The organism is Chitinophaga flava (assembly GCF_003308995.1).
Taxonomy (GTDB): domain Bacteria; phylum Bacteroidota; class Bacteroidia; order Chitinophagales; family Chitinophagaceae; genus Chitinophaga; species Chitinophaga flava.
On record NZ_QFFJ01000002.1, the window covers coordinates 3,343,795 to 3,401,465 of the forward strand.

44 protein-coding genes (1 of these 44 running past the window's edge) are annotated in these 57,671 nt (G+C 45.8%); 25 read left to right on the forward strand and 19 right to left on the reverse strand.

The features are described 5' to 3' along the window. Positions 1 to 159 carry the start of a hypothetical protein gene (locus DF182_RS28810; RefSeq protein WP_113619212.1) on the reverse strand. Its footprint begins 624 nt before the window's first position, so 159 of the gene's 783 nt are visible here — the first part of the coding sequence; it begins with the start codon at positions 157 to 159; its stop codon lies off the left edge, out of view. A gap of 140 nt (positions 160 to 299) precedes the next feature. Here DF182_RS28810 and DF182_RS28815 point away from each other — a divergent pair, with 140 nt between their 5' ends. Further along, a complete protein-coding gene (locus DF182_RS28815; RefSeq protein WP_211327235.1) occupies positions 300 to 512 on the forward strand; it encodes a hypothetical protein in 213 nt (70 codons plus the stop codon). A 337-nt stretch (positions 513 to 849) separates the two neighbouring features. Here DF182_RS28815 and DF182_RS28820 read toward each other — a convergent pair whose 3' ends face one another. The 3 genes from DF182_RS28820 to DF182_RS28830 all read right to left on the reverse strand — a co-directional run bounded on the left by DF182_RS28820 (position 850) and on the right by DF182_RS28830 (position 4,549). After that, positions 850 to 1,668, reverse strand: a complete 819-nt coding sequence (locus DF182_RS28820) for an alpha/beta hydrolase (RefSeq protein WP_161964307.1) — start codon at positions 1,666 to 1,668, stop codon at positions 850 to 852. 203 nt (positions 1,669 to 1,871) lie between these two features. Next, entirely contained in the window at positions 1,872 to 3,410 is a 1,539-nt protein-coding gene (locus tag DF182_RS28825; protein ID WP_113619214.1) for a SulP family inorganic anion transporter, read from the reverse strand. 245 nt (positions 3,411 to 3,655) lie between these two features. Then, positions 3,656 to 4,549 carry an AraC family transcriptional regulator gene (locus tag DF182_RS28830; RefSeq protein ID WP_113619215.1) on the reverse strand — a complete coding sequence of 298 codons (894 nt, stop codon included), beginning with the start codon at positions 4,547 to 4,549 and terminating at the stop codon, positions 3,656 to 3,658. A gap of 274 nt (positions 4,550 to 4,823) precedes the next feature. Between DF182_RS28830 and DF182_RS28835 the strand changes: the two genes are divergently transcribed. Together DF182_RS28835 and xylA are read left to right on the forward strand one after the other, a co-directional pair. Further along, positions 4,824 to 6,299 carry a xylulokinase gene (locus DF182_RS28835; protein WP_113619216.1) on the forward strand — a complete coding sequence of 492 codons (1,476 nt, stop codon included), beginning with the start codon at positions 4,824 to 4,826 and terminating at the stop codon, positions 6,297 to 6,299. Positions 6,300 to 6,342: 43 nt separating this feature from the next. Continuing rightward, a complete protein-coding gene (gene xylA, locus DF182_RS28840; RefSeq protein WP_113619217.1) occupies positions 6,343 to 7,674 on the forward strand; it encodes a xylose isomerase in 1,332 nt (443 codons plus the stop codon). 114 nt (positions 7,675 to 7,788) lie between these two features. On the opposite strand, the gene DF182_RS28845 is transcribed toward xylA, so the two are convergent. Then, entirely contained in the window at positions 7,789 to 8,673 is an 885-nt protein-coding gene (locus DF182_RS28845) for an AraC family transcriptional regulator (RefSeq protein WP_113619218.1), read from the reverse strand. A 214-nt stretch (positions 8,674 to 8,887) separates the two neighbouring features. Between DF182_RS28845 and DF182_RS28850 the strand changes: the two genes are divergently transcribed. The 11 genes from DF182_RS28850 to DF182_RS28895 all read left to right on the forward strand — a co-directional run bounded on the left by DF182_RS28850 (position 8,888) and on the right by DF182_RS28895 (position 22,176). Next, the gene (locus tag DF182_RS28850; RefSeq protein ID WP_113619219.1) at positions 8,888 to 9,898 is read left to right on the forward strand and encodes a zinc-binding alcohol dehydrogenase family protein; all 1,011 of its coding nucleotides are present in this window, start codon (positions 8,888 to 8,890) and stop codon (positions 9,896 to 9,898) included. 10 nt (positions 9,899 to 9,908) lie between these two features. Beyond that, positions 9,909 to 10,922 carry an aldo/keto reductase gene (locus tag DF182_RS28855; RefSeq protein ID WP_113619220.1) on the forward strand — a complete coding sequence of 338 codons (1,014 nt, stop codon included), beginning with the start codon at positions 9,909 to 9,911 and terminating at the stop codon, positions 10,920 to 10,922. Between the two features lie 135 nt (positions 10,923 to 11,057). After that, positions 11,058 to 11,261 carry a hypothetical protein gene (locus DF182_RS32190; protein WP_147243578.1) on the forward strand — a complete coding sequence of 68 codons (204 nt, stop codon included), beginning with the start codon at positions 11,058 to 11,060 and terminating at the stop codon, positions 11,259 to 11,261. A 133-nt stretch (positions 11,262 to 11,394) separates the two neighbouring features. Then, a complete protein-coding gene (locus DF182_RS28860; protein ID WP_113619221.1) occupies positions 11,395 to 13,482 on the forward strand; it encodes a beta-galactosidase in 2,088 nt (695 codons plus the stop codon). Positions 13,483 to 13,619: 137 nt separating this feature from the next. After that, positions 13,620 to 15,152 carry an alpha-N-arabinofuranosidase gene (locus DF182_RS28865; protein ID WP_113619222.1) on the forward strand — a complete coding sequence of 511 codons (1,533 nt, stop codon included), beginning with the start codon at positions 13,620 to 13,622 and terminating at the stop codon, positions 15,150 to 15,152. A gap of 74 nt (positions 15,153 to 15,226) precedes the next feature. Further along, entirely contained in the window at positions 15,227 to 16,876 is a 1,650-nt protein-coding gene (locus DF182_RS28870; RefSeq protein WP_113619223.1) for a ribulokinase, read from the forward strand. Between the two features lies 1 nt (position 16,877). Continuing rightward, a complete protein-coding gene (locus DF182_RS28875) occupies positions 16,878 to 17,582 on the forward strand; it encodes an L-ribulose-5-phosphate 4-epimerase (protein ID WP_113619224.1) in 705 nt (234 codons plus the stop codon). An 11-nt stretch (positions 17,583 to 17,593) separates the two neighbouring features. Then, complete coding sequence (gene araA, locus DF182_RS28880; RefSeq protein WP_113619225.1) at positions 17,594 to 19,069, forward strand: L-arabinose isomerase; 1,476 nt, start codon at positions 17,594 to 17,596, stop codon at positions 19,067 to 19,069. 18 nt (positions 19,070 to 19,087) lie between these two features. Further along, entirely contained in the window at positions 19,088 to 20,770 is a 1,683-nt protein-coding gene (locus DF182_RS28885) for a sodium:solute symporter family transporter (protein ID WP_113619226.1), read from the forward strand. Between the two features lie 52 nt (positions 20,771 to 20,822). Beyond that, on the forward strand, positions 20,823 to 21,539 hold the full coding sequence (locus tag DF182_RS28890; protein WP_113619227.1) for an NrtR DNA-binding winged helix domain-containing protein: 717 nt from the start codon (positions 20,823 to 20,825) through the stop codon (positions 21,537 to 21,539). Between the two features lie 37 nt (positions 21,540 to 21,576). Next, the gene (locus DF182_RS28895; RefSeq protein WP_147243579.1) at positions 21,577 to 22,176 is read left to right on the forward strand and encodes a hypothetical protein; all 600 of its coding nucleotides are present in this window, start codon (positions 21,577 to 21,579) and stop codon (positions 22,174 to 22,176) included. A 42-nt stretch (positions 22,177 to 22,218) separates the two neighbouring features. On the opposite strand, the gene DF182_RS28900 is transcribed toward DF182_RS28895, so the two are convergent. Next, positions 22,219 to 23,130 carry a sugar phosphate isomerase/epimerase family protein gene (locus tag DF182_RS28900; protein WP_113619229.1) on the reverse strand — a complete coding sequence of 304 codons (912 nt, stop codon included), beginning with the start codon at positions 23,128 to 23,130 and terminating at the stop codon, positions 22,219 to 22,221. A gap of 446 nt (positions 23,131 to 23,576) precedes the next feature. Between DF182_RS28900 and DF182_RS28905 the strand changes: the two genes are divergently transcribed. The 6 genes from DF182_RS28905 (at position 23,577) to DF182_RS28930 (ending at position 36,500) form a co-directional block, all read left to right on the forward strand. After that, complete coding sequence (locus DF182_RS28905; protein WP_113619230.1) at positions 23,577 to 25,223, forward strand: alpha-L-fucosidase; 1,647 nt, start codon at positions 23,577 to 23,579, stop codon at positions 25,221 to 25,223. 246 nt (positions 25,224 to 25,469) lie between these two features. Next, a complete protein-coding gene (locus DF182_RS28910; protein WP_113619231.1) occupies positions 25,470 to 28,325 on the forward strand; it encodes a TIM-barrel domain-containing protein in 2,856 nt (951 codons plus the stop codon). Between the two features lie 43 nt (positions 28,326 to 28,368). Next, a complete protein-coding gene (locus DF182_RS28915) occupies positions 28,369 to 31,494 on the forward strand; it encodes a SusC/RagA family TonB-linked outer membrane protein (protein ID WP_113619232.1) in 3,126 nt (1,041 codons plus the stop codon). Positions 31,495 to 31,511: 17 nt separating this feature from the next. Further along, positions 31,512 to 33,104: a RagB/SusD family nutrient uptake outer membrane protein gene (locus DF182_RS28920; RefSeq protein ID WP_113619233.1), complete on the forward strand. Its 1,593-nt coding sequence runs from the start codon at positions 31,512 to 31,514 to the stop codon at positions 33,102 to 33,104. Positions 33,105 to 33,289: 185 nt separating this feature from the next. Continuing rightward, the gene (locus tag DF182_RS28925; RefSeq protein WP_211327236.1) at positions 33,290 to 34,546 is read left to right on the forward strand and encodes a glycoside hydrolase family 5 protein; all 1,257 of its coding nucleotides are present in this window, start codon (positions 33,290 to 33,292) and stop codon (positions 34,544 to 34,546) included. Positions 34,547 to 34,568: 22 nt separating this feature from the next. Further along, a complete protein-coding gene (locus DF182_RS28930; RefSeq protein ID WP_245957586.1) occupies positions 34,569 to 36,500 on the forward strand; it encodes a sialate O-acetylesterase in 1,932 nt (643 codons plus the stop codon). 3 nt (positions 36,501 to 36,503) lie between these two features. On the opposite strand, the gene DF182_RS28935 is transcribed toward DF182_RS28930, so the two are convergent. Next, positions 36,504 to 40,592 (reverse strand): hybrid sensor histidine kinase/response regulator transcription factor, encoded by a 4,089-nt coding sequence (locus DF182_RS28935; RefSeq protein ID WP_113619234.1) that lies wholly within the window; start codon positions 40,590 to 40,592, stop codon positions 36,504 to 36,506. Positions 40,593 to 40,987: 395 nt separating this feature from the next. Here DF182_RS28935 and DF182_RS28940 point away from each other — a divergent pair, with 395 nt between their 5' ends. From DF182_RS28940 to DF182_RS28955, 4 genes are all read left to right on the forward strand, one after another. After that, the gene (locus tag DF182_RS28940; protein WP_147243580.1) at positions 40,988 to 41,953 is read left to right on the forward strand and encodes a hypothetical protein; all 966 of its coding nucleotides are present in this window, start codon (positions 40,988 to 40,990) and stop codon (positions 41,951 to 41,953) included. 229 nt (positions 41,954 to 42,182) lie between these two features. Then, positions 42,183 to 42,293, forward strand: coding sequence for a helix-turn-helix domain-containing protein (locus tag DF182_RS28945; protein ID WP_262511112.1), 111 nt, complete (start codon positions 42,183 to 42,185; stop codon positions 42,291 to 42,293). 382 nt (positions 42,294 to 42,675) lie between these two features. After that, positions 42,676 to 42,921, forward strand: coding sequence for a class I lanthipeptide (locus tag DF182_RS28950; RefSeq protein WP_113619236.1), 246 nt, complete (start codon positions 42,676 to 42,678; stop codon positions 42,919 to 42,921). Between the two features lie 191 nt (positions 42,922 to 43,112). After that, positions 43,113 to 44,021, forward strand: a complete 909-nt coding sequence (locus DF182_RS28955) for a prolyl hydroxylase family protein (RefSeq protein WP_161964308.1) — start codon at positions 43,113 to 43,115, stop codon at positions 44,019 to 44,021. Between the two features lie 121 nt (positions 44,022 to 44,142). Here the strand turns inward: DF182_RS28955 and DF182_RS28960 are convergent, their stop codons facing one another. The 11 genes from DF182_RS28960 to DF182_RS29005 all read right to left on the reverse strand — a co-directional run bounded on the left by DF182_RS28960 (position 44,143) and on the right by DF182_RS29005 (position 56,463). Further along, positions 44,143 to 44,391 carry a hypothetical protein gene (locus DF182_RS28960; protein ID WP_113619238.1) on the reverse strand — a complete coding sequence of 83 codons (249 nt, stop codon included), beginning with the start codon at positions 44,389 to 44,391 and terminating at the stop codon, positions 44,143 to 44,145. A gap of 246 nt (positions 44,392 to 44,637) precedes the next feature. Continuing rightward, positions 44,638 to 45,171, reverse strand: coding sequence for a hypothetical protein (locus DF182_RS28965; RefSeq protein ID WP_113619239.1), 534 nt, complete (start codon positions 45,169 to 45,171; stop codon positions 44,638 to 44,640). Beyond that, positions 45,168 to 45,833: a PDDEXK-like family protein gene (locus DF182_RS28970; protein WP_113619240.1), complete on the reverse strand. Its 666-nt coding sequence runs from the start codon at positions 45,831 to 45,833 to the stop codon at positions 45,168 to 45,170. Before DF182_RS28970 ends, DF182_RS28965 begins: the two co-directional genes overlap by 4 nt. Before the next feature lie 135 nt (positions 45,834 to 45,968). Next, positions 45,969 to 48,347: an ABC transporter permease gene (locus DF182_RS28975; protein ID WP_113619241.1), complete on the reverse strand. Its 2,379-nt coding sequence runs from the start codon at positions 48,345 to 48,347 to the stop codon at positions 45,969 to 45,971. Between the two features lie 238 nt (positions 48,348 to 48,585). Beyond that, the gene (locus tag DF182_RS28980; protein WP_113619242.1) at positions 48,586 to 49,515 is read right to left on the reverse strand and encodes a helix-turn-helix domain-containing protein; all 930 of its coding nucleotides are present in this window, start codon (positions 49,513 to 49,515) and stop codon (positions 48,586 to 48,588) included. 4 nt (positions 49,516 to 49,519) lie between these two features. Then, positions 49,520 to 50,383, reverse strand: coding sequence for an NmrA family NAD(P)-binding protein (locus DF182_RS28985; RefSeq protein ID WP_113619243.1), 864 nt, complete (start codon positions 50,381 to 50,383; stop codon positions 49,520 to 49,522). Between the two features lie 118 nt (positions 50,384 to 50,501). Next, positions 50,502 to 51,002: a hypothetical protein gene (locus DF182_RS28990; protein ID WP_113619244.1), complete on the reverse strand. Its 501-nt coding sequence runs from the start codon at positions 51,000 to 51,002 to the stop codon at positions 50,502 to 50,504. Between the two features lie 217 nt (positions 51,003 to 51,219). Continuing rightward, positions 51,220 to 52,389 (reverse strand): helix-turn-helix domain-containing protein, encoded by a 1,170-nt coding sequence (locus DF182_RS28995; RefSeq protein ID WP_113619245.1) that lies wholly within the window; start codon positions 52,387 to 52,389, stop codon positions 51,220 to 51,222. Positions 52,390 to 52,584: 195 nt separating this feature from the next. Then, positions 52,585 to 55,056 (reverse strand): hypothetical protein, encoded by a 2,472-nt coding sequence (locus DF182_RS29000; protein ID WP_113619246.1) that lies wholly within the window; start codon positions 55,054 to 55,056, stop codon positions 52,585 to 52,587. A gap of 116 nt (positions 55,057 to 55,172) precedes the next feature. After that, positions 55,173 to 55,295, reverse strand: coding sequence for a hypothetical protein (locus DF182_RS32790; RefSeq protein WP_262511113.1), 123 nt, complete (start codon positions 55,293 to 55,295; stop codon positions 55,173 to 55,175). Positions 55,296 to 55,566: 271 nt separating this feature from the next. Then, the gene (locus DF182_RS29005; RefSeq protein ID WP_113619247.1) at positions 55,567 to 56,463 is read right to left on the reverse strand and encodes a hypothetical protein; all 897 of its coding nucleotides are present in this window, start codon (positions 56,461 to 56,463) and stop codon (positions 55,567 to 55,569) included. A 433-nt stretch (positions 56,464 to 56,896) separates the two neighbouring features. Between DF182_RS29005 and DF182_RS29010 the strand changes: the two genes are divergently transcribed. Then, positions 56,897 to 57,253 carry a hypothetical protein gene (locus tag DF182_RS29010; protein WP_147243581.1) on the forward strand — a complete coding sequence of 119 codons (357 nt, stop codon included), beginning with the start codon at positions 56,897 to 56,899 and terminating at the stop codon, positions 57,251 to 57,253. 13 nt (positions 57,254 to 57,266) lie between these two features. Here DF182_RS29010 and DF182_RS29015 read toward each other — a convergent pair whose 3' ends face one another. Further along, the gene (locus DF182_RS29015; protein WP_113619249.1) at positions 57,267 to 57,593 is read right to left on the reverse strand and encodes a winged helix-turn-helix transcriptional regulator; all 327 of its coding nucleotides are present in this window, start codon (positions 57,591 to 57,593) and stop codon (positions 57,267 to 57,269) included. Positions 57,594 to 57,671: the final 78 nt, after the last annotated feature.

The following is a 57,671-nucleotide window of genomic DNA, read 5'->3' on the forward strand; positions in this document are numbered from 1 at the left end:
CGCGCCGTTTTCACGGGTACGTACAAACGCTGGATCAGTTGCGATACGGCTGGCATCCACACCACCTTTCTCACGTGCCAGATGCCCGGCTTTCGTTTTATAAAAGGTGATGTTGCCGATTGTTCCTTTCAGGGGAATGATTCCGCTTTGTCTTGCCATATAGAAACAATTTTGAACAATAAATAAGGCTTTTGCATAGCCAAGCCTGTTAGGCTTACATCTGCGCAGGATGTAGTAAATTTGGTTAACCACACCAAACTAAGCCGGCATTTTTATTCAACAAAATTTCCATTCCGATTATGCCGTTTACGCAGAAAATAGTACCCAACCGCATATTGATCTATGCAAAAGACGTTATGAATATCACTGGTAGGAGTGAGCGGACGGCCAGGAAGATCCTGCAACAGATCAGGCAAGCGAAGGGAAAGAAGAAGGGTGATATGATAACGGTGGTGGAGTTCTGTCAGTTCACCGGTATAGATCAGCAGCAGGTGGCTGACTTCCTACTGTAGCTCAACACCCGGTCCGATCCGTATCAAAACCGTGTATACGTTACCGTTTCAGTATGAAAATATATTTTGTTCCCGTTTGTACTGATTTAGCAAGGCTTTTCGTATCTTTGTATGACTTGTAAAGTTCTTTCAAACCCTTACAAAATAAGCTATTTCAGAAGGATACAAATTCGGATACAGTAGCTTCAAAATCCTTGAAAAGTGGCGCTAATAGGCCTTTGATATAGTCCCAGCGGGATCACAGACAAGTTTCAAACCTCGCGCTAGTCGCGGGGTTTTGTTTTTTAGTCGAGTTCCTGTTGCTTTACAACAGCAGCATTCAATGATTTCATATCTGTCAGTGGCTGATTCGTTGCCTGAAAATAAATCGCAAAGCGTCATAATAGGCTTTTATGGGTTCTGTCATATGTGTGTCTTCGGGATAGCAAACATACTTATGGTCTAAACCTGCTATCTTTCTTTGGGTTATTATAGAGTCGAATTTTAAAAGATCGGTATGGAAGGTAGATTTGTCATCTGACATTCCTTCGTTCGCATCACTGTAAAAGATCATTTTGTTTATACCCCGATCATTTTTTAGCTTTTTATCAGCGAGGCTAAGTAAATATCCCTTATCCCACCAAAAGGATGGGCTTATCGCTATATAAGCCCCGAACATATCCGGCTGCGTTAACAGGCAATTGATCGTGGTGATACCGCCGAATGAATGTCCTGCAAAAATTTTAAAAGATTGTGTTTTGTAGTGCGCGTCAACATAAGGGATCAGTTCAGTACCAATGAACTGCAAAAAAATATTGCCGCCTCCGCTTGACTTAAACCGGGAGTGTGAGCTGGTATCAGGCTTTCCGTCATAATCAATAATACTATTGGTTGGGGTAAGGTCCCTTGTGCGGTTTGTGTTGGGAATGCCGACTATAATCATTTCGGGTACGACATTTACATCCCGGCGGCTAAGATACCGGCAATATTCTGCAACCAGGCTAAAATGATTGTCCCCGTCAAGTACGTATAATACCGGGTAATGCTTATCGGGCAGCAAGGTATCTGCAGGCGGTACATAAATATAAACTTTCCGGTCTTCACCCAGCACCTTAGACGAAAGTTTGATGATATCTGCCGATATGGGTTTAAATGCCGGGTCGGTTTGGGCAACCAAGCAATTGGGAATTAACAGGATAAAAAAAACATATACTATGTTATCCCCCCCAATGACGTTTTAAATAGCTGCTGTACTTCATGCGAATAAAGGGTTAAAGTATATTGATAAGTTTGTGCTTATGCAAATCAGTTATGAAAACGACAATAGCCTGGAATATAATTGACGCTTGCGTGAACCGGATCCAGCTACAAAAAAATATATCACATTTTATCCGAGGCAACCCTATAAAAAGGGTCTTCTATTATATTTACCTCAATGACAGATTCGGCATTCTTCAGTAATGCCCTGCAATCGGCGCTTAGATGGCGTAGGTGTAATTTTTTCCCCGCCTTTGCATAGCGTTCGGTTAGTTTATTTAATGCTTCAATACCACTCATGTCTGCAACTCTGCTTTCTTTAAAATCAATAACTACATCTGCGGGATCTCCGATAACATCAAATTTCTCGTTGAATGTAGTAACCGATCCAAAAAATAGAGGTCCGTATATCTCGTAATGTTTTACTCCTTGTTCATCCAGATATTTTTTTGCCCGGATTCGTTTGGCGCTTTCCCAGGCGAAAACTAATGCAGATATGATTACTCCAATCAATACTGCTAATGCCAGGTTATGCAGCAAAATAGTTATGAGAGCGACAAGCATTCCTACAAACACGTCCTGCTTGGGCATTTTATTGATAATACGGAAACTTCCCCATTCAAAGGTGCCTATTGCTACCATAATCATCACACCTGTAAGGGCTGCCATGGGAACGCGTTCGATTATTGGCGCACCAAATAGTATAATTATTAGTATTGTAAGGGAGGCAATTATACCGGATAATCTGGCTCTGGCTCCGGCTGATAAATTGACCAGTGTTTGGGCGATCATCGGGCAACCGCCCATTCCAAAGAAAAACCCATTTGCAATATTAGCCGTGCCTTGTGCAATGCACTCCCTATTACCATTCCCTTTAGTTCCTGTCATTTCATCCACGAGATTTACTGTCAGCAAACCTTCGGTTAACCCAACACAAGCCATAACTAAGGCATAAGGGAAAATAACTCCTAAGGTTTCCAGCTTAATTGGAATCATTGGTATGTGGAAGGGAGGGAAGCCACCACTTACTGATGCAATATCCTTAACTGTTTTGGTGTCAATATTCAATCCCCATACAAGTAAGAAAACAACAAGGATAGCAACGAGGGATGGAGGTATCGCCTTGGTCACTTTCGGTAACAGTATCACTATTGCTATAGTCAACAATACCAAACCTCCCATAATAAATAGCGGTGTACCGTTAAGCCATACGCTTTGACCATTAACAACTGTTTTAAACTGCTCCAACTGTGCCATAAATATAATTACTGCAAGTCCGTTTACGAACCCATACATCACCGGCTGAGGAACAAGTCTTACAAATTTTCCCAACTTGAATAAACCTATTAGAATCTGTATCACTCCCGCCAAAGCGACTGCTGCAAACACGTATTCGATGCCATGTGATTTCATTAAGGCAATCAACACAACAACAGTAGCCCCCGCACCACCTGATATTAAACCAGGTCTGCCACCAAAAACAGAAGTAACTAACCCCATTATAAAAGCCGCATATAAGCCAACTAATGGTGGAAAACCAGCAAAAATGGCAAAAGATAATGATTCAGGCATCATGGTCATCGCCACTGTTAAGCCTGCCAGGACCTCGTTCTTGTAATTGACTTTCTGTTTAAAATCAAATAAATTAAGGTAAGCCTTCATTTACTGATGGTTTATTTATAAAAGAGAATGATGCGGATAGATAAAATGAACAGTCATACTACACCCAAAAAACGAGGTGTAGCCTACAGGAAGCGCCTGTTAGTCATGGTGGAGTAACTGTTGATGATGTATTTTTTCTATTCATTTTGGTCGCGAAGGTAGGATATAATTTTTCTTTTGGCAAAATGACCTGCTGGTTCAAATCTCTTTTCTCCTAGTCACCAGACCCAGAAAGATTGCAGTCTCTATTTTTCGGATAATATTCTATAATCGTGATCCACCACAAACTGGACCGACTGATGTTTTACCATCTTCCTGAATGTTGAGGGGTTAATAGATTTATATTTCAGGAATTGTTTATTAAAATTTGCGAGCGTATTGAAGCCACTTTCGAAACATATCTCGATCACGCTTTTGTTGGTATCTTTCAGAAGGTTGCAGGCATATCCTATCCTGATTTCGTTCAGATAATCAATATAGGTCTTTTTGGTACTCCTGCGGAAATATTTACTAAATGCAGCTATGCTCATGTTTACGACCTTCGACACCTCGCGGAGACTGATTTTATTCCGGAAATTATTGTTGGTATATTGAAGTATCAGATCGATTTCTTCCTGTTTTATACGGTAATCAGTGTTTGGCGTCTGTGAGGATAAGGTTATATAATCTCCTGATTCAGCCATTAGGTTCAGGCATTGAAAGAGGTTGATGATGCGTGCAAAGCGCTGCTGATGTTCCAGCTCCCGGATAATACCGGCCATTTTCTCTCTATAGCTATTGGGTATCTTCAGCCCCAGTGCTGCATCCATAAAAAGATTCCTTATATACGCCCCCTCTGGTAAATTAATCAGATCGTTTCCCCAAAAGCCTTCGAGAAATTGAATCACTACTGCGCTGGTAATCACATTCCCTGATTTCTGAAAGGTATGGGGCAGGTTTGACCCAAGGAAGAAGATGTCTCCCTGTTCAAAATCCCCGATATAATCCCCGATAAAAGCCGTTCCTCTGCCTTCCAGGATCAAAATAAGTTCATATTCATTATGCTGATGCCATGGAACTTCAAAGTTGGGCGTGCGATAAGTTCTGGCAACAAAGGACGTACTCTCTGACAATGTAAGTTTCTCAATTAGCGGCTTCACGATATTAAATATTATAATGTATTACCTGAAATCTGTGGTTGCTAAGATATGAATTCTCAGCAGCCCGGTTGACCGGATTTTTATTGTCAGAGTATATAATAGTTTATGTTTCTCAGATAATAGGAGTAGTGGCGGGGGATGCTGTCACGTACCTTTATTGAATCATAATGTTTATCGGATAACGCCTGTCTTTAGCAGATGTTGGATAATGACGTCTGCACTGGTATCAGGCTGTCCGGTATTTTTTACCTAATGAAATTCAAAATTGACAGTTATGTATTTTATTGGTTACGATATTGGTTCCTCCTCCATAAAAGCTGCATTACTTGATGCGGATAGTGGCAGATGTATAGCATCTGCCATCAGTCCTTCCAGGGAGATGGCCATACAGGTACCCTATAAAGGATGGGCAGAGCAGGAGCCGGAAAGCTGGTGGCGGGAAATAATCGCCGCCACAGATTTACTAAGGCAACAGGTCCGGATTGATTCCTCCGCCATTGGCGGTATCGGCATTGCCTATCAGATGCATGGGCTGGTATGTGTAGATAAACAGCAGCAGGTACTGCGCCCGGCCATTATCTGGTGCGACAGTCGTGCCGTGCATATAGGCAATAGGGCGTTCAACGCATTGGGAAAACAATATTGCCTCGACCATCTGCTCAATTCCCCTGGAAATTTTACGGCTTCCAAATTGCGATGGATATATGAAAATGAACCACATATCTATGAACGCATTGATAAAGTCATGCTGCCTGGAGATTTCATTGCCATGAAGCTTACGGGCGATATACGTACAACTGTTTCGGGTCTTTCAGAAGGGGTCTTATGGGATTTCAAAGCCAATGCCATCAGCAGGAAACTACTGGACTATTATAATATAGATGAAAGCCTGGTACCTGCGATAGTGCCTGCCTTCGGGGTACAAGGGGTGCTTACTGCTGCCGCTGCAGAGGCGCTACAACTGACAACAGGCATCCCCGTTACTTACCGTGCAGGTGATCAGCCCAACAATGCTTTGTCGCTCAACGTGCTGAAACCAGGGGAAGCCGCAGCTACAGCGGGCACTTCAGGCGTAGTGTATGCTGTGCACGATAAACATGCATCTGACTTGCAAAGCCGTGTTAACACCTTCGTACACGTCAGCAATGATGAACAGCATCTCCGTGACGGCGTGTTGATGTGCCTCAACGGGACAGGGATCGCCAACAGCTGGTTGAAAAACATACTGGGTGATATTGATTACGCTGCTATGAACAGTGAAGCTGCTGCATGCACACCTGGTGCAGATGGTCTGCTGGTATATCCGTTTGGTAACGGTGCAGAGAGGATACTGGGCAGCAGGCATATAGGCGCTTCCGTCAGATACCTGGATTTCAACAGGCATGGCCGGAGACAACTGTTGCGGGCTGTGCAGGAAGGGATCGTTTTTGGCGTTAACTATGGATTAGAGATCATGTCAGCTATGGATCTTAAAATTCATCGGGTGAGAGCAGGCAATGCCAATATGTTTCTCAGTCCGCTATTCCGTGAAATATTTGCCAATACGGCCAACACTGTGATCGAACTGTATAATACCGACGGCGCGCAGGGAGCGGCGCGAGGAGCAGCTATAGGAGCGGGGTATGTGAACATGGAAGAAGCATTCCGGGGAATGGAGCGCCTGATGGTCGTTGAACCGGAAGCAGCCCTTCAGGTACAGTACCGTGATGTCTATGATAAATGGCTCACAGAGTTACGTTCAAAATTATAATACCGTTCATATGTACAATATATCATTTTAAAATCCACCTTTTATGAGCATTACACTTGGAAATCACGAATATTTTAAAGGCATCGGAAAGATCAGCTATGAAGGACCGCAGTCAGACAATCCACTCGCCTATAAGTGGTATGATGAGAACCGGACCATTGCAGGAAAATCGATGAAGGAACTTTTCCGCTTTGCTGTCAGCTACTGGCACACCTTCTGTGGTACCGGCGCTGATCCCTTCGGACCGGGTACCAAAAATTTCCCCTGGCTTGTATCTACGGATGCTGAACAAAGCGCAAAAGACAAGATGGACGCAGCGTTTGAGTTTATCACCAAACTGGGATTGCCCTACTACTGCTTCCATGATGTAGATCTGATTGATGAAGGCGCAGATCTTGCTACCTACGAAAAACGTATGCAGCTGATAGTAGACTATGCCCGCCAGAAGCAGGCAGCCAGTGGCGTTAAGCTGCTCTGGGGTACGGCCAATGTATTCAGCCATCCAAGGTATATGAACGGCGCTGCCACCAATCCTGATTTCACCGTATTGACCTATGCTGGCACACAGGTGAAAAATGCATTGGACGCCACCATAACATTGGGTGGAGAGAATTATGTTTTCTGGGGAGGCCGTGAAGGATACATGACATTACTGAATACAGACATGAAACGGGAGCAGGAGCATCTGGCGCGCTTCCTGTCTATGGCCCGTGACTACGCACGGAAGCAGGGTTTTAAAGGAACATTCTTTATTGAACCTAAGCCCTGCGAACCTACCAAGCACCAGTACGATTTTGACAGCGCCACTGTAATTGGTTTCCTGCACCGGTATGGACTGGAAAAGGACTTTAAATTGAATATTGAAGTAAACCACGCTACGCTGGCGGGTCACACTTTCCAGCATGAGCTGCAGGTAGCTGCAGATGCCGGTATGCTGGGCAGCATCGACGCCAACCGCGGAGATGCACAGAATGGCTGGGATACGGACCAGTTTCCGACCAACCTGAATGAACTCATCGAAAGTATGCTCATTATCCTGGAAGCCGGAGGATTCTCCGGCGGAGGCGTGAACTTTGACGCCAAAACCCGGCGTAATTCGACAGACCTGGAAGACATATTCCATGCGCATATCGGAGGCATAGATACTTTTGCGCGGGCCGCCGTAATTGCGGAAAAAATATTGACGCAAACATCCTATAAAAAATTTCGCCAGGACCGCTACGCCTCATTTGATACAGGCAAAGGCCGGGAATTTGAAGAAGGGAAGCTTTCACTCGAAGACCTCCGCCACCTCGCCTTTGCGGGAGGAGCACCAGTACAGATCAGTGGAAAGCAGGAGTGGCTGGAGAACCTTATCAACAGCTGTATCTTTTAGTGGATGCCGGTACAAAAAGCATACAAAGCGCAGCAGTTCCCTGCTGTGCTTTGCCATTATATAACATATGGCAGTCGCAGCATTTGAAAAATGATGTAGAGGATATTGCTGCTATTATTTCGGTATATCGCCACTAGCAAGAAGTCGTATTCTCTTTTTATAGTTTCCGGGATTCTCCCCGGTTTGTTTTTTGAAGAAACGGTTAAAATAAGCATTGTTCCCAAATCCAAGGCCGTAAGCAAGGTCCTTGATGCTGATGTCTTTAGTCATCATCATCCGTTGGGCCTTTTCTATTTTCTTTTCATTGATATACTTTCCGGGCGTACTACCTATTTCTTTTTTGAAAAGGCGAATGAAGTGGTCTTTGGTGAGAAAACCGGCTGCTGCCAATGCGTCCACGCTGATGGGCTTATGCAGGTGGGTACGTATGTAATGCAGCGATTGCAGGATACGTTTGTCTATATGGAGGTTCTTATCGGTGGCCAGTAGCAGGAACCTGGACAAGACCTGTTTGATGATGCCTTGTGCCTCCATTTCGTAGCCGAGCGGCACGGCTTTCTGGCGCGCTATATTTCTGACAAGCGTAGGAAGGTTGTCATATGACCATGGGTCGAAGTGGGGCAGTTTCCTCTCCGGATTAATGCCGGCAAGGCGTTTGATCAGCCGGATAATCAGCGGATCGGCTTTTATTTCCACAGGAGCGTCTATCAGGTCAAAGATGCTGGTCTGGCTGCCCACTTCTTCATAAATATGAATATAGTGCAAAGACAAATGCCCTTCGCATTTGTATCCGTGATTGGTATATGCCGGTGTAAGATACAGATGGTTTTTTTTCAGTTCATAGGTTTTGTCTTCCCGGATAAGGCTGGCTGTCCCGCTTTCTACAAGGTGTACCCTGATAAAAGGGCTACAAACGTTGCGCCAGTTCCAGTCAGCATTATGTACAGCATGGCCGATATTCAGCAGGATAAAATTGAGGTAGGTCAGTTCTTTGCTCATAGCTGATAATGTCTGGATAATAATATATCGATAAAGTACAACTTTTTATCGATATCGGTAAAGTCTGGAAGTTATACGATAGGTACTTTTGAAAAAAAATGTCAACGGTATTTTTCAAGAAGGAACGGGATCTGATGGTCTTGTTTTGTTGTCTTTAGTCATCTATGCCGACAACTACCGTTCCGGAACAATGTCGCTTTTTAAACAGACGTCCATGAGGATAATTTCTTGTATTAAGCCGGGGGAGTTGGAATACCGTGATGTTCCGGAGCCGGTATGTTTACCTGGTCACTCCATCATAAAAATCCGACGTATCGGGATATGTGGTACCGATATCCATGCTTTCGGAGGTACACAACCTTATTTTAGCTATCCTCGTGTGCTGGGGCATGAGCTGGCGGCTGAATTTGTGGAAGGCGATGCGCCGCGCCTGCGTAAAGGAGATATGGTCACCGTCATTCCCTATCAGCATTGCGGTACCTGTATTGCCTGCCGTAGCGGGCATACCAATTGCTGCCAGCATATGCAGGTGATTGGCGTGCATACTGACGGTGGAATGGCAGATTTGCTGATGGTGCCATCACACCTGCTACTGTCTGCCGAAGGACTGGACCCCGACCGGCTGGCGTTGGTGGAGCCTTTTGCTATTGCAGCGCACAGTGTTAGACGGGCTGCAGTATTGCCACAGGAAAATGTGCTGGTGGTAGGAGCAGGGCCCATCGGGCTGGCAACAATGGAAATGGCGGCTATTGCAGGGGCTAATGTACTGGCCATCGACGTGAATGATAACCGGCTGGCCCGTGCGGAAAAGATAGAAGGTGTAAAAGCGGCCTTCAACGCGCTGGACGGGCATCTGGAAGAGCAACTAAGAGATGTCACCGATGGTGATATGCCCACCATCGTGATGGATGCTACCGGCAATCTGAATGCGATCAATAATGCCTTCCGTTTCATGTCGCATGCAGGCAGGTATGTGTTGGTGGGACTGCAAAAGGGAGACATCTCTTTTAGCCACCCGGAATTCCATAAACGCGAAGGTACGCTGCTCAGCAGTCGCAATGCTACCCGGAAAGACTTTGATTGGGTACTGGAAAATATCCGTGTTGGCAGAATCACCCCCGAAAAATACATCACGCACCATATACACTTTAACGATATGGTGGAGGAATTCCCTTTCCTGATTGCCGATGCGAATATTGTAAAGGCAATGATCAGCCTCGATTAAAACAGTTTTCATGCGTTCACCACTGTTAATAAACGGGCAGCCGTTGCCGGAATTGATTTTCGGTACCAGCGGCCTGGGTAATCTATTTGTCAGCATCAGCCGGCAGGAGAAATTTGATATTGTAAAGGAATGTATACGCCATTCTCCGGATATGGTGGTATTTGACTCAGCAGGCAAATACGGGGCGGGGCTGGCATTGGAAATGCTGGGGACTGCGTTAAAGGATGTGCAGGCGGCCCCGTCGAAAGTAATTATCAGCAACAAATTAGGATGGTACCGCACCGAACTGAAAACACCGGAACCTACCTTTGAACCCGGCGTATGGAAAGACCTGCGGCATGATGCGGTGCAACGGATCAGTTACAACGGCATCATAGAATGTTTTGAACAGGGCAACGAGTTATTGGGAGGCTTTACGCCGCAAATGGTTTCTTTACATGATCCGGATGAATACCTTGCTAAAGCAAAAGATGCTCGGCACCGGATACGGCTATACGACGATATCCTCCATGCTTATCAGGCACTTTTTGATCTGAAAGAAAAAGGACAGGTGGCTGCAGTGGGCGTTGGCGCCAAGGACTGGAGGATACTGCAACAGATAGCGCAGGACATCCCGCTGGATTGGATGATGGTGGCAAACAGCCTGACGGTGTTTTCCCATCCACCTGAATTATTATCCTTTGTAGAGGCGCAGGATAAGAAAGGGATTCACATTATCAACTCGGCTGTTTATCATTCAGGATTCCTGCTCGGTAGCGATTATTTTGATTACAGAAAGCTGGATAGCGGTCGCCGGGAGGATGCACCTTATTTTGAATGGCGGAGTCGTTTTAACCGGATATGTACGGAACATCAGATCAAACCGGCGGAGGCATGTTTAAATTTCGGCTTGCATGTTCCCGGTGTAAGGAGTGTGGCGGTTAATACAACGAAGGCCGCCAGGGTCAGCGAAAATTTTATGATGATTGATAAAATCATTCCGCCTGCTTTCTGGGAACAAATGCAGGCAGCCGGATTGATTTAATAACAATGAGACCGAGATTGACGAAAACAGGCAGTAGAAAAGGTGTTTTGCAACAAATCAGCCCTCTGATTGAAACAATAGAGGACCATCAATACGGATACAGCGTTCTATTTTTACAATACCTAATCCACGTATATGAAATTTCGACTGTACCGGGGCCACCAAGGCCCAAGGCAATTTGTTGCATTATTGAAAGCATTTGTTGCCCATCTGTCTGTACCAGGTATATTATTTATCCCGTCCTCATTTTCCGGAGATATCGCCGGATGGTGTTTGGGCTCCGGTAAAGATGCGGCTTACCGGGAGCATCCGGCGCACCACCGGCGATACTCATTTTGATGACACGCTCACACTGCACAACAGCGATACCCTTGATTTCTCGAACATTTATGCAATCGGATTTCTATCCGGTTGTGTCGTTAATATCAAGGTCGTCAAAATCAAATGATAGTTTAATTATAAAATCTGGTAAATGAAGAAGCGTATTTTGCTGTTATGGTTTTTGTTGATACTGACGGTATCGCAGGTGTTTTCCCAGCAGGACAATCCCTTTTTTCCTGCCAGGCGTCTGATCACAACGGGTATTTATTATTATCCCGAACATTGGGACCCGGTTCTCTGGGAGCGCGATATCAAAAAGATTTCGGAAATGGGGTTTGAGTTTGTGCACCTCGCGGAATTTGCGTGGTTTAAAATGGAACCAGAGGAGGGAAGGTTTGACTTCGTGTGGTTAGATAAAGTGGTGGACCTCTGTGCAAAATATCACCTGAAAGTAGTGATGTGCACGCCTTCGGCTACTACGCCTGCATGGATGCGCCATCAGTATCCGGAAACTTTCCTGATGTACAGCCAGTATATCCGTGGCGAACATGGTACCCGCGGTTTGGGATCGGTGGTGAACCCGCTATATCGCCGATTCGTGGAAACCATCGTTACTAAAATGGCACAACGTTATGGAAAAAACGAAAATATCATCGGCTGGCAGCTGGATAATGAACCGGATGCCAAGCCCGATTTCAGTCCCTCTTCGCAGGAAGCATTCCGGCAATGGCTGAAAAATAAATACCATTTCATCGATACGTTGAACGCGGTATGGGGCACAGCTTTCTGGAGTCAATGGTACAACAACTTTGATCAGATTATTGCTCCGAATGTGAACCTCGTTGGCTGGTGGGGCAGCAACCCGCACGCCGTACTCGATTTCAAGCGCTATCTGGCGGATGCACAGGCGGATTTTCTCGATTTTCAGGCCAATACCTTACGGAAGAATGTTTCACGGCATCAGTTTATTACCACCAATTACACGGCCGTATCTCCGGGCGCTGACCCAGGTCGCACGAAGATGCTGGACTTCGCTACCTACACGGCTTATCCGAATGGGGGAACCAATAACATCGGCAAACAAGGGTTCCGATTGGGCAATAGCAACGTGATCCTCTTTGCTGCCGAATATTATAAATCAGTGGGCGGCGTTAGCGGCGCCATGGAAATACAGCCAGGAACTGTGAACTGGGGCAACTTTACACCGTTACCGTTGCCGGGAGCAGTTCGTATGTGGCTCTACCACGTTTTTGCCACCGGTGGAAAGCTGGCCTGCTCTTATCGTTTCCGCCAGATCAACTACAGCGCGGAACAGTATCATTCTGGTATTATGGAGACAGACGGCGTAACGCCGTCACCGGGCGGCCATGATTATATGCAGTTCATGAAGGAAATGAACATGCTGCGGAAGGAAGCCGATACCCAAGCCGCATTACCGGAAAAACTGGCGAAGCGTTCCTCTGCAATCCTTTGGAATCTGGAGAACTATTGGTCTTTCGATCAGCAACGGCAAACCAGACAGTGGGATTCCTGGAATTATCCGATCAAATTCCTGCAGATAGCCAAATCCTTCGGAGCTCAGGCAGACGTGGTTGGAGAGACGGCTGATTTATCCAAATACAAATTTGTAATCATACCTGCCTACGAACTGGTGGACAGTAGCCTGATAAAAAAATGGCAGGAATATGCAGCCAATGGAGGGCATTTGATCATTACCTGCCGCACGGCAGCGAAAAACCGCGCAGGATACCTGTGGGAGGCCGGTTGGGCTGCACCTTTATCAACGCTGATAGGCGCCCGCATTAATTCCTTTGATATGCTGCCGGATCAATACTACGGAGACGTACAAACGAAGTCTGGCCACTATAGTTGGAACAATTGGGGCGACCAGCTGCAGCCTGATAAAAACACGGAGGCGGTGGCAGTTTACAACGATCAGTTTTATAAAGGCGCTGCCGCCGTGGTAAAACGCCGGCTCGGCAAAGGCTCCGTCACCTATATCGGTGTAGACACCGATGACGCAAAACTGGAAAAGGACGTATTGCGGGATATCTATACAGCTGCAGGGGCCACTACGGAAAATTATCCGCCAGGCGTGTTTGTCTACTGGCGTGATGGTTTTTATGTGGCAGTGAACTACGCTTCTGATGATTACACCATGAGTATCAGCGGAACAGCCAAAATATTGATTGGAGAAAAGACTGTAAAACCGGGCGGCGTGCTCGTCTGGAAAGAATAATTCTGTTGAACAAAAATAAAATGAAAAAATGTTGGTATGTAGTGGTAGACTAATCAGTGAAAAATTATAATTGTAAATTTGACAAATATTATGTTACTTTGAAACAATCAATCAAGAATCGCTAATAATTCCGCGTCATGAAAAATAGGTTCCATTCTTTTTGTGTGGGGATCTGTTGTCTGTTGGTAGCTTCACCGGCATTGCAGGCCCAGAATAAAATCACTTTCCATACAGATACGCCAACACAGACAATCAACCGAAATATCTATGGTCATTTTGCCGAACATTTGGGTAATTGTATCTATGGCGGCTTTTATGTGGGAGATACTTCCCGTATTCCCAATATTAATGGGGTAAGGAAAGATATTATCGCCGCGTTGAAAGCGCTGAAGATACCGAACCTGCGCTGGCCGGGCGGTTGTTTTGCAGACACTTATCACTGGAAAGATGGTATCGGGCCTAAGGAAAAAAGACCTGCGATCGTCAATACCTGGTGGGGAGGCGTTACGGAGAATAACAGTTTTGGTACACACGATTTCCTGAACATGTGCGAAGAGCTGGGCACAGAACCTTATCTGGCCGGCAATGTGGGCAGCGGCACCGTGCAGGAGCTGGCTGACTGGGTGCAGTATGTCAACTTCTCCGGTAAAAGCCCGATGTCTGACCTGCGGCTGCAAAACGGCAGGCAACAACCCTGGAAGGTACAGTACTGGGGCGTAGGCAACGAAGCATGGGGCTGCGGCGGAAATATGAGACCTGAATATTATGCGGATATCTATAGAAAGTACGCCACGTTTATGAGCGGTAATCTTTTCAAAATTGCTTCAGGCGCCAATTCCTCCGATTATAACTGGACAGAAGTACTCATGAAGAACATTCCGCTGCATATGCTGGATGGGATGGCCTTGCACCATTATTCCGTGATCGAATGGAATAAAAAAGGTGATGCGGTTGATTTTTCTGAAGAGCAGTACTTTCAGACTATGCGTAGCGCCTGTTTTATGGACACGCTGGTCCGCCGGCATTCAGCCATCATGGACAAATATGATCCGAAGAAAAAAGTAGCGCTGGTAGTGGATGAATGGGGTGGCTGGTATAACGTGGAGGCAGGTACGAACCCCGGTTTTCTCTTTCAGCAAAACACTATGCGGGACGCGATGATCGCAGGCGTGACCTTAAATATCTTCAATAATCATTCCGACAGGGTACGCATGGCCAACCTGGCACAAACGGTAAATGTGCTGCAGGCGGTGGTCCTCACCAAAGGTGAACAACTGATACTGACGCCGACTTATCACGTCATGGAAATGTATAACGTTCATCAGGATGCCACGCTGATCCCCATTGATATTCAGAGTAACAAGTATACTTACAAAAATGAACAGCTGCCCGCAGTGACGGCTTCTGCGTCCAAAGACAAATCGGGCATTACACATATTTCTTTGGTAAATATAGATGCTTCCAAAGTGCAGGAAATTACAGTACAAACCGGAGCGGCCTATAAAGCTGTCGCCGGCCGTATCCTTTCCTCCGCCAAACTACAGGACCATAACAGCTTTGCACGGCCGGACAAGATCAAACCGGTGGCGTTTAATGGTGCTACGCTGAAAAATAATATGTTGACGGTGAAGCTGCCGCCATTCTCTGTGGTGGTGCTGGAACTGAAATAATAACAGACCTCGTGGCTTATCATGACTGCACAATGGTGTGGTCCTGCTATTACTATGCCTTTTAAAAATGAAACATGAGCGCTTCCTTTGTAATAGGTGTTGACTTTGGAACAGATTCTGTAAGATCTATTATTGTAGATACCCGCAATGGCGATGAGGTGACGGCTGCGGTGTTTCACTATCCGCGTTGGAAGGATGGTTTATACTGCAACGCTGCCCATAGCCAGTTTCGCCAGCACCCGCTGGATTATATAGAAGGACTGGAAGCTACTATCGGGCAATGCCTGCAGCAGGCAGGCGCCCATGTGGCCCGACATATAAAGGCGATATCCGTGGATACTACTGGCAGTACGCCGGTCGCAGTAGATGAAACCGGTATGCCGCTGGCGATGCAGCCGGCGTTTAAGGATAACCCCAACGCCATGTTTGTGCTGTGGAAAGACCATACGGCACTTCGTGAAGCGGCGGAGATCAACGCCGCGGCAGCAACTTTCCCAGGCAATTATCTGCGTTTTGTCGGCGGCGTTTATTCCTCTGAATGGTTCTGGGCCAAATGGCTGCACATCTGGCGTGTAGACGAAGACGTTAGAAATGCCACCTACTCCTGGGTAGAGCATTGCGACTGGATTCCCTTCCTGCTGACAGGCGGTACGCATGCCAGTCAGCTTAAACGCGGCATCTGCTCCGCCGGTCATAAGGCGCTGTACGCAGAAGCGTTTGGCGGCTTGCCGCCCGACAGCTTCTTCTCGGCCATCGATCCATTATTGCAGAACGTAGGCAGACGGCTATTCAGCAAAACCTACACCTCCGGCGAAGCTGCCGGGCATTTGTCCGGAGAATGGGCAGAACGCCTCGGGCTGAGTACAGAGGTAATCATCGGTATCGGTGCTTTTGATGCACATATGGGCGCCGTAGGCGGACAAATAGAACCTTATCATCTCAGCAAGGTAATGGGCACTTCTACCTGTGACATGCTGGTGGCGCCGTTGGAAGAGGTGAAAGATACACTGGTAAAAGGCATCTGCGGACAGGTACCGGGGTCCGTGATTCCCGGTATGATGGGCATGGAAGCAGGGCAGTCCGCCTTCGGAGATGCATACGCATGGTTCAGCAATTTATTGTCATGGCCCCTGCGGCATCTTTTCCCACATGATACCATCCTGCTACAGGAGGCTAGTAGCAGGATGATCATTGAACTATCGAAAGAAGCGGCTACCATCATACCTGACGCACACAGTGAATCGGGGATAGACTGGCTCAACGGCCGCCGCACACCCGATGCAGATCAGTCACTCAAAGGAACGCTCACTGGACTGAACCTGGCATCCGACGCGCCCAGGGTCTTCAGGGCAGTGGCAGAAGCCACCTGCTTTGGCGCCAAGGCCATCGTGGAGCGTTTTGAGTGGGAAGGGGTACCGGTAAAAGGACTGATAGGCATTGGCGGGGTGGCAAAAAAATCTCCCTTTATAATGCAGATGATGGCTGATGTAATGGGCATGCCTATACGCATTCACCGCTCAGAACAGACCTGCGCTTTGGGCGCGGCCATGTTTGCCGCTACAGCTGCTGGTATTTTCCCTAAAGTGGAGGAGGCCATGCAGGTAATGGGGCAGGGCTTTGAGACCACTTATTCTCCTGATAGGCAACGTAGAGGGATATACGAAGACAGATACAGAAAATACAAAGCGTTAGGTGCTTTTACTGCTAACATGAATATTGATTAAGATGAGCACGCAAAAATACCAGGTCATCCGCGAGGCTGCCTATGAAGCCAACATGCAACTGCCTGCATTGGGGCTCGTCATTTTTACCTTTGGCAATGTGAGTGCGGCCGATAGGGGCGCGGGTGTATTTGCTATCAAACCCAGCGGAGTCCCTTATACGGAGTTGTCTCCGGAAATGATGGTCGTCGTGGATTTTAATGGGAAAGTGATAGAAGGGGATTTACGGCCTTCGTCCGACACGCTTACCCATGCGGTATTATATAAACACTGGGAACATATCGGCGGTATTGTGCACACCCATTCCACCTACGCTACTGCGTGGGCCCAGAGCCAGCGCGATATCCCTATCTATGGCACCACCCATGCGGACCATAACACGCTTGATATCCCGTGTGCGCCTCCGATGCCTGATGAGTTAATAGCCGGTGATTATGAGTACCAGACTGGTTTTCAGATCATGAACACACTGGCGGAGCGGCATTTAACATATGAAGATATTGAGATGGTCCTCGTAGGAAACCATGCGCCTTTCACCTGGGGCAGCACCCCTGCAAAGGCCGTCTACAATAGCGCGGTACTGGAATCCATCGCTCAGATGGCTTATCTCACGGAATCTATCAATCTCTGCGCGCCAAGGTTAAAGGATTCCCTGATAAAAAAACATTACGAACGCAAACACGGTCCCAATTCCTATTACGGGCAATAAAACCATATGGTATGATTGATCTGAAAAAATTAGAGATCTGGTTGGTCACCGGAAGCCAGCATCTATACGGAGAAGCCGCCTTAAATCAGGTGGCAGGGCATAGCCGGGAAATAGCTTCAGCACTGAATAGTACTAGTCATATACCCGTTTCCGTTATCTGCAAACCGATTGTCACCACCCCGGAAGAGATCTATGCCGTATGCATGGAAGCCAATGCGGCAGTGAACTGTATCGGCGTGGTGATGTGGATGCATACCTTTTCTCCCGCTAAAATGTGGATACGGGGTCTGAAAGCGCTGAAGAAGCCGGTTTGCCACCTGCATACGCAATACAACAGGGATATTCCCTGGAGCGAAATAGATATGGACTTCATGAACCTCAACCAGAGCGCACATGGCGACAGGGAGCTGGGATTTATGATGAGCCGCATGCGCATGAACCGGAAAGTGATTACCGGTCACTGGAAAGATACAGCAGTGCTGGCAGAGCTGGGCGCCTGGAGCCGTGTGGCTGCCGGTTGGCACGACTGGCAAGGCGCACGTTTTGTTCGCTTCGGTGATAACATGCGGTACGTGGCCGTAACAGATGGAGATAAAGTAGAGGCCGAAGCAGTGTTCGGTTTCTCTTGTAATACACACGGTATTGGCGATCTGGTAGCTGTGATCAACAGCATCCCGGACCATGCAGTGAATACGCTGGTGGAAGAATACGCAGATGCCTACACGATTGCTGCTGTGCTGCTGAAAGACCCGGCCCTGAAAGATGCAGCGAGGATAGAATTAGGCCTGAAAGCTTTTCTGGAAAATGGTCAGTATAAAGGGTTCTCCGATACGTTTGAAGATCTGCATGGCATGGTGCAATTACCGGGCCTCGCGGTGCAACGGCTGATGAAGGCAGGCTATGGCTTTGCCGGCGAAGGAGACTGGAAAACGGCGGCACTGGTACGCGCCATGAAAGTAATGGGCAGTGGGCTAGCCGGAGGCAACTCCTTCATGGAAGATTATACGTATCATTTTGACCCGCAGAATCCGATGGTGTTGGGAGCGCACATGCTGGAAATATGCGAATCCATTGCCGATGGTAAACCGTCGTGCGAGAAACATCTGCTGGGCATAGGCGGGAAAGCAGATCCTGTGCGGCTGATATTTAACACAGCCGGTGGCCCGGCTATCAACGCCTCTATTGTGGATATGGGCAACAGGTTCCGCCTGCTGGTGAATGAAGTGGAGGCTGTGGTGCCGCCACACGATTTACCGAAATTGCCGGTTGCACGTGTATTATGGAAGCCGTATCCTGATATGAAAAAAGCCTGTACTGCCTGGATACTGGCAGGCGGCGCGCATCACACCTGCTTTAGCCAGAACCTCTCGTCTGTTCACATGCAGGACTTTGCAGATATGGCAGGTATTGAACTCGCGCTGATTGACAAACACACCGAGCTGAGAACATTCCGCAACGAATTGCGCTGGAACGATACGGCTTATTAAACTGATATATCCCCAGTTATGAAAAATATACTTTCTGCCAACGATATCCTTGTATTCATCATTTACTTTTTAGTGGTAGCCGGTTATGGCTATTGGGTGTACAGGAAAAAGAAAACAGACAATCCGGATGCGAAAGATTTTTTCCTCGCGGAAGGTTCGCTTACCTGGTGGGCGATTGGCGCTTCGCTGATTGCTTCCAATATTTCCGCAGAGCAGTTCATTGGCATGAGTGGTGATGGTTTCTTTGTTGGTATCGCCGTTGCGGCCTATGAATGGATTGCTGCCATTGCATTGATTATCATCGCGGTTTGGTTTATTCCCATCTATCTGAAGAATAAAATTTACACCATGCCACAGTTCCTCAAAACGAGGTATAACGAAACGGTGGCATTGATCATGGCTGTTTTTTGGTTGTTTTTATATGTGTTTGTTAACCTCACTTCTATTCTGTATCTGGGTGCTTTGGCTATCAATGGTCTGCTGGGCGGCACCTATCTGCATGTTGTTATGATCGCTTTATCTGTATTTGCCATCCTCATCACATTGGGTGGTATGAAGGTGATCGGCTATACGGACGTAATACAGGTGAGCGTATTGATCATTGGCGGATTAGCCACAACTTACATGGCACTCACGCTGGTGAGCGAGCATTTCGGGCTGGGCAGGAATGCGCTGGCTGGTTTTAACGCTTTGATGAAAGACGCGCCCGATCATTTTCATATGATCCTTGCCAAACCGGATGCTGCCTCTTCCCAGGAGTACATCAACAAGTATCTGGTGTTGCCGGGCATACTGATGTATGCAGCAGGGCAATGGATTGTGAACCTCAACTATTGGGGCTGTAATCAGTATATTACGCAACGGGCGTTGGGCGCTAATTTGCAGACGGCCCGCAATGGCATACTATTCGCCGGGTTACTGAAAATCATGATGCCCATTATTGTTATGCTGCCGGGTATTGCGGCTTATGTACTGCATAAAAACGGGCAGCTGCCGGGGCTGGAGAACAAAGATGGTGCTTATGCGGCGATACTGGGTTTTCTGCCATCTGGTCTGAAAGGACTTTCCATAGCGGCTTTGACGGCGGCCATTGTGGCCTCGCTGGCAGGGAAGGCCAATAGTATTTCCACCATCTTCACGTTGGATATCTACCAGAAATACATGAATAAAACGGCTTCCCAGCGGCAACTGGTATGGACAGGCCGATGGGTGGTGATTGCAGCTATGTTGCTGGCCATCGGTTTTACCTGGAATGACCTGCTGGGCATCGGTGGGGCAGGTGGGTTCACTTTTATCCAAAAGTATACGGGATATATCAGTCCGGGTGTTTTTGCCATGTTCCTGTTGGGTATGTTTTGGAAGCGCACCACCGGCACGGCAGCCGTTGCGGGTATTGTCACCGGCTTCACCCTGTGCGTGTTTTTTAATCAGTTTGCGCCAGCAGTATTGGGCCATGAAAACCTCCTCTATACAGCCTATCCCAATGGTAGCGGAGGGTATGAGATCCCTTTCCTGATCTGTATGGGACTGGCTTTTATGTTTACCATGATTGTAATGGTACTGATCAGTTTGGCCGGCCCCAGGGTCAATCCACGGGCCTTTGTACTGGATAGGGAGATGTTTAAAATATCGCCGGCCACGACGGTGCTGATTGTCATTACCCTGTTACTGATTTCGGCCCTGTATATACGTTTTTGGTAAGGGGATGGAGATTCGGGATCTGGTTTGTACTTTTGTTGCCTAATTGTTTTGTATGAAGAGATATGCACAGCAAACAAGGTTATTAGTCGCTGTTGACTGCATTATTTTTGGTTTCGACGGACAGGAGATAAAGTTGCTGCTGATCCAGCGTGGTTTTGAGCCTTGTAAAGGCAAGTGGAGCCTGGTGGGTGGGTTTGTGCAGGAAGAAGAAAGTGCGGAGGATGCCGCTGCCCGTGTACTGAAAAACCTTTCCGGCCTGGATGGTATCTATATGGAACAATTACATACTTTCAGCGCGCCGGACAGGGATAGCGTGGAAAGAACAATATCGGTGGCTTATACCGCCCTGATAGACATCAAGCGTTACAGGCAGCTGCATGAAGATTTTCATGCAGTTTGGTTCCCGATCAATCATCATCCTGAATTAATATTTGATCATGATGCGATGGTGAATCAAGCCAAGGAGAGATTGCGTTATAAAGCCGCGCTGCACCCGCTATTGCTGGAGTTATTACCTCCGAAGTTTACACTTCCTCAACTGCAGCAGCTATACGAATCAGTGTACAACACCACTTTTGATAAGGGGAATTTCAGCCGGAAGATCCTGTCAACCGGCTTGCTGGTGAGATTGGCAGATAAAGATAAGCTGAGCTCCAGGAAAGGTGCGTTTTATTATAAGGTGGATAAGAAAAAGTACAATGTCAACTTACATTCTTTTCTGAACTTCGTGCCGGATGCACATTTGAAAAAATCTGCATCCGGACGTTAGGCAACTATATGCTCTAAACCCTATATCCTTTCACGTTATGTCAGTATCCCTTAAACGGCTGCATCGTGCATCCGGTATTGTCCTTGCCTTCTTTCTTTTGCTCCATATAAGCAATCACCTGTTTGCGCTGGGTGGACCGCATTGGCATATAACGGTCATGAATATACTGAGACATATATACCGGTTCTGGTTGGTGGAGCTTGTATTATTGTTCTGTGTGGGCTTCCAGGTAGTCAGTGGGCTCGGACTTGTGATCCGAAAGGGATTTGTCCGCCAGCCTTTTTACGTAGTGATACAAGTATTAAGCGGACTTTATTTGTCCTTTTTTATGATTTATCATGTACAGGCTGTATTGCGCGGGCGATTTCAGTGGAAGATGAATACCGATTTTTATTTTGCTGCCGGGGTGGCAAACCATTATCCGGAGAAATTGTTTTTCATACCTTATTATACGCTTTCACTGGTGGCTGTGTTCGCACATATTGCTGCGGTGCATTATATCAAAAGAATGGAGCAACAGCCGGAGGAGCCTCTCCAGCGCAGGTATAAGAACGAAACACTCGCTATTTGTATAGCAGGCGGGGTGGTTACTTTCCTGATCATGATCGCTTTTACGGGCGTGTTGTATAAGATTTAAAAAGGCATTTCCGATATCCATGATACCGGAAACGCCTATACTTTATAAGTACTTTCGGAGGTTGTGCTTAAAGAAGTCTGCATTTTCGGTAATACTGTCCATAGCATCGCCGGTGCGGAAGTTGCCGCCTTGTTCCAGGAAATAATATTGCATGCCTGCCAAGCTCACATCCGGTAGTATTTTCGTATAGTCGATAGCGCCTCTTCCTAATTCAGTATAGTCTTCTGTTTTGCGGTCCATGTCTTTGATATGCCACATCACAAAGCGGCCCGGCTGTTGTTTGAAAAATTCAACAGGTTGTTTTTTGGCGGCGCGCACTATCCAGTACATATCCATTTGCAATTTCACCAGATCGGGGTCTGTTTCTTTCATAATGATCTGATAACCGTTGATGTTGCCATGGTCAATAAACTCAAAATCATGATTGTGATAAGCAAAACCAAGACCTGCTTTTTTTGCCCTTGTTCCGATGGTGTTCAGTTTGGAGGCCAGTAATTTAAATTTATCGATGCTCCTGTCTTCCGGCGCCAGCCATGGCCAGGTGATATATTTTTGATCCAGTTGTTTGGCGCCTTCAATACATTGATCAACATAAGAGAGGAGTTCTGCTTCCGGTACATTGAGGTATTTAAACAGATCATAGTGGCCGCTGGCAGTGGTTAATCCGTTGTCCTTCAGCAGCAGATTGAAATCTTTTGCGCTGCGGCCATAGTAGCCGATGTGCGCAGGGTCGAAGCCATACGTTTCCACATCCTGATAGCCCAGGCGGGCTACTCTTTTAAGCGTACCGGCAACGTCTTTTTCCATGGCTTCGCGGATGGTATACAGCTGCAAGCCCATTTTAAATCTGGGTTTGGCCAATACAGCAAAGGCTGATGGGGAGATGAAGACTGCCGCCGCAGCCATACCGGATTGGGCGAGGAAATTGCGCCGGTTAATGGTGTTCAGTTTCATAGATAACAGATTAGGTTTATTAAAAATAAAAATAAATAACTGTTAAATTGACAAATTATTTTGTGATAACGAAGGATAATTTATTCTGCTTATCCAGCCTGTTTTTAGGCTTTATGGGCTGATAACTGCGATGTGCTTATGTACTGTATTTATGTTGCAGAAAAAATAATTGTAAAATTGACAATTTTTTATTTTCTTGCAAGCAGATAGAATTCCACGTTATGCACGCAGGTTATTTTCCTGCAACAGTAGTCGCTTGAAAAGTGCTGCCAACTTACCACACTGTTGCAGGAAAATTTCTAACCGCCTCGCAAAACATATCCCGCTTCATATATCCTAAAATTGCCACTTCAGCATAACAATCATCACGTAGCATACTGTGTTTTTTATCAAACAGAATTATTTTTTGATACTATTTCCTTTTAATACAAAAAAATATTCTAACCGTGAATAGAAGATCACTTATCAAATATCTTGGGTTAACTGTTCCTGCTTATTTATTGTCAAAGCAGGCTGGTGCATCATTTGGTGGGCAGCTGGCTCCATACGCCGCACCGGGGCCTTTTACCGCCAGCTGGGATTCTTTGCAGCAATATGTTGTACCTGAATGGTACCGCAATGCCAAGTTCGGCATATGGGCACACTGGGGGCCGCAGTGTGAGCCGGAGTATGGAGACTGGTACGCGCGTGGCATGTATATAGAAGGGAGTGACCAGTACAAATACCACCTGCAGAAATACGGACATCCTTCTAAGTTCGGGTTTAAGGATGTTATCCATCAGTGGAAAGCAGAACAGTGGGACCCGGAGCAGCTGGTGGCTTTATACAAACGGGCCGGCGCGAAATATTTTTTCGCCATGGCCAATCATCACGATAACCTTGATCTCTGGAACTCTCGTCACCATGCATGGAATGCGGTAAACGTAGGACCTAAAAAAGATCTCATTGGTGGCTGGGCCAAAGCTGCCCGGAATAACGGATTGCCTTTTGGGGTGAGCATACATGCGGCCCATGCATGGACGTGGTATGAAGTAGCACAACGTGCAGACAAAAACGGACCGCTCGCTGGCGTGCCCTACGACGGCAAACTGACTAAAGCAGATGGCAAAGGCGCCTGGTGGGAAGGACTAGACCCGCAACTGCTCTATGCGCAAAACCATCCGCTGAGCGAAAACAGCCTTGATAACGAGGCCCTCATCCGGCAGTGGAATTGGGGCAATGGCGCAGCGGCGCCGTCAAAAGCTTACTGCGATCAGTTCCTGAAAAGGACGATTGATCTGATAGATAAATATGAACCGGAGCTGGTTTATTTTGATGATACCGCCTTGCCGCTGCATCCGGTCAGCGACGTAGGACTGCAGATAGCGGCCTATCATTACAACAAAAGTATCAAACGTAATAAAGGCAAACTACAGGCAGTGCTGAACGGTAAAGTACTGAATGAAATGCAGCGCAAATGCATGGTATGGGACATCGAACGCGGACAGAGCAATGTGATTGAGCCATTCGCGTGGCAAACAGACACCTGTATCGGCGGATGGCATTATGATAAGCGGTTCTTTGAAGGTAAATGGTATAAGTCCGGAAAAACCGTTATCCAGACCCTGGTAGATGTGGTGAGCAAAAACGGAAACCTTCTGCTCAATATTCCTGTAAAAGGCAATGGCACCATCGATGAGCAGGAGAAAACAATTCTTGAAGAAATAGCCGCCTGGATGGCCATCAATGCAGAATGCATATTCGACACAAGGCCCTGGAAGGTACTCGGTGAAGGTCCCGCGATGGAAGGAGCTGCCCCCATTTCAGCACAAGGATTCAATGAAGGCAAAGGTAAACCGTTAGCCGCTGGTGATATCCGTTTTACCACCAAAGGAGATGCGCTGTACGCTGTCTTACTGGGTTGGCCCGATGATAGAAAAATGAATATCAAAAGTCTCGCGGCAGGAAATGCATTACGGCCTGAAAGAGTCAACAGGATTGATTTGTTAGGAGGTGGTGAGTTACACTTCCAACAGAACATGGATGCTTTAGAGGTTGTATTACCGGAAAATAAACCTGCATTCCCATATGCAGCAGTTCTAAAAATCAGATAAGCTGTTGAAATGAAAAGATGGATGCTAATTATCATTTAACGGAAATAATCACAAGGCTGACCTGTCCGGTCAGCCTTTTTAAAATCTGCACAATCTCCACATCCAACATCATAGTCCAGGACTTTAGTCCTGGGACTCAGCAGATTGCAACATTTGATACCCCAAATTGTAACATCCGCCATCCCTCACATTCCCAGACATTAACCAACTTTACGGCATTATTCCACGTAAGACTTTCACCACGTTATGAAAAGGACTATAACTGTCGCTTGGCTTTTGCTAATGCTTGTTTACCAGGTTTCTCTGGCAAGCCCGCCGTTTTATTCACAAACCAAAGATGGGGTCATTGTTTATACTGACCCCTCTTTTACTGGCACTACCAACATTGTTCGGTTGTATGTGATCACCGATGATATTATCAGGGTGGTGGCTGCGCCCGGAAAAGAACTGGCTCCTTTACAAAGCCTGATGACAATTCCTGGTAACAAGCCGGTGCCTGAATGGAAGCTGGTTGCTTCCAATGAAGCGGTCACGCTGAAAACCCAAAAGTTGACGGTAGTGGTCCGGGTAAAAACGGGCGCTGTCTCTTTTCTGGATGCCCAAGGCGAAAAAATACTGGCAGAGAAAGCAACCGGAGGACGGACCTTCGGACCTGCTGCATTTGAGGGCCAGTCGTATTATCATCTAACCCAGCAGTTTGAAGGGGCTGGGGATGACGGCTGGTATGGCCTCGGACAGCACCAGGACGGGGTATATAATTACAGAGGACAGCAGGTCACGTTTTTCCAGAACAATACCGAAGTGGTCATTCCATTTCTGGTCTCTAATAAAAACTATGGTATCCTCTGGGATAACTACTCGCTGACAACCGCTGGTGATATAAGGCCACTGCACCCGCTGTCCGCTTTACAGCTTTTTTCCAAAAACGGCGAAGAAGGGTGGCTGACAGCCGCTTATGCCAACAATGCTCATCAGCCGCAGGAGATTATTACTACCCGGCCGGAATCAGCGATTAATATGGAGTTTTTGGGAGATTCAAAAGTCATGCTTCCGCAAGGGTTTACACCGGCCACCGGTATGGCGTCGTGGGAGGGAAGCCTGGGCAGTCATGTTTCGGGGCTGCATCAACTGCGGTTTACCTTCGGTGGCACGCTGAAAGTATGGCTCAATGGAAAGCTGGTACTGGACCACTGGCGCAAGGCATGGAACCCGGCGCCCGCACTGGTGCCGGTCAACTTTGATAAAGGTGTGAAGGTACCTGTCAGAATTGAATGGGCGCCCGAAAGCCCTGAATCCTATCTGTCGCTGAAATGGCAGGCACCATTGAGCAAAGAGGAACAACGTTGTTTTGGCTTTTCTTCGGAAGCAGGTCGTCAGGTAGATTATTATTTCGTGCACGGCGGCAATATGGACGAGGTGATAGCCGGTTACCGCGAACTGACCGGCAAAGCGCCTATTGTTCCTAAATGGGCAATGGGTTTCTGGCAAAGCCGTGAGCGGTACAAAACACAGGAGGAGATTCTCTCCACTGTAGATCAGTTCCGCAAAAAGAACATACCGCTCGACAATATAGTGTTGGACTGGAGCTACTGGAAGGAAACTGCCTGGGGAAGCCAGGAGTTTGACGCCGCCAGGTTTCCGTCACCCGATAGCATGATCGATGTGTTACACCAAAAGTACCACACGCAGATCATGATATCAGTATGGCCTAAGTTCTATAAAGATATCCCAGCCTATCATGAATTTGACAAAAAAGGATGGCTCTATAAAAGAAATGTAGCAGATGAACAACGGGACTGGATTGGTAAAGGTTATGTCTCTACGTTTTACGATGCTTTTAATGAAGATGCCCGCAAAGGCTTCTGGGACCTGATTAATCATAAGCTTTATTCTAAAGGGATCGATGCCTGGTGGATGGATGCCAGCGAGCCGGATATACTGTCCAATGTAAGCCCGGAAAAACGAAAGCAACAGATGACGCCTACTGCGCTGGGCCCGGCGGCAGAATACCTGAATGCCTATCCGCTGCAAAACGCTAAAGGCATTTATGAAGGACAGCGGCAGACTGACCCTGACAAAAGAGTCTTTCTGCTTACACGCTCCGGCTTCGGGGGCTCACAGCGGTACGCGGCGGCTATTTGGAGTGGCGATATTGGCGCCACCTGGCGGGATATGCAAACGCAGATAGCCGCTGGTATCAACTTCTCTCTGTCCGGCCTCCCTTACTGGACCATGGACATCGGCGGATTTGTGGTGCCAGCGAAATTTGAAAAGCCAGACGCGGAAAGTCTGGAAGAATGGCGGGAGCTGAGCATTCGCTGGACACAGTTCGGCGCATTTGTGCCACTGTTCCGCTCACATGGGCAGTTCCCTTACCGCGAAATCTTTAATACCGCTCCGGAGGGTCATCCGGCTTACGAAAGCTTTTTGTATTACGATAAACTCCGGTACCGGCTTTTGCCTTATAGCTATTCACTTGCAGGCGCAGCGTACCATGAAAATTATACCATCATGCGCGGACTGGTCATGGACTTCGCCAAGGACACCACCGTACTGAACATAGGAGACCAGTTTATGTTCGGTCCTTCCTTGCTTGTTAACCCGGTGTATCAGTACAAACAACGTAGCAGAGAAGTATACCTGCCTGCCGGACAGGGCTGGTACGATCTATACACCGGCACCCGGAATGCTGGCGGTAAAAGAATCACTGCCGATGCGCCCTATGGCCGTATGCCACTGTATGTGAAGGAAGGTTCCATCATTCCTTTAGGCCCGGCGCTGCAATACACTTCGGAAAGGCCCGCCGATACGATTACACTGTACGTCTATACTGGTAAGAACGGCAATTTCCGGTTGTATGAAGATGACGGCAGTTCCTACAACTACGAGAAAGGACAGTTTTCCATTATTCCAATTGATTACGATGAAAACACAAAGGTACTAACGATAGGCGAACGCAAGGGAACATACGACGGTATGCTGCAGCAGCGCGTATTCCGGGTTGTCCGGGTAAGTGCTGCCACTCCCAAACCGCTGGACCCGAACGGGAAGGCCGATCAGGAAATACGTTATGAAGGGAAAAAAATGACCATCAGAATATAAGCGCCGGTTTTATCAACTACCAAAATCCAAATGCCCGACTTTTATGAAAGAATCTAAAAAAAATACAGGACAGTTATTGTTATACGCATGGCTGACCGTCATATTATTGATAAGCCACTCCGTTATTGCGCAAACGCATCAGGTAACGGGCCGGATCACTTCCGGGAACACAGCCGCGTCGGTGGTGGGAGCATCGGTTACCGTAAAAGGGACAACCAAAGGCACTGTTACAGACAATGGCGGATTTTTTAAAATTGAAGCTGCTCCCGGCGCCGTGCTGGTGGTTACGTCCGTTGGTTATGTGCCGCAGGAAGTAAAAGTAGCAGGTACCGAGATGAATCTGCAACTGCAGGAATCAGTCACTCAGATTGAAGACTTTGTGGTGATCGGTTACGGTGTACAAAAGAAAAAACTCGTCACCGGCGCCAACTTGCAGGTAAAAGGTGACGATCTTCAAAAACAAAGTACTACTAATGCCTTACAGGCCCTACAGGGACAGGCGCCCGGCGTACAGCTCACCAGCTACTCGGGCCAGCCCGGTTCGGCCATGAACGTGGTTATCCGGGGTAAAGGTACGGTGGGCAACTTCGCACCTTTATACATTGTCGATGGTGTACAGACCAACGACATTACTTACCTCAACCCTGCAGATATTGCCTCTATCGATGTGCTGAAAGATGCCGCTTCCGCTGCCATCTATGGCTCACAGGCGGCCAATGGTGTTATCCTCGTTACTACGCGCACTGGAAAAGCTAATCAGAAAGCGCAGGTAACGCTGGACGTTTTTTATGGCCTCCAGAATGTAGCCCGCAAAGCAAAGCTGCTCAATGCAAAGGAATACGCGGTTATTATGAATGAAGCGGCGGTCAATTCCGGTAAAGCGCCCTATTTCACCAACGATGTGATCAACAACCTGCCGGTAAATACCAACTGGATGGATCAGATGTTCAAAAAGAACGTACCTACCCAGAACTACGTGCTTGGCGTACAGGGGGGCAGTGCCAGCTCCGTATATTCGATGTCGTTAGGTTATACCAGTCAGGGCGGTATTGTGGGTGGTTCCAATATCTCTAACCTGGAACGTTACACTTTTCGTATCAATTCTGAACATAAACTGTATAGAGACGTCATCAAAGCTGGTGAACACCTGACGTTTAATTATCAGAACACCTATGGCATCGGGGTAGGCAACCAATACAACAACTCCCTGCGTGCGGCATTCACTACGAGCCCTTTCCTGCCCATGTATGACAGTGACGGCAATTTCTTCGCCGCGGATAAAACCGGCTGGTACCCAGGAAAACCCGATCGCGCGTGGAACAATGGTGAGTCCAATCCCTATGCGGTGATGTATTATTCTAGTCAGAGCCGCAACAGCAGCCAGGGCCTCTTTGGCGATGTATACCTACAGGCAGAACCTATTAAAGGCCTGAAGTTCCGCACCAGCCTGGGACTGAATTATTACGCCAATCAAAGCCATGGCCTCACGCCGGTATATCATCTTTCTGTCTACGCCTTCAACGACACTTCCAGGGTAACACAATCCATGGGCAGCGGGCAGACCATACAGTTCGACAACTCACTGAGCTATGATTTCACCCTTGGCAACAACCACAGCTTCAGCGTGATGGCGGGTACCTCGGCACTGAAAGCCACTGGCGTCAGCATGACCGGCAATAACCGTGACCTGCGCATTGCTGATTTGTGGCACGCCTATCTTTCCGTGGCGCAGAATGTCACCAGAGGCGCGCCATATATGAGCATGAGCGGCGGCCCTTTTACTAACGCGCTGGCGTCTTACTTCGGAAGGTTGCAGTATAACTACCGCGAGAAATATCTTTTAAACCTTACATTCCGTGCTGATGGTTCTTCCCGCTTCGCACCGGAAAACCGTTGGGGCTATTTCCCTTCAGCATCCGCCGGATGGGTGGTTTCCAAAGAAGGGTTTATGGAGGATATTCACTGGCTGGACTTCTTCAAACTTCGCGCCAGCTGGGGCCAGGTGGGCAACCAGAATGTGGCTGCTTATCAGTACCTGTCACCCATCGCTTTCAATAATGCAGCTTATATCTTCGGACCGGTGGAAGGCGTCAATACACAGGGTGCCTATCCCAGCCGGCTCGCTAATCCCAATGTGAAATGGGAGACATCGGAACAGACCAATATCGGATTTGACGCTTCAATCATGAAAAACCTGAGTGTGACATTCGACTATTATATCAAAAAAACAAAAGACTGGCTGATCAGCGCGCCCATACTGGCTACTGCCGGTGCTGATGCTCCGCTGATCAATGGCGGAGATGTGAGTAATACCGGTGTGGAACTGGGACTTTCCTATCAGAACAGCATTGGCAAATCTTTCAATTATACCATCGGTATCAACGGTGCTTACAATAAAAACAAAATCGGCAACATCCCCACCAATGATCATATCATCCACGGGAATACCAATACCCTCTATGAAAATGCGCTCGAATTCTACAGGGCGGCAAATGGTTTGCCCATTGGCTATTTTTGGGGACTGAAAACAGCCGGTATTTTCCAGACGGAAGCGGAAGTGAATGACTATAAAGACAAGTCTGGCAAACCAATCCAGCCTGATGCCAAACCAGGTGACGTGCGTTTCGTTGATCTCAACGGCGACGGCGTTATCGATGCCAACGACAAAACCATGATTGGCGATCCGAATCCTCACTTCACGTTTGGCTTCAATATAGCACTGGATTACAAAGGATTTGACTTACAGGTACAGGCGTCAGGTGTGGCCGGCAATAAAATCGTACAGTCATGGCGAAACCAGTCCAGTGCACTGGGCAACTATTCCACTGCCATCCTCGACCGCTGGCATGGCCCGGGATCATCCAACACCATGCCGAGAGTAACCGAGGATAACCGTAACTGGACACAGTTTTCCGACCTGTATATTCATGATGGCAGCTTTCTGCGTATCAACACTATCACACTGGGATATGATTTCTCCAGACTGGTATCCCGCAATTACCTGGGCAAACTGCGTGTATACGCTTCCGTACTGAACGCTTTTACCTTTACAAAATACAATGGCATGGACCCTGAAATTGGCTATAATGAAGGCTTCTCCACCGGTGTGGACATTGGTTATTATCCAAGGCCCAGAACAGTCATGATAGGTGCTAATCTCCGCTTTTAACCAAAATCAATCAGAAGATGAAAAAGCTACGTATATATACATTGCTCTTTGCACTGGTGTTAATGGCAGCCTGCAGCAAAAGTTTCCTCGATACGGAGGACGTTACTACGGCAACAGAGCAGAATTTCTATAAAACGCCTAATGATGCTTTTAAAGCACTGGTAGGCGTATATGATGGACTGCAAACCGTGTGGAACGGCGGCGTTTCGCTGCCTATAGCATCGGAAATATTATCTGACAATGCTTTTGGTGGTACCGGTAACTCAGATGGCTTCGGTTATCAGATGATCGACGAGTTTGACAAACTCCGTTCTCCTTCCGATCAGAGCCTGTTCGGCGACAACTGGAGTGCCTACTACAAAGCCATTTACCGGGTCAATATGCTGTTGACGCATCTGGATCAGGTGGACTGGAAAGGTAATGAGAAATTGCGCCCCACATATGAATCCGAAGCGAGGTTTATACGCGCCTACCTTTATTTTGATATGGTGAGATTATGGGGTAATATTCCGCTGCTCGCCAAACCTACCACCGACAATATTGCACAGGCCAGCCCTGATAGTGTATATAAACTCATTGCGGATGACCTGGTGTTTGCTGCCAATAATCTTCCTGCCGTGAATTATCCAAGCCAGCCTGCAGCCACCCATGGCAGGGTGACCAAATGGGCAGTGGAATCCCTGATTGGCCGTGTGTATCTCTATTATACCGGTTATTATGGAAAGACGGATCTTGTAGGCACCGTATCCAAACAACAGGCACTGGCTTATGTTGAAGATGTGATCTCCAACAGTGGGTTTGGGCTGGTAGAAAAATTTGCGAATCTGTGGCCGGCGGCATCGCTCAATGATTATGTGGGAGAAGATAACAAGGAAACCGTATTTGCCATTAAATATACTTACACTAGTGATTATAGCGGGAATGCGGACGGCAACTACTGGCTGGTGATGAATGGCCTTCGCGGTCAGAGTGTTTTCCCCTATGGAATGGGATGGGGTGGTAGTCCTGTTAATGCACGACTTTGGAATGCCTATGCGGCCAACGATACCAGAAGAAAAGCGACCATCATATCTATTGCCGATGAAGGACTGGCTTTTACGAACAGTAAAGACCAGCGGGAGTATACCGGTTATTATATGAAAAAGTACACCCCGCTGGTAGATGAAGCTGGCAACAGCCTCGCGGTGAAAATGGGTGGAACCAACTTTATGATCGGGCAGTATCAGGACTATGTGTCCATCCGTTATGCAGATGTATTGCTGATGGCGGCCGAACTGGGCTCTCCTAATGCGCAGCTATATTTCGACAATGTACGTAAACGCGCTTTCGGTGATAGCTTTGTGCAATTGCCCGTCAATCAGGCCAATATTATCAATGAAAGAAAACTGGAATTTGCCGGAGAAGGTATCCGTTACTGGGATTTGCTTCGTCAGGGCATCACCACAGCAGCTGCGGCCATCGCAGAAACAACTGTTGTAAAAAATGGCGATGTGAACACAACCAAGACCATACAAGCTGGTAAAATCATTGAAACAAAAGGCCTGTCACAAATTCCTTATTCCCAGGTGACCCTGTCAAACGGTGTGTTGAAACAAAATGCAGGCTGGTGATCATCTCACAAATCCGATTGATTTCATTAACTGAAAAATCCATGCAGCTGGGTGTACTGAGAACATCGTGTGATGGCCCGGCTTTGCTGGTATATAACTATGTTGTCAAACAATAAAATTTTACTTCTGTCAGCTGTGGGTGTTCTGAGACAACTGAATTTCATTCACCTTTAAAAGTTGATATCATGCTACGTTTGAAATCCTATCTTTTGGCAGCGGTTATGGTTATGATCGCTGCCGCTGTTTCCTGTAAAAAGAATAACGGGGAGGTAACTACCAGCAGTGCTTCACAACAGCAGACTGCGGTAGAGCAGCTTAGCGCCAGCCCGTTGTACCCGGGCTACAACACATCGCCGCAGCCGCCCGACGCCAGTGGGATGAGCAGCACTGCGCAACAACTGGCAGCGAAGATCAGAATAGGCTGGAACATTGGTAACACGTTGGACGCCATCGGTGGAGAAACGGCATGGGGCAACCCAAAAGTCACCAACGATCTTGTCAGGATGGTTAAACAGGCCGGCTTTAATGCCATCCGCATACCCTGTTCCTGGAACCAGTATTCAGATGCAAAAACGGCTAAAATACAGGATGCCTGGTTAAACCGCGTAAAAGAAGTGGTGCAGTATTGCGTCAGCAACGACATGTACGTCATTCTTAACGTCCATTGGGATGGCGGGTGGCTGGAAAACAACTGTACCCCCGAAAAGAAGGATTCTGTCAACGCTAAACAAAAAGCCTTCTGGGAACAAATTGCCACCTCACTGCGGGGTTTTGATGAACATTTGCTGTTTGCCAGCGCTAATGAACCCAACGTGGGCGATGCCACTCAGATGAACGTGTTGCTGTCTTATCATCAGACATTTGTGGATGCGGTGCGTTCCACCGGAGGCAGAAACGCTTACCGGACGCTGGTGGTTCAGGGGCCATCCACAGACATTGACAAGACCGTGCAATTGATGACCAAACTGCCGGCGGACAGGGTGCCCAATAAAATGATGGTGGAAGTGCATGCCTATACGCCTTACCAGTTTGCGCTGATGACGAAAGATGAAACCTGGGGCAAACAGTTTTTTTATTGGGGCATGGGATATCACTCCACTACAGACCCCGACCATAATGCCACCTGGGGAGAAGAAGCAGAAATTGACCGGCTGTACAAATTCTTGAAGAGCGCCTTCGTAGACAAAGGTTTCCCGGTGGTACTGGGTGAATTTGGCGCTATCCGGCGCACTGCGCTGACGGGAGATAATTTAAGGTTGCATCTGGCATCAAGGGCCTATCACCTGAAGTATGTGGTGAAACAATGTAAAACCAATGGTGTGTTGCCTTTTTACTGGGATGAAGGTGCGTTGGGTAATAATAGTTTTGGTATTTTCGATAGGCGCAGTAATACCGTATTTGACAGACAGGCGTTGGATTCCCTGCTGCGGGGATTGAACTAAACACAGTCACTACCAGATTTTTATGATGAAGAAAATATTTTTTGGATTGACACTAAGTTGTCTCTTTTGTTCCTGCCTCTTTGCACAGATAAGGATACCTATGGTATTTGGCGACAGTATGGTGTTACAGCGTGAGCAGCCCATCCCCGTGTGGGGATGGGCCTCACCCGGGACGCAGATAAGGGGTACGCTGGGAACAGCCCATGCGAAAGCCGTGACTGGCAAAGATGGGAAATGGATGCTCCATTTTCCGGCCTTTAAAGCCGGCGGACCTTATACGCTGAAAGTGTCCGGGGCGGATGACGATGTTGAATTCAAAAATGTGCTGATCGGCGATGTCTGGCTGGCTTCCGGCCAATCCAATATGGAGTGGCAGGTGAAGGACGCGAAGGATGCCGCGAAAGAAATAGCTGCATCCAATTGGCCTCAGATACGTTTTCTGGTGGTAGAACATAACAAAAGCCTTACACCGCAGCAGGACATCGGAGGCGGGAGGTGGAGAGCCTGTGATACGGCCAATACTGGCGGGTTTTCTGCGGTGGCGTATTATTTTGCGCGCCGGATTCATCAGGAACAAAATGTTCCGATAGGCGTTATCCAGAGCACATGGGGTGGCACCCCTGTAGAAGCCTGGACCGGCAGGGAAGGGCTGCTGGCGTCGCCGGTTACAAAGCAGCGAATATTAGCCAACGATACCCTTACGAAGGCCGATTTTATACGGGATAGCGTTGATCTGGTGCGTTTCTGGGATATTGTATATCATCCGCAAAACAACGCGGACCATGATATACCAGCCGAAACATTCAACGACGCTTCGTGGCCACAGATTGAAATGCCAGCTCTGGTCAGGGATTTCGGCGGGCCATATGAAGGAATCGTGTGGATGCGCAAAAAAATCACACTGCCAGTCTCATTTAAAGGAAAAGTGCTGACAGTGGAGCTAGGGCATCCTGAAATGAACTATTCCCTTTATGTCAACGGAGATGAAATCTGTAAAACGGTATGGAATGCCAGTCTGTTCCATCATTATACCATTCCTACAGAAATGCTGAAGACAGGTGAGAATGTCATTGCACTTCGGATAGCCATGCTCTGGGGCGGCGGCGGACTAAACCCGCCTGCGGACAGTATTTATGTAAGCGATGGAGCTACCCGGATTTCACTGGCAGGGCCATGGCGGTACAAGAAAGACCTTGAACCACCGGTGCCGGCAATACGGAATTATCACTGCTATCCTGCTATGCTGTTCAATGCGATGATCCATCCGCTTGTTCCCTATGCGATCAAAGGAGTGATCTGGTATCAGGGAGAGGCCAATGAAAATGCCGGTTTCGATTACCGGCAGTTGTTTCCTAGTCTGATCAAAGATTGGCGGCAACGCTGGAAACAGGGTGATTTCCCGTTCCTGTATGTACAGCTGGCTAACTATAAGAAAATCAAACCGGCGCCTTCGGAGAGTGAATGGGCTGAGGTGAGGGAGGCTCAGGCCATGACACAGTCACTCCCCAATACAGGTATGGCCTGTATTATCGATATCGGGGAAGCAGACAATATTCACCCGGCCAATAAACAGGAGGTAGGCCACCGGCTGGCGCTGGTGGCGGGTAAGCAGGTGTATCATCAGAAGGGCATTGTATCAGGTCCTTCTTTTGTCGGTTTTAAGGTAGTAAATCATCGTGTCCGTATTCGTTTTGCAGGTACGGGGACGGGTCTTTCCACCAGAGATGGTAAAGCAGTGACCGGGTTTGCGATTGCCGGCGCTGATAAACGTTTTTATTGGGCCAGTGCTGTCATTGAAGGAAACGAGGTGGTTGTTTATTCGGACCTGGTGGCAACGCCAACGGCTGTACGTTATGCCTGGGCGGATAATCCGGTTTGCAACCTGATCAACTCAGCTGGCCTTCCGGCTGTTCCGTTCAGAACGGACAGCTGGAAGGGGATAACGCAGCCATAACATTTAACTGTCTGTTTCTTTTTTACGCATGGCATATTGTGACGGGAGCACTTTAAATTCTTCTTTAAAGAACTTCGAGAACTGTTTGGGATTATTGAATCCCACCTTATAGGCAATCTCCGCGATGGTCATACCGCTTTTCTCCAGCAGCTGCGCAGCGCGTTTCAGCCGGATGGAGCGGATGAATTCCAGCGGAGATTTGCCGGTAAGCGCCAGCACTTTCCGGTAAAGCGTTACCCGGTTCATGTGCATCGCTGTACTGAAGTCTTCCACAGAAAAATCAGTATTGTCCATTTGTTTTTCAATCACGTCAAGCGCATTTTGCAAGAATGTTTCATCTACCGAGGTAACCGTTATTTCTGCTGGATTCACTTCAATCTGTTTCTGGAATCTTTTCTGCAACAACTTCTGCTGGGCCAGTAGGTTTTTAATTCTCGAATCCAGTATTTCAAAAGTAAAAGGCTTGGTGATATAATCATTGGCGCCGGCAGCAAATGCCTGTAGCTGCCGGCCTTCATCGCCCACAGCGGTGAGCAGGACTACGGGGATATGCGCGGTACCTGTTTCTGTCCTGATATTTTTAACCAGATCGATACCGTCCGACAGTGGCATCATGATATCACTCACCACCAGGTCGGGGTTGCACTGCTTCACTTTTTCCCAGCCTTCTTTGCCATTGGTCGCTTCTTCAACATGATACCTGCCTCTCAGGTTGTCTTTCAGGTAGAAGCGCAGGTCTTCATTATCTTCCACCAAAAGGATGGTTTTCGTTTTGCCATTTTTCCGCGTTTCTTCAGACAGCATTTGAGTGGCGTCTTCTTCTGTTACCAACGGCGTGGTACTGCGTATGGAAGGGTCGTATATCTTTTTGGCCGGGATTCTTACGGTAAAGCAGGTACCATTGCCCGGAGCACTTTTTACGGCGATAACCCCATGATGAAGTTTTACGAACTCCTTAGTAATTGCCAGTCCTATGCCGGTGCCCTGATTAGCCATATCTGATGGCACATCTGTCTGAAAGAAACGTTCAAAGATTTTCTGTTGCTGGTTGTCGGGAATGCCGATGCCGGTATCCTGTATTTCTATAACAAGCGTTGCATCATCTTCATCCCCGGAAGGTTGTTCACAGGAGAGCCGCAGCGTAACGGCGCCATTGTCAGGCGTGTATTTGAAAGCGTTAGACAGTAGGTTGAATAAGATCTTTTCAATCTTGTCCTTATCAAAATATATTTCAAGACTGTCAATGGTAGAAGAGAAGTTAAAGCTGATCTTCTTTTTCTCCGCGATGTCCGTAAAGGAGTGGCTGATATCCCGAATGAACTGTACAATATTGCCCATAGCCAGATGCAGCCGGATAGCCTGTACTTCCATTTTTCTGAAATCAAGCAGTTGGTTCACCAGGTTCAGTAATCTTTTGGCGTTACGGAGCACCAGCCCTAACTGCTTTTGTTGTACTTCATCGTGGGTGTTTTTGATGATAGTGTCCAGCGGAGAGATGATCAGGCTCAATGGTGTGCGTAATTCATGGCTGACATTAGTGAAGAATTTTGTCTTGACCTGTTCAATCGCATGGACTCTTTCCGCTTCGCGGCGCTGTTGTTCCACTTCATACCGCATGTGTATTCTGTCCAGTGTTATGCGTCGTGCCAGCAGGAGCAGACCGGCTGTTGTCAGCAGGTACATGGCGAATGCGAAGGGAGTCCGCCAGAAAGGTGGCTCCACATGGATTGCCAACGATATAGGCTCGCTCCAGGAACCATCGCTGTTGAGTGCTTTGACTTTAAAGGTGTAATTCCCCGGATCCAGGTTGGTGTAGGTGGCTTTGCGTTGGTCGCCGTCTGCATAGAGCCAGTCGGTATTAAATCCCTCCAGCGTATAGGCGTAGCGGTAATATGCCCTGTGGCCATAGTCCAGCGATGCGAACTCAATGGAGAAAACATTCTCCCGGTATTTCAGGTCGATGCGTTTAAGCTTCGAAAGGGATTGCTCCAATACAATACGGCCGTTGACAGTTTCCCCCGGTTTAATGCTGTTGTTCAGTATTTGAAGGCCGGTGAATATCAGTTTGGAATGGTCATCTGCTTTTTGTGTCTGGCTGGGGTTAATGATATTAAAACCAGATGGGCCGCCGAAGACAAGCTCTCCGGTGCTGGTTTTGAATGCGGCGTTTTCATTGAATTCACGGTTCTGAAGATTGTTGGCCTCGTCGTAACCAGCAACAGACAGTGAGATGCAGTTACCTTTCTGTGTCAGGGTGGCGCTGCATAGTCCACTGGGTGTGGAAAGCCACAGTTTATGCGCATCGTCTTCCAGCATGTTAAGGATGATATTATCCGGAAGGCCATCGGCCATGGTAAACAGCTCAAAGTCACCCGTCTGTTCGTTGAACAGGTTAAGTCCTTCATGCGTGCCTATCCATATCCTGCCTTTACTGTCTTCCAGAAAACAGATGACATTATTACTGCTCAGGCTTTTTTTGCCGGCGGTGTGGCGGTAGGTGGCGGCAAGTTTTTTGTCGGGGGAGAAAACCATCACTCCGTTGGTGGTGCCTGTCCATAAATTGCCTTTACGGTCGTCCATTAGCGCGGAGATGTAATTGGGTGCCTGATTACCGGATTTCTCGCGGTAGAAATGCTGAAAACGGCCTGTAGTGCGGTCAAATAAGTCCAGTCCGGAGCCCCAGGTGCCTATCCACAGGTGCTGGTCTTTATCTTCAAAAACTTCCCATACCTTATCATCAGCCAGGGAAGAAGAGTCCTGGTCGTTATGCTGGTAGTGGGTGAATTTTCTGCCGTCGAAGCTATTAAGTCCTCCGAAGTAGGTGCCTATCCAAAGAATGTTCTGATGATCGATCCATAGGCTAACGATGACATTGTTGCTGATGCTGTTGGGATTGCCCGGGTCATGCTGGTATTGCCGGAAGGTATTGTTTTTTCTGTCGAAGTAAATAAGCCCGCCACCATTGGTGCCTATCCAGAGGTTGCCCTGTTTGTCTTCCACAAAACGGTTCACATCATCATAGGGAAGGCTTCCGGGATCTGACTCCTGGTGATGATAGTGGGGGAACCGCAGGATATTGCTGTTGAGGTAATTCACGCCCTGTTTGTAGGTGCCGGTCCACAGAATACCTCTGTCATCTTTATACAAAGCATTGATGCTGTTCTGGCTCAGGCTCTGAGGATTTCTGGGGTCGTTGAGCAGGTAACTGGTATGGAAATCCTTCTTTTTATCGATGAGTGTGATGCCGCCGTGGTCTGTAGCTATCCATATCATGCCATTGTTGTCTTGCACAATCTGGCTGACGAGGTTGGATTGCAGTCTGGATGGGACGGAGCTTTCGTTGAATAGCCTGACAGAATTGTCTTGCGGATGGAAAAGGCAGACGCCGTAGGCAAAGCTCCAGAGCCATATATCACCGTCACTATCAATGAAAAGGTTGGTGGGGTTATGGCCTTTGGCCTGTTGTTGAAGTGCCGTACTGGTGGAAATAGTTTTACCGGAGGAGATGTCGTATTCCCGTAAGACGCCGTTCTGGTGAAGGGTCCATAATTTACCGGCAGTTGTTTCGCGTACGGCGATGATCTTGTCAGCAGGGTTGATTGCAATTTTTTTTGCCTGTTTGTTGGCATAGAGAAACAGCCCGCCGTTCTCATACAGGAACCAGTATCTCCCGTTACATCCTTTGGTGATGGTATACAAAGTACCGTCCGGAAGACCAAGTGATTTCAGATAGCCGTTATAGTTAGCATTGAAACGTTCTGTATAGGTGTCGTAGATGGAAGGGCCGCCTTTCGTTGCCACCCAGATTTTTTCATCCGGAAGTTCATACAGAGAAAGCACATAATTGTCCGCCAGCGAGGTGCTGTCGTTCTGGCGGTTGCGCAGTATCTTACAGGTATGGCCATCATAGCGGTTAAGCCCCGATACTGTGCCAAACCAAAGATAACCTTCTGTGTCCTTGAGGATAGCTGTCACCTGATTATGCGACAAGCCGTAATAGATGTCTAGTTTGGAAAAGCTGTAGTTGGCTACTTGGGCAAAAACCCGAAAAGGTGCCGCCAGCATTGCCAGGAAAAGGAAAATGCGCATCATAACGTGTTGAACTTATAATTTATTGCAGCATAGGAACGCCATTGGAATATCCCGCCTGCGCCTGAAAAAAAGCAACGAGGCAACAGCTAATTTCCGACTGGGTGGGTCCCTGACGGACAAAAACCGCTAAAGACGCTACACCGGCATCAATATATGCCTGGTCTCGTAAGTTAAAAATAATTGTAATAATGACAAATAATGTTTTCAGAAAAAAGGTTCCTTGGAGGACGCACTACCTGACCACTATTGAGCGGCCGCCATGGAGTATGTAAAGATTTTAAAACAAATGCTAACGGCCATACCGCCTGATGATTATTGACTCAATACTAATAACTATTTTTATTAGTTTCGTTTTTAATATTTATCCTGATTTTTTAAAACATAAAAAAACGTCTATGAAGTACTGTATAATGTTGTTTGTTTATCTCACTGTTTTCAATTGTGTTAATGGCCAAACCAATTTTATTCGCGATACAGGGAATGTTGGGATCGGAACTCTAACACCAAAGGAAAAGTTAGAAATTGTAGCGGATGGAGCATCATATGAACAGCTCACCAATAATTGGGATGTGTTGGGAACTGTTGGAGCCATCAAGTTTAATATGGCCGGAACAGAAATTAGTAGGATTGAAAGTGAAAGAGTAGTACCTACAGGTAGACTGGGTTCATTGAAATTTTTTGTTAGAACAGTAAGCGGCTTTTCTGAAGGTTTGAGAATCGGTAGTAACGGATTAGTAGGTATCGGTGTGACAGACCCGCAAGCAGGGTTACATGTAGCAAATGTTAACTTTTTACCGGATGGTACAAGAGTTGCTGCTATATTGGGTAATTCATGGAATGATTGGACTGCTTTTGGAGGAGCTGCCGGAGGGAAGATTAGAGGAAGCAATGAGGGATATTTAATAGTGGAAACTAACGCCTCAGGCTCAAATAACGTTTTAGGACTTAATCTCAGTTCTCCGGGGAATGTTTTGATAGCTGGTGGTGGAGGGAATGTTGGTATAGGCACTACTTCACCTCAGGCTAAATTAGCAGTCAATGGCGATATTAATGCAAAAAGAATAAAAGTAACGCAGATTGGTTGGCCCGACTATGTTTTTGAGCCAACGTATACTTTGCCAACATTACAACAATTAGAATTATTCCTGAAGGAGAAAAAACATCTTCCTGAAATACCTTCGGCCCAGGAAGTAAAAGTAAATGGTCTTGATTTAGGTGAAAATCAAGCTAAACTATTGCAGAAAATTGAGGAACTAACTTTGTATTTGATTGATCTTAATAAGAAAGTAGAGTCTCAACAGAAATTATTATTAGAACAGCACAAGGAATTGATTGAATTAAAGGGGAGGAAAATTAAATAAAATTGGAATAGGATTTTTGAGACGTAAAGTACTCATTCTTGATAATTACAGAGAACAAAAATTCAGTCAGCATTACGGTTGGCAATAAACGCTCGCCACTATCAAACACAGATTTTACAAGATATTACAAGGATACGTGATGCTCCCAGCAGGATCACTGGAAAATGAGAAGACCTGCGCATTGCGCAGGTCTTCTTTTTGGGCTCTATAATTTACGCTACATAGTGATATGCGCATGAGTGAAATTGCCTATGAGCTTGGATTTACGGACGAAAGTCATCTAAACCGTATTTTTAAAAAATATAATAGAATAAGTCTTCTGATTATCTATACTTATTGATAGTTACAGCGTTCTTCTCTTGATCAGCCGGAGATTTCCGGGATTGTTAACATCGGTGAAAAACTGGTTAACTTCTAACTATATAGCCTATACGGGATGTCGTAATATTACATTCATTGTACGAAGTGTTAACAGCTAAATATTATTTGAACCATGCCAGCGGTATATTAATTCCCAATTGTTAACGGTAACGGATATCCGTAAACAAGCACGCGTTATGCTATAGAACCCTTCACTAATATATAAGGTAGCATTCTTTTTACACATCAGGTATAAGCCTGATGGTTTTCCTATACAATATAATCATCAGTATAACTCACGTTGCCAGTATATATCCTGGCGATCAGGAATTCTTTTTATTTATCATTAAACAACGTAGAAAATGAAAAAGCAAACATTCAAAAAGCTCAGCCTGCGCAAAGTGGAAATTGCGAGTCTAAGTCTTGACGGACAGAAAAACTTGTGGGGTGGTACAGGTACTGGTCCTGCTGGTCCTCCCAGCATAGGTGGCGGTTATACAACAGCCCCTGCTGGTCCAATGCCTCCGGTTGGATCTCCTTGCCTGATCAGCAACGGATCTCCTTGCCAGCTCAGCAACGGTAATGTTGGTCCTTGTTGTCCTATTTGATTCGAAACCTGGAATTGAACCGGATCAGCGGCAAGTAACATTCCTCCTGGGATGTTATTTGCTGCTGATCGTTATGATGATTAAACAGAAAGCAACTACGTATCGTATTTATGAAACCCAAATTCCATACTACAGCGCATCATTATGCTATTAATTTAGTGATTCATTTCCTTGGTTTGCACAATATTAATATGGGGCGCTTAAAAGTACGGAGAGCCCTATACGAAAAAGAAGCGTTCCCGGAAACGTCCATGCAGGACATAGGCATGGAATTGCAGAAATGGGGTATCCAGCATGAGCTGAAAACGGCGCCCTGTAACATTACAGATGCCATGGTTTTTCCGACTATGGCCGTTATCCGGATACACGAGCAGGATGTACTTGCAATAGTAGAAAAGGTAGAAGAACAACAGATACACTTACAATATTTTTTTGCAGATACCATCACCTGTGCTGTGAGTGAGTTAACAGTGTTGCAATACCTGGACATAAAAGAAATTGTTGTTGACAAAGAATTTTGTGAAGCATGCGAACAGGAAGATTTATCTGAGCGGGAAGCGTATACTGATTCAATTTTTGCGGTGGAAGATTTTTTGTCGGAAGAGGAATGTAACTATATGATTGATTATTGTGAACAACATAACTTGTTCAACAGAAGTATGACCGGAGCTGCAGATGGTACCGGCGAGATAACGGGAAACAGAACCAGTTACTCGGCGTTTATTACTACCAGCAGACAGGATCCATTATTTAATGACATCATAGAACGAGCAGCTGACCTGATGGAAGTGGAACCAGCACGCATTGAAGATTTACAGTGTGTTCGTTATGGAGAAGGACAGGAGTTTAAACCACATTTCGATTCTTTCGAAACAGGAGTGAAACGTAAGGCTACTCTTTTGGTTTATCTGAATGATAATTTCGAAGGAGGGGAAACAGTATTTCCGGAAATAGGTTTTAGTGTAAGTCCTAAGAGGGGGATGGCTTTGTCTTTTGTAAATCTTGATGAACAGAACAAGGATCTGATCTATTCCCTTCATGGAGGAGCACCTGTAACAGCGGGCATAAAGTTCGCATGTAATATATGGATCCATTTGTGATATGACAGGATGTATGAGTTAAAATGCTGATCACTAAATAAACAAAAGCCTTCAAATTCTTTGATTTGAAGGCTTTTTGTCAGATTGTATTGTAAGCAACTAAATACTTATCAGGAGATTATCACCCGTGAGGACATGCCACAGTGTGGGTTCCGGTTCCGGTAGCACATGTAGGAGGGCCGGCAGGACCGGTATAACTGGAAGTTGGGCTGGTAGCGGGGCCGGTGGGGCTGCCAGTAGGACTCCCGGTAGGGGCAGTAGGAGCAGTAATTCCGGAGTTGCCTCCCAGAATGAATTGAGCTCCATTAGGACTTAACTGAGCAACCTTGATCATCTTCAGGCTTAATTTTTTTACTGTAGTCTTTTTCATGTTAATAGGTGTTGATACTTTTGGGAAAATAAAGGGTTACATTTTTAAATTAATGCAATACAGAATTTTTCGCATAGCTGGGATATGATTTTCTATAGGTTCATATCTGGTATTATGCTGATACAAATATGCCATGTTTATGATGGAAACATTTGATAGAAATTATCTGATTATGTACAGAATTTAACTGTTTATAATATTACCGCCCCAACAGTATTTATTTCCATTTGGAAAAACGTGACACTATTAACCTTCATTGACTGTAGCAAAATGCTCTTCCAGCGCTTTGCTTATCAACTTGAAATTCTCCATTACGTAGTTGATCATATCGCTGGGACTATATAATGCTTTAATGCCTTCCAATGAAGTTTCCCATCTATTATATGGCTCTCTGAATCTGAGCCACCATCCAATTCCTGTTACCTTACCGTTTATTGAAGCATTGACGGCGGAGAAAACAGTTTCCCTGAAATCGTTTTCAGTTTTCACATAAAAGCATAATCTGTCAGCATCGTTAAAGTCGCGACAACCAAATATTAAATTGCCCGGCCATTTTCTGTTTCCTATCATAAACTCAATTAACCTCCCGGCGTTATTTTCTGGCAGTATCCAATCTTCTCCAGTATATACTTCGCTCACGCTTTTCCTCAGTTCATTATGAAATTTAATTGCAAGGTCTTTGCAAAGTGGGCTGTAAGACTGATGTGCTAAGAAGGTTAATTCAATGTTTTCCTCACTTTTCAGCGCAAATTCTACTATGGCTTCTTGTTCCTGTATCATGCAGTTTTTGTATTAAAGTTGTTGACTAAATAAAGTTTAAAGTCGTTTAAAAAATGTTTTACATTTTGAGGCTTACATTTTTCCAGACATCTTTCGATCCATGCAACCAAACCTTTATCGAAGGATATTTGTATAAATTGGCTTTTTTCTATCAGTTCATTCAGCTCGTTTTTAGGAATACTTTCTTCTGACGGACCACCATCGCGGGAAGCTAAATAAACAATGGTGAAATTTTCCCTGTATTCTCTGTACAAGTGATCCCGATAATCAGATAACTGTTTGTATTGATCTGCTGCCCAGGGTTTATTTTCGATCATGATAGCCTGATTGTTAAATTCAATCAGAATGTCCATTCTCCTTTGGGTTTGATTGATTAGCCTGGTAGAGGCTTCTCTTCTGACATTCCGGAGTTTTCCCGGATCAATATTTTCGAGGTTGATAAGTTTAAGAAATTCCAGCAGAAATACATTTCCCTGTCCATGTTTACCCTGAGGGGTTAATAAATCTGCAATGATATCTGAAAGCTTATTTTCATCCGCATTGATATAATCAAACACGCTAAATCTCGGCGCTTCCAGCAATTCGATTTCTTTATTGGCATTACGGATAGAACTGATTTTGTCACTTATACCCGAAAAGTAGGTTTCTATCTTTTCTTTCATACAATTACCGGTTTAGTAGCAGGTGGAGCAAGTTATGAAATGTTGACATATTGAAGTGATTATTATATAAACCGGTAGGGCACAGGGTTCCGTCTGGCAGTTTTCGTTCAGCCATTTCCGTCAGTCGGCGCTGTATTACTCGGATTTTAAACTCTTTACCGGATTCATCCGGGTGGCCCTGATAGTTTGATAACTAACAGTGAGGAAGGCGACGAACAAAGTGCCACCTGCGGCAACCGGAAAGATCCACCAGGCAATAGTAGTATGATACTGGTAATGCTGCAGCCAGGTGATCATCGCATAATATGCTACCGGAAAGGCAATTACAAAGGAGACGATAATCAGTATTATAAAGTCAGTGGATAGTAGTACCCATAGGCTGAACAATGAAGCCCCCAGCACCTTCCGTAAGCCAATTTCTTTCGTTCGTTGTTCTGCCATGTAAGAGGTAATGCCCAGCAATCCGATACAGCTGATAAATATAGCCAGTAGGGAAAATATGCCTGCGAGTTTGCCGAAACGTTGTTCATCTCCAAATTTTCTCGCATATTCCTGATCAACAAATTGATAATCGAAAGGAGCGTTGGGATTATTCTTTTTAAAAACAGCTTCTATTTTTTCTAGGGCTTCACGGGGGCTTAGTGCAGGATTTATTTTCACCACCATTTGGGTGCCCGCGTCTTTGCTCAAATGAAAAACGGAAGGCCGTACAGCCTCATAGGGTGATTCTGAAATGACATCCTTTATGATGCCTATAATTGTATAGGGGCTGCCATCCCATGTAATTGTTTTACCCACCGGGTCCTTCAGTCCCATGAATTTTGCTGCTGCTTCGTTGATCACAAAAGCTGCGGAGTCGGTTGCAAATGACCTGGAAAAATCCCTCCCTGCCACAAATTGCCAACCTATGGTATTCCCGTAATCATAGGAAACGCCATTATTTGGAAAATCAAGTGCAAGACCAGGATCCTTTCCTTCCCAATTAAAACCGCTATTGGTAGACCATACTGATGTAACAGGGCTCCATGATTCAGCCATATCCGATATAGCCCCTGTTTCCAGGAGTTCATTCCTTACCAGATTAAAGTGGTCATGGATATGTTGTGAATACATCGGCACCATTATCAGGCCATTCCTATCGTACCCGATAGGCCGGTTTTGAGCAAATTGTATTTGACGAAATACAACCGTAGTGACGATGATCAGGGTAACTGAAACGGTAAACTGTACTATCACCAGTATTTTGCGGGGAATAGTTGCCGATTTGCCTGCCCGGAAGGCACCCTTTAATACGCTGACAGGACGGAATGAAGATAAATAGAAGGCTGGATAGCTACCTGCTATCAGCCCTGTGATAATGCAAAAGCCTATGCATGCCACCCAGAATAAAGGAGTGGTCCATAATAAAACCAATCTCTTATCGGAGAGCTGATTAAAGTAAGGAAGGATCAACTGAAACAGCAGCAGAGAAATCAGCAGGGCGATCATTACCATAAGAAATGATTCGCTGAAGAATTGATAAATCAGCTGGCTCCGGCGTGAACCGATTGCCTTTCGTATGCCTACCTCTTTGGCCCGTTTTTCGGACCTGGCAGTGCTCAGGTTCATAAAATTGATACAAGCCAGCAACAATACAAATATGCCACTGATACCCAGTAGCCAAATGTATCTGATCAGCCCTCCGGTATTCACCCCGTTTTTGAATTCTGAATACAGATGCCAACGGGACATGGGGTATAGAAATAACTGGGGATGCAGGGTGAGCTCATCTTCCCGGACGTTTTTTAGCTTAACATCTTTAATTTTCCCGGAGATTTTTTCCATGTTTGCATTGTCTGCGATCTGCACAAATACCCGGTATGAGTTCGCTCTCCAGGGGTTATCGTAATTATATAATCCCTCGTTTCGGGCGTATTGCTCCCACGGCATCATAAAATCAATACCGGCAAAAGTCGAATTATAGGGCATATCCCTATATACACCTGCTACCACTACTGCCTGTTTATTGTCGATCTGCAATGTTTTGTTGATGGGATTTTCATTTCCAAAACAGGAGTGCGCAAGGGATTCGGAAAGCAGGATGGTATTAGGATCTGCTAAGTTATCATGTCCATGCGACATTTTCAGGGATAACATTTTTGTAAAATCTGGTTCGCAATAAACACCAGCTCTGCTTAATACTTTATTTCCGGGGGATAACAGGTGTGTCTGATTCCAGGTACACATGGCGACACGTTGGAAATCGCTTCCATAATCTTTACGTAGCGCAGCTCCCAACGGAAATGGCTGATTATTTCCTGTGCCGATACTGCCATTGTTCGATACATTCTGCCATACCTGGGCAATGTGCTCATAGTTATCAAATTGCTTATCAAACGACCATTCATCAATTATCCAATGACCGATCAGCAGGAACATGGTTATTCCGGAAGCCAGGCCAATGATGTTGATGGTTGAATACATTTTGTTTTTGCGCAAATTGCGCCATGCGACTTTGACATAGCTTTTTAACATAACTACTGTTTGTTCTAACCGTAACGTATCAACGGTGAGGTGTTCATGAACCCAGAATGACATGCCGGCCGCCCCAAAAAAAACGCCGGATTATAAAATGTTAGTATACAATAGTTTAAAATTGGCTGATTACATTGTATTGTTCACTTTTGGACACCAGGTTGTCCATTATTGAATTTTCTGTTAACAGCCGGGTTTGAGGCTGTCGTTTTAGGTAAATCAGATAAGGTTGGAAATATTAAAACCTGCTGGTCTTTCTGAATACCAGTGGAGAAATATTCATTTTAGTCTTGAATAATTTAGAAAAAGACTGCGGATATTCAAACCCCAGTTCAAAAGCGATTTCATTTACAGACAGATCTGTCATCATCAGTCTTTCCTTTGCCCTCTCTATGATCTTATCTTGTATGTGTTGTTGTGTGCTGCTACCAGTAAGTGTTTTGAGCAGACCGCTCAGATAATTAGGTGAAATATTCAGCTGGCTGGAAATATCCTTTACTGTGGGTATCCCGTTTTCTTCCAGTGCTTCCTGAGAAAAAGCCTTTTCCAGCAATGCTTCCAGTTGTCTTACGATACCATGGTGGGTGATCTTACGGGTAATGAACTGCCGCTGGTAAAAGCGCTCTGAATATCCCAACAGGGATTCGATAAGCGGAATTATTATGCCCTGGCTGAATTTATCGATGTTAGTGCTATATTCCTGCTCAATATTCTTAAACAATCCGTGGATAGTCTGCTCTTCACTATCGGAGAGGAACAGGGCTTCGTTAACTGAATAATCAAAAAACTCACATTGCCTTATCTTCAATGAAAGAGGATGGTTCCAGAGAAAGTCCGGATGGAGCAACAGCATCCATCCGGACCGATTCATTTCTTCCACCTGATCGGCATTAAAGCTAAATACCTGTCCTGGTGCTATAAAATTCATCACCCCTTTATCAAAATCATATTCCTGCTGTCCATACTTCATTTTCACGCAAGCCCGCGCAAATCTGCTCATACCTATAAAATAGCAGTCAGTGGTGGCCACTATATCTACCGGCTTAGGTAGCTCCTTTAGTTCAGCAATATTGAGTACGCTGATAAGTGGATGTTTGGTATCAGGCAGGCCTTTCAGCTGCAATAGCTGCTGAATGCTTTTTATTCTCAGGGGAAGGTTTCCGGCCATAACATTAGTTTTGATGGTACCAGGTAGCGTATTCCCTGGCAAAATCCCGCAGTTTTCGTTTTCCTAATATAGGTCTGTTAAGGTAATAATCCTGCTGTGCTTTCCCATTATGCATATTTTCCTGCATTTCTACCAATAATCCGGCCACCTCAGGTGATATGCCGGTAGCTTCGAGTGTTTGTTTTACCTGTTCGCCGGGAAGTGCTATCCATGGGAGGTGAGGTATTCCAATGGCTTCTCCTATAATTTGTGCTGCCTGTGTACAGGTAAGTTCCTCGCTGGCCACGTATAACACTTTCAAGCCCGCAGCTGCCGGGGTATTGATCTCTCCCGTGATAGCAGCAGCGATGTCTTCAGGAGCCACAAAAGCTATCAGATCTTCTCCGCCATAATTGGATACAATCATGCCCTGGTGCCGGATCATATCTTTAAGATGATAGAAATTAGTGTAAAAAGGTCCCGGTCGCACAAGGGTAACAGATACTTCTTTAAGGGCCTCAAACTTCTTCTCCGGCTGGATAGAAGTCAGCAGGTGAGAGATCCACCCCGAGAGCACTATTACACGCTTTACGCCGGTTTCCCTGATAGCCTGGATATAATTATCCATGTTGCTGTCCCATGCATCCAGGTCTCGTGTTGCAAAATCCAGTGGGTTCATACAGTAAACCACATCTGCCCCTGTAAAGGTTTTAATAAGGAAAGAAAGGTCCTGGATACTGCCAATAGCTGGTTGAGCACCGATGGCCTGTATCCGGGCCTGTTTATTGGGATCTGTACTGATGAGAGTGATCTGGTGACCTTCCTTCACCAGCATTTCAGCAAGTGGTTTACTGATATTCCCCAGCGAGCCGGTAAGTACGATTTTCATTTTCGAGAATTTAATGTAACCCAAAGTTCACTCGCGGCGACGGGGGAAAAGTGTTCAGATCTCAGAAAATTGAATGAAAATCACTGGCGACAACTATGCAGGTTTTTGAGGGAAACATTTATTCAGTACTTACTTTTAGTGAAAGCTCATTACGCATAAACCAGGTAGAGTCTCCTGCATAACAAACTTCTTTCTTGCGGGAAAAAGTTGTTTTACTTATTCGATAGGTAAAACGTAATAGTGCCGCTTTATCATCATCAAACCCGTCTTTCTCGGTCACAAACTTCAAGGTTCCTTCGGGCAATAATGTCCGCTCTTTGACGCGCTCTCCGTCAATATCCTGTCCATCTTTAGCGATCGTAATGACCTGCAGATTATCATGTGAGGGCTCTTTGGGATAAGAAGTTTTAAAATCGTAACAACCAGTTCCTCTTGCTGAAGCAGTTACCGTTAATGTTGTAGGAATAGATACCAGCTTGCTGGTGCTGTAATCGAGGTAGGTGAGCGAGCCACGCCAGTTTTTATTGGTTAACCCGTCAAGATCATTAGATCTAAGTCTGGTATTGGTTTGATGTAATGTTGTCATCAACATGAACATAATTAGCATGAATTTCATCATAGATTTTTCGATTTAGGAGACAAAAATGGATGTTTCGGTTGTTGAGGGCGGTGCAAAACCAGATTGGGACGTCCCAGATACCGCATATGGTACCTGTTTCAGGTGGTAAATAGCTATCTTGATAAAATTAAGGGAGTTGGATAGTGGTATTTGTTACAAAAGAAAAGTGGGACTATTTCGATCAGTCAGATGAGCAGGGAAATAAAAAATAAGCCACTTACCTGATGAATTCAGAGGGAGCCATACCGGTGAATTCTTTAAAAATGCGGTTGAAGGTGGTTTTGGAATTGAACCCCGCATCCATGGCTATTGATATAATAGTTGTTTTTTCCAGATTGGCAGGAGTTAGTTTTCGTTTGACCTCCTCCACCCGATACGCATTCACATAGTCATTAAAGGATTTTTGGTATCCGGTGTTAATATGCCGGGAAACGACCTTCGGATTTAGCTTGATAGCTTGGGCAAGGTCAACTAATGTCAGGCCGGGGTTGAGATATAATTGTTGTTTTTCCATTGCCTCTCGAATCCTGTTCAATATTTCAGGGTCCGGTTCGAATAATGCCTTTGCATCTTCTGCCATCTGTTTGTCAGTAACTTCATAAGTTACTCCAGACAGATTTGATTGTCGTATCCCTGCCACCCCAAGAACGAGCGCTGTAATTCCCAGTATTTCCACAGAATAGTCGTAGTCAAAATACAAGCCCTTCAAATCCCTTAACAATATCTCAATAAACCATTGAAAACATAAAATCATTGATACAATTAAAATAGTTATAAGCCAGTTCAGTCTTATTTTTGATAATTCCGAGAAGTTATTTTGTACCCACTGTTGGTAACGCCGCAGCAAACGGACAGACATAATTAAGTAAATGCCAAGGGAGGCCCAGGTGCCATCAAATTCAATCCTGTAAGTATAAGGACGGTGAACGTTTTCCCAGTACCATTCTTTAAAAACGAATGGGCAAAAGGCTAATGTAAGATAAAGTGCAAACTGTAAAGCCACCGGAATAAAATGTAGAAGGTGTATCCGTTTGAACTTAAAATTTTGATTCACCAGACTCCGTACATAGAAATAGAGCAGCGGGCCAAAACCGAAGGAATAAAAAATCGGCATAAAATATAGATCCGGTCTTTGATCATAAATTCCGGCAATTCTTATAAAATGGTCCATCAGCCAAAATGCAATGGCAAGGATCAATGCCGCCAGCAGCCTGTTAGAAAGCTTGTTGTTTTTTGCGAAAAATAATAAGCCGGAAGCAAAGAAAGACTGCGAAATGACCACTGCCAATAATGCAACTATACCAGTGAAAAATATCTGCATATCTTGAATAAGGGGTTCAAATAGTATGGGTGTTATGATGAACGTTGCCAAAATGAAACGGTACATCTGAATATGTATGTAATATATACCATTTTCACATGATTGTGAGTAGGTAATGGGCTGAAATAGTTGCGGTTGGGCATAACCCAACCGCAACTATTATAAATGATTGATCTGTATTGATCCAGATAGCTGATGAAGATTTCTCCAGGTCTCCATTTTAGCAGGCCCCATTCTTTAAAGGCCATGTAAGATGATACACTAGTGGGTTTCCCTGATCAACTCAGGCTGACCATTGGAACGGATTTCCAGCTTTACATCGGCGCCGTTTTCACCAGAATATTTTCCGTCGAAAATAATTTCATTCATGCCATTGGATAAAACCGGTAATGGTTGATTCAATTCAATGGTTTGCAGCAGTTGCCATTGACGATTGTATAATTTTACAGTTTTGCCGTCAGATTTCAGTATCTGGTTTCTCTTCAGACTTACCGGCAATACCAATGCATCCTGTTGATTGATGGCTAATGATATCTGATCGAAGGTTACATCCGGATCATAGTCCTTGCCGGCAGCCAGGGTAATAATAAAGGAAATGGGTTGGGCTGTTGCCGGATTGTTGAACTTAAATGTTGAGAAGACCGGCTCTCCTGGCTGTTTTAGCTGTTGGGTGTGTTTGAAGTAGGTATTGTATACCGGTGTTAATTTATATCCATTGTTGCCGGATGTCTCCAGATGGAATTCATGCTTTAAACTCCGCATTTGTTCTTTCTGTGCTTCGCTGAAAATGTTTTTCATGCGGGCCTGTTCCCATATCTTTATCAATTCCAGCAACTCATTTTTCATTCCGTGTTTATGCAATGTTTCCAGGCTGGTGGCCAGTCCAAAGCCGGCGTTATAGCCGGCGCCCAGGGCCAGCATCCATTCTATGTCTTCCGATGCTGTTTCAGGGCGCAAACTGAACCATCCCAGCATGGAAGGCATCAGGTTACGACGGAAAAACTGTTGGTTCCTGAGGCGCAATTGCAGCTGACTTTCCCTGAAGCCTGCATACCAGGGCTCACCCCAGTTCATCCTGGTATAAATATGCCAGAAGTAGTGGCCGGGCATACTGGCATCATTAATAACTTTTCCCTTCAGTTCGGGCTTCAGGTTATCGTACCAGGTTTTGGTAAACAGTTGTCTGGCATATTGTCCCATACCGGAAGACCAGCAGCCTTCAAGCCCATCGAAAGATATCTGCATCAGGCCTGTCTCATTAAAAAGGCGTGCAATAGTTTTCGACATTTCCTCCTGTAGTGCGTAACTGGTAAGAAATACTTTATAAGGATGATCAAACAGTTTGGCTATTGTATCATTTTGCTGATGTGCTGCTGCCTGGGTGCTAAAGGCGCCGCGCTGGCAATTGAGCAGTTTCCACGGTGCTGACGCGGATACAGTTCCATAGCGTATAATTTCATTGCCAATGACAACTGACTTCAGCGTATTGTTTTGAAACTGATTGAAGAAGGTGGGGTCTTCGATCCCGATCTCCTTGGTGTTGGCGTCGATGGCGGCGTTGAGGCGCGAATAACCCACCTGGGCCAACCGGTGATCTGGTACCGGAGTTACATAAGGATCGTTGGTGGTAATGAAGTTGGATAAAGTATGTATGCCCAATCGTATTCCTTTGGCCCTGGCTGTTTCAACGCACTGTTTCATACTGGCCCAGTTCTGTGGAAACGCTTTGGTATGCAGTTTAAAATGTCCCCAGTTCTCAAACGGATCGCCATGATAGAGATAACGAAGGCCGGCCTGTTTGGTCGCTTCCATTGCCTCCTGCAGGTTGTCAACGCCAAAATCCATGATGAGGTATGATTCGGAAGCGTGGGAAGCCTGCTTTCCCCATTCACCATCAAGCAATGGATGCGGCAATCCTTCGGCGATTTCAATCTGCGAAATGGTTGGCAGCACATCTGCATTAACTACACCGAAAAGAGCGATCTTGCTGCCAACAACCCCGCCATCATTAAATGCAGGAGCCAGGTAGGCGGTATGTCCCCAGTTTTCAATAACACGGTCTTTATAACGGTTACGGCAATACGCTTGTAACACAGATCCATAAGCTGTTGGTCGCGCTACGTCTCCTCTGAACAATTGTTTGTTCATGTCATCTTCCTTTACATCCACTTTGTTGCCGCCTTCAAACACATCATACGAAGGCTCTATATCACTTTCTGTATTCGGGTAACCACCTAGTGTTTTTACATTCAGCGCCTGTATACCAATAGCAAATTCTTTGCTACGGACCACACCTACCACTTCACCGATAGTGTCAGCTATGATAGTAGGATAGGGGCCCCATAGCACCAGATCCGCATTTTCAGCCATGGTCAGTTTCATCAGTTCAAAACTGATGTAGTTGTCTTTACACTGCACTTTTACATTTGCTTCCACGTTAATCTGTGGATAGGATAACACCAGCTCCGAGCTTTTTGCTTTCCAGACACAGCTCCGGGGCGCGTGAATATTCCCGTCTTTTTTAATGCTCATCAGCGCAGTGGCCTTGTCTGCAAATAAAAACTCTTTCTGAAGCATGATGCTCTTCATGCTGGTTATCTCTCCTGAAGCATTTAGCTGAAGGTTCCATTGCTTCGTTTTGAAATTTATCTGCGCAGCAGCCGGCAACGTGGTTATAACTGTCAGGACAACCAAAAAGGGCAGCAGATGTTTGATGAGACGTCTGTTTTTCATTTCGATATTTTACATTGGTAAGGGAATATACTTCCTCTGCGGACGTACAAAGTATGTATTTAAACCCTGGAAGACTAATGTAGTTTTATCCTTTTCTGCCGTTTTTTTTGCCCGGCTTATGTGAGGGAAATAAGCCCTGTGCCAGGGCTGTTGCGCCTGATCGTCGTTGCCCGGTTAATTTTAGCAAAGAAACGGTTAACATCGGTGCCCATCCCCATAGCAATAATCAATATATTCATACTGCTAAATTATTACCATCACCAAACCAAATTGCAATGAAGAAACAATGCGCAAAAAAATTGACGCTGGGAAAAATAACTGTTGCCGGCTTGAGCAAACCTGATCGGTCAAATGTAGCGATAAAAGGATCCGCCAACTGTGTGTTTACATGGAGGCCGCCTTGTTACACCGATATTAATTAATAATTCAATCAGCAAACAAAATGTCACAGGTTTACCAGTCTAATAAGACTGGTTCTTTTTTATGTATATGGTATCCTGGTATTAAATATTATTTACTGCTGTTCACCTTTTCTTCCAATTCCTTTGTCCGCTTATCTAGTTGAATAATATACAAACTCATTTCTTCAATCTTTTTCAGCAGAATTTTATTCATCTCTCCAAGATCATGACCCTTGGTTTCCACTTCGTTTGCAGCTGGTAAATCCGGCAGATGTTTGTGTTCGGCAATATAGCGGGCCAGATCAGATATAGGGCGTAATTCGAATTCAGGATTAAATACATAGTCCGGCCAGTTGTCCGCAGTCACTTTTATCCGGTTAGCAAAAATATCTCCATTAACCAGGAGCTGCGATTTTTTGGATGGGTAGCCAATCGTTACATTGGCATTGGCATAATTTACCCGCAGTGTATTGCCCAGGTTTACATCATTTTGCACAGTAAAGTTAAAAGGAACATCATAGCCTTGAGTGGGAGCAGTGGTTATTTGTTCATACCCTTGATAATTACCACTGATAGTTACTACCTCATAAATTGAGTAACCAACAAAACCGCCATGATAGATATAGATATCATAGGAGGTCGCTGCTCCACCTGAAGCATTGGGCACAATCTTTATTGAGGATACCGGAACAGAATAACCGGTACGTGTTGCATATGCACTAAATGCATAACCGTTTGGAACAGAAGATCCATTACTGGTGCGGATATGCAACTCAGTTTGCCCCATCTGATCCAGTAATCCATTATAGCCATTTCCTCCATGGAACCTGATAGTAGCAGTTGAACCTTCCTGTGGCATGGAAAGTGTTCCAAGTTTAATCCAGGCATAATTATAGGAGTTGGCGTTGTACAGGTGACGTACTACCGTAGGGTTTTGTGCGCTGGCATTGAAGCTGGTAAGACACACCTGAAAAAGAAAAATGAGCAACAGGCATCTTTTTACCATGCAGAATGAATTTTTAAATGACATGTTTTGTGTGAAAAGGCTCAACAGGACAGAAGTCAACGGAGGGGTTAACTTAGTTAATTTCATCATAGCGTATAGGTTATATATTAGTTGGTCATAAAGATAAAAAAAACAGTCAATTGTCCAACCCGTTTTTCATTGAATACCCGATGGGCGTAGTCGCCCACATATAGGGAGACTTCTATCAGCATAGTATTTCAGCCGTTTTGAAGAAATCAAATTCCTGGCTCTGTTTTCAGCGTTTTGTTGTTATCTTGTACTGAGTTTTATTTTTAATCCTCAAATGATTCGGGTACCCAAAATTGATAGGGCTTATTATCCGGTTTTACCTAGGCTATTATTTAATATTAAGCAAATGATCATACATCTCATTTTTATAATTGTTGGTGGTTTATTTCTAACCGGTGCTATAGTGAATCTGAAGGGTAGGCTGGCATTAATGAGAGGTGGAGAGCAGGCTGTAGGCACCGTTGTTCAGCTTGTTGAAAGCAAAGATGATGAAGGGACCTGTTATTATCCTGTTTTCGATATCCCTACCCGCCAGCATGAAATAATTACGTATAGGCATGGAACGGCTTATTCTTCGCCTGAGAAATGGCAGATAGGAGAGACGGCTGCATTTATATTCGAAGCAGGCAAGCCGGATACTGTAAGGTTCCTCAGCTACTGGGGGATTTTTTGGTGGCCTCTGTGTTTGATGGCTGTGGCGGTGGATCTTTTGGTGATTGGCGGCGGTTATTTCCTGTTACAGGGATACTTTACCACCTAGTATAGTTCAGTAATTACTTTGTGAGAAGATTATCACCCCATTTTTCCATAAGGTCCACGATAGGTAAGAGCGATTCTCCCAGCTCGGTCAAAAAATATTCTACTTTCGGTGGCAGTTCCGGGTAAATTACTTTTTTGACAACACCATGTTCCTCCAATTCTTTTAGTTGCAGACTTAATACCCGCCTGCTGGCACTCGGATTATGCCGGGCCAGTTCGCTGGGCCGGTGTATTCCCTTATGGATGCAATTAATTAAACAGGGTTTCCATTTTCCCCCGATAATCTCAAGTGTTACACCTATCCCACAACTAAGATCCTTTGGAATTTTCTTTTCGTACATCTTTTTATGCTTATAGCTACAAAGGTAGGTCATATACCTCAAGGCGGGTATAGGGGCAATATTTTCCCTATGACAGTA

Excerpts from the sequence above, each read along its gene's own strand:
- DF182_RS28910 (WP_113619231.1), top strand. The coding sequence starts at position 25,470 with ATGAAAAGGACTATAACTGTCGCTTGGCTTTTGCTAATGCTTGTTTAC.
- DF182_RS28870 (WP_113619223.1), top strand. The coding sequence starts at position 15,227 with ATGAGCGCTTCCTTTGTAATAGGTGTTGACTTTGGAACAGATTCTGTA.
- DF182_RS32190 (WP_147243578.1), top strand. The coding sequence starts at position 11,058 with ATGAAATTTCGACTGTACCGGGGCCACCAAGGCCCAAGGCAATTTGTT.
- DF182_RS28850 (WP_113619219.1), top strand. The coding sequence starts at position 8,888 with ATGAGGATAATTTCTTGTATTAAGCCGGGGGAGTTGGAATACCGTGAT.
- DF182_RS28885 (WP_113619226.1), top strand. The coding sequence starts at position 19,088 with ATGAAAAATATACTTTCTGCCAACGATATCCTTGTATTCATCATTTAC.
- DF182_RS28940 (WP_147243580.1), top strand. The coding sequence starts at position 40,988 with ATGAAGTACTGTATAATGTTGTTTGTTTATCTCACTGTTTTCAATTGT.
- DF182_RS28955 (WP_161964308.1), top strand. The coding sequence starts at position 43,113 with ATGGGGCGCTTAAAAGTACGGAGAGCCCTATACGAAAAAGAAGCGTTC.
- DF182_RS28915 (WP_113619232.1), top strand. The coding sequence starts at position 28,369 with ATGAAAGAATCTAAAAAAAATACAGGACAGTTATTGTTATACGCATGG.
- DF182_RS28970 (WP_113619240.1), bottom strand. The coding sequence starts at position 45,833 with ATGAAAGAAAAGATAGAAACCTACTTTTCGGGTATAAGTGACAAAATC.
- DF182_RS28890 (WP_113619227.1), top strand. The coding sequence starts at position 20,823 with ATGAAGAGATATGCACAGCAAACAAGGTTATTAGTCGCTGTTGACTGC.
- DF182_RS29000 (WP_113619246.1), bottom strand. The coding sequence starts at position 55,056 with ATGAAAAACAGACGTCTCATCAAACATCTGCTGCCCTTTTTGGTTGTC.
- DF182_RS28995 (WP_113619245.1), bottom strand. The coding sequence starts at position 52,389 with ATGTACCGTTTCATTTTGGCAACGTTCATCATAACACCCATACTATTT.
- DF182_RS28935 (WP_113619234.1), bottom strand. The coding sequence starts at position 40,592 with ATGATGCGCATTTTCCTTTTCCTGGCAATGCTGGCGGCACCTTTTCGG.
- DF182_RS28920 (WP_113619233.1), top strand. The coding sequence starts at position 31,512 with ATGAAAAAGCTACGTATATATACATTGCTCTTTGCACTGGTGTTAATG.
- DF182_RS28975 (WP_113619241.1), bottom strand. The coding sequence starts at position 48,347 with ATGTTAAAAAGCTATGTCAAAGTCGCATGGCGCAATTTGCGCAAAAAC.
- DF182_RS28965 (WP_113619239.1), bottom strand. The coding sequence starts at position 45,171 with ATGATACAGGAACAAGAAGCCATAGTAGAATTTGCGCTGAAAAGTGAG.
- DF182_RS29005 (WP_113619247.1), bottom strand. The coding sequence starts at position 56,463 with ATGGTAAAAAGATGCCTGTTGCTCATTTTTCTTTTTCAGGTGTGTCTT.
- DF182_RS28985 (WP_113619243.1), bottom strand. The coding sequence starts at position 50,383 with ATGAAAATCGTACTTACCGGCTCGCTGGGGAATATCAGTAAACCACTT.
- DF182_RS28960 (WP_113619238.1), bottom strand. The coding sequence starts at position 44,391 with ATGAAAAAGACTACAGTAAAAAAATTAAGCCTGAAGATGATCAAGGTT.
- DF182_RS28895 (WP_147243579.1), top strand. The coding sequence starts at position 21,577 with ATGTCAGTATCCCTTAAACGGCTGCATCGTGCATCCGGTATTGTCCTT.
- DF182_RS28815 (WP_211327235.1), top strand. The coding sequence starts at position 300 with ATGCCGTTTACGCAGAAAATAGTACCCAACCGCATATTGATCTATGCA.
- DF182_RS28950 (WP_113619236.1), top strand. The coding sequence starts at position 42,676 with ATGAAAAAGCAAACATTCAAAAAGCTCAGCCTGCGCAAAGTGGAAATT.
- xylA (WP_113619217.1), top strand. The coding sequence starts at position 6,343 with ATGAGCATTACACTTGGAAATCACGAATATTTTAAAGGCATCGGAAAG.
- DF182_RS28825 (WP_113619214.1), bottom strand. The coding sequence starts at position 3,410 with ATGAAGGCTTACCTTAATTTATTTGATTTTAAACAGAAAGTCAATTAC.
- DF182_RS28945 (WP_262511112.1), top strand. The coding sequence starts at position 42,183 with ATGCGCATGAGTGAAATTGCCTATGAGCTTGGATTTACGGACGAAAGT.
- DF182_RS28930 (WP_245957586.1), top strand. The coding sequence starts at position 34,569 with ATGATGAAGAAAATATTTTTTGGATTGACACTAAGTTGTCTCTTTTGT.
- DF182_RS32790 (WP_262511113.1), bottom strand. The coding sequence starts at position 55,295 with ATGAATATATTGATTATTGCTATGGGGATGGGCACCGATGTTAACCGT.
- DF182_RS29015 (WP_113619249.1), bottom strand. The coding sequence starts at position 57,593 with ATGTACGAAAAGAAAATTCCAAAGGATCTTAGTTGTGGGATAGGTGTA.
- DF182_RS28855 (WP_113619220.1), top strand. The coding sequence starts at position 9,909 with ATGCGTTCACCACTGTTAATAAACGGGCAGCCGTTGCCGGAATTGATT.
- DF182_RS28990 (WP_113619244.1), bottom strand. The coding sequence starts at position 51,002 with ATGATGAAATTCATGCTAATTATGTTCATGTTGATGACAACATTACAT.
- DF182_RS28860 (WP_113619221.1), top strand. The coding sequence starts at position 11,395 with ATGAAGAAGCGTATTTTGCTGTTATGGTTTTTGTTGATACTGACGGTA.
- DF182_RS28900 (WP_113619229.1), bottom strand. The coding sequence starts at position 23,130 with ATGAAACTGAACACCATTAACCGGCGCAATTTCCTCGCCCAATCCGGT.
- DF182_RS28925 (WP_211327236.1), top strand. The coding sequence starts at position 33,290 with ATGCTACGTTTGAAATCCTATCTTTTGGCAGCGGTTATGGTTATGATC.
- araA (WP_113619225.1), top strand. The coding sequence starts at position 17,594 with ATGATTGATCTGAAAAAATTAGAGATCTGGTTGGTCACCGGAAGCCAG.
- DF182_RS28835 (WP_113619216.1), top strand. The coding sequence starts at position 4,824 with ATGTATTTTATTGGTTACGATATTGGTTCCTCCTCCATAAAAGCTGCA.
- DF182_RS28845 (WP_113619218.1), bottom strand. The coding sequence starts at position 8,673 with ATGAGCAAAGAACTGACCTACCTCAATTTTATCCTGCTGAATATCGGC.
- DF182_RS28875 (WP_113619224.1), top strand. The coding sequence starts at position 16,878 with ATGAGCACGCAAAAATACCAGGTCATCCGCGAGGCTGCCTATGAAGCC.
- DF182_RS28865 (WP_113619222.1), top strand. The coding sequence starts at position 13,620 with ATGAAAAATAGGTTCCATTCTTTTTGTGTGGGGATCTGTTGTCTGTTG.
- DF182_RS28980 (WP_113619242.1), bottom strand. The coding sequence starts at position 49,515 with ATGGCCGGAAACCTTCCCCTGAGAATAAAAAGCATTCAGCAGCTATTG.